Here is a 57,671-nt window from a genome sequence, read left to right as displayed (position 1 = left end):
ACGGTGCGGTCGGTGACGCGGTGGACGCCATCGGCGACGGCCTCACGGACGCTTGGGAAGGTCTCTTCGGATGAGCGCGCAAAGACCGCGGCACGACCCCGAAGAAGCCGGCCCGCCGGCGCACACCTCGCTAGAGATCGCCGAGCTACGCCGACGTCTGGAGGCTCAGGAGAGGTCAACACGCCGCCTCGAGGTCCCGGTGGTCGCCGGCATTGGAGTCGTCGGCCTTGTCGTCGCAGCCGGCGGCACAACGCACCCGGCCCTGCTGGCGGTGGGGGCATGGATTCTGACTCTCGCGGTGCTCATCCTCTGGGGCCGCTCCGTACGGAACGGCAGGGAGCGCGGCACCGGTCCGCGCGGACCCGCACCGCGCCTGACCACCCTGGACGGCGAGCCCGCCACCGCGATCACCGCACCCGCCAGCCATCTCGCCCTCACCGTGGGGATGTGGCTGCTCATCGCGGTTCCTCTCGTCGGCAGCGGGCTTGCACTCACCGCCAGAGACGCCCCCGGCGCTGGCACGCTCTTGTTCGCGGCGGGCGCCTTCTGGCTGGTCCCGGTGGCACTTGCCGCAACGGGGCGCATGTCGTCAGGCGGTCTGTGGCTGACGCCCTCGGCGCTCGTGATCCGCGACCACGGTCTCGAGTCCCGCATCCCCTGGGGGTCACTCGTAGTCGCCGACGGCGCCGGCACGGACGCGGCGAATGGGACGGTCGTGTTCCGGGCCAGTGCGACGGGAGGGACGATTCATCGGAGCCGCTCCCGACCCTGGCCGATCTCAGCCCGTACAGCCGGACCGTCGATCGCCGTCCTCGACGCCCGCTCTCTGGCTCACGACGCCTCCGCAATCGGCGCAGTCGTGCGCCACTACCAGCGTGCGGGGACGACCGCCGAGCTCGGTACGCCCACAAGTCTGCGAACCGTAGAAGCCCTCACGGGTTCCCGCTCCTGAAGACGAAAGCGGCTTCGAGGGCGGGAACTACCTCGTATTGCGCTTCGCACCCAGAAGCGCAGGAGGCCTCCGCAACCTGGAGCCCCACTGAACCCGTGCGTTGCTCCAGGTCATCAGCTTGTCAGGGCGGCTGACGTCCGTCCTTCACCGACGGCTGCGCACACACGACGCGTCGTCCTGTCGCGCGACAGGCGCCGGTCGAGGTCAGGGGCAACCGAGTGGCTCGCACGCGGCGCGCGACTCCGGACCCGGACCAGCCCGCCCTCTTTGCGGACGGGCCGTCCCAGCTCGGCCTGCGCTTCAGGCTCGCTCGAAAGGACTGGCCGGCGTCCGATCACCTGCCCGAGAACCACGCCCGCTCCAGCGTCCATTCGATAAGGAGACGGCTGCCCCGAGAATCCTGCTGGGCAGCGAACCGTTCGTCCGCGACCGTATCGTCACCCGCGATGGCAACAGCACGGTCTCACGGTGGATGAAGGAGGTGCCGATGCCTGACGACGTGCTGTACACGACCCGATGGAACGAGCTCACGCGTGAGCCGGTGGGAGGGCACCGCTGGCTGAGCGAGGAGGAGGCGCATCGAGCCTTCGAGTCCGGGAAGGGCATCATCGAGGTCGTCGACGCGGCAGCGCGCGACGCTGACGGTACACCGCGACCACGTTGGGTGATCGGGACGAGCGCTAACGGACGGGCACGCGTCCGGTTCTTCACCCCCGGTGGCTCGGTGTGGCGGAACATCGACTACGACGAGATCGACGGCCGGCTGTGGCGCTGGATCAGCGTCACCTACACGTATCCCGATCTCGACAACAGGTACATGCAGGGCCAGGCCCTCCAGATCGTGAAGGAGAAGTTCCAGCCGGACGGCACAGGCACCGTACGACACGACGTGAAAACGGAGCCAGAGGTCGACGTTTACACGATGAGCGACGTGCCGGTCGCGGGCTTCTGGCTGGATCGCCCCCGGTTCGGCGACTGGGCCGCGCTCACTGATCCCGAGTACGGACTTCCGGCGCGCGACGTCACCTAAGACCCCAGCAAGCTGCCCAGTCATGAGCGCGTGTTGGGCACCAGGTAGTGGGGACCAACGAAGCCCACGTGGACCTTACGAATGGCGCCGGCGGTGTCGTCGTAGAAGTAGACCCGCGGGGCGATGTCGCCACCACCCTCGCTGATCTTCAGATGCGACTCCATGTACTGAACGCCGTCGGAAGAGAGGCGGCGGGCAGCCGGGAACTTGCGGGCCTGGGTCTGCCGCTATACCCAGATCGGCAGCGACGGTGGTGGCGGGCTTGCGGGCCTGCGGGAGCGCGACCGCTCGGTGCGGAACTGGGCCGGATAGAGCTTCGGCATGGTTCAGTCCTGCGAGTGACCGACCGCCTCGCGCGTTGGCGCGTTCGAGAACGGGTGCACAGCGCTCATCGCATTGATCACGTCGGACTTGAGCGGGAACTCAGCTCGAAGAGTCACGCGGTGGCCGCCTACACGTCTACGACGACGCCCTCACGAGGGCCGGTCACACACCACTCCGCTGGACGCCACTCGCACCCACGTTACGGCTGTCCAGCCGACCAGTATTTTTCGCCGCCCGTCTCAAGGAAGCGACGCAGGACGTGGGCCAGGGAGCCCTCCAGGCGGTACCAGTCCTCGCGAGGGTCGAGCGGCAGTGCCACGAGCCACTGCACACGACCGTTCTCCTCAGGACTCGCTGCGAGCAGGTCGGAGTCGCCCAGGAACTCGGCCACCACGATGTCGTGCTCCGTGAAGTCCTCGGGCGGCGCGCCCTCTCCTTCGCGGTTCGTCCGGCGGAGGCCGATGGTGACAGGATCACCAGGCCCCACTGCCCGTAGTCGACGTCTTCGAACAGGCGCGCGGTACGTGTCGCTCGCCATAGGTCACCGAGCTCTGACGGTGCGTTGGCTGGTGCGGTCGCTTGGACCTCTGCGTCGGTCGCTGGCGGGTCCATCGTGCTCGCGAGCCGGAATATGGACTCGTCGTACTCCTGCGGAGTGCTCAGAGCGGCGAATCGCGCGAGCACGTCAGCCACGGCGGTCATGGGTAGTTCCTCCACCACTCGCTGAACTGGTCCTGGTGTACTTGCCTGACGACCGCACGAGGTTCTCGAAGGCGTTATCGCCGCCGAACTCGCGGGGCGGATGTGGTGGATGTCGTACGACGACCACCCCATCCGGCCGACCGAAGCCACGATCGTGCCACTCGGTGATGAAGCGCCCGCGGTCCGCTCGACTGTCCCATGCCACCCGCTGGTCCCGTGGCACACGCTCGGGGCTGGGTCAGGGAAGTGGACCGGACCGCCGGTGCGGGGATCGGGCACGTCGGGGTAGACCTGTCCAAGGTGGTTCACAACTTGGACGCCCCGGCTACCGCCCGTTGCGCCGGCAGCAGCAGCCGCGTCAGCTGCAGTCTCCACACGTCGGCCAGCGCTCCCCTGCTCGGGAAAGGGCACCTGCAGCGATGCCAGCGCCACCCGTCGCGGCACCGATGGCGAGGTCGGGAGCTTGGCCTCCGAGCCATCTCGCCGGGTTGTCCCTGAGCGTCTGGGTGCCCAGCAGCGTGTGGGCTGCACCAACGGGGCGTGCAGCGCCTGGTCGAACAAGCCGACCATCGCGTCGCCGCTCGCGGCGACGTCGGCGCGGTACCCGGCGGGGTCCATCACGGCGCGAGCCGAGTTGAAGCGAGCTAGGGCGCGTCTCATAAGTGGCAGGTCTGAAACCGAGGGAGACGTAGAGCGCGTGCGCCTCAGTTGCCGAGTCGTCGACTCGTAGGCCGATGCCGGTTGGGAGCGCGGATTGGACCGCCTGCACAAGTGCTCGGCCGATGCCGCGACGTCGGATCTCAGGCAGGACGAAGAGGTCGGTGATGAAGGGGCCGGGCGGGACGTCCTGCCAGGGCGGGTCCTCGACGGTGATGTCGCGCCGCACAGGCCGTCGTTGACTCGTGCGAGGAGAGATCCCGCGGCCAGCCAGCGACCGTACTCGCCGTTCCAGGCGGCCCGGACGTCATCGCTTGCCTCCGTCAGGGACATCTCTTCGGGCGTGTCCAGGTAGGTGCGCCAGTAGGCGCGGCCCACATCCCCGAGGTCCTCTTCGCCGATGAGGTGAAGGGTCAATCCAGCGGGGACTGCTGATGGGTTGTGAGTGGGCGGGTCGGAGATCATCAACACGTTCGCGCGGCAGGGTGGTCGCGTGCTGATGAGCGCGATTGATCGTGGAGTCGATGCTCACCGCCCAGTCGATGTCACCAGCGGCATCCGCGTCGGCCAATACCGCCGTCAGGATCCTGTCCCAGGTGCCGTCCCGACTGAACCGGGCGTGCCTCTTCCACACCGTCTGCCATGGTCCGAAGCGCTCTGGCAGATCACGCCAGGCGACCCCGCATCGGTACCGGTGAACGATGCCCTCCACGACCTGCCGGTGGTTCCGAAACGGCCGCGACCGCCCGCGCACCTGCGGCACAAGCGCGCGACCCGCTCCCACTGGGCATCACTGAGCTCCTGCGCACGACTCATCCGAGCAGCATCGGCGACCGGACTCGCTCAACTTGGGAGACACGCCCTAGGTGGCGCCTGGCCCGCTCGCCTAAACGGATCAACGATCCCGACTGCCATGCCGATAGTTCTGTTGGGCCGGCCACGTGGACTGCCGCCAAGGTGCGTCATTCACATGCGAAGCGGTCCCACTCCGCGGGTCCATGGAACGACATCCAGCAGCCACGACGCGTTACCACCGGCGGCGCGGCATCTCCGGCTCTTCCGAGCAATTCCTTTGTCGGTGGTGCCGACTAGCGTGCCGGCATCGGACGACCCCGGGAGGAACGCATGGCTCGCCGCGGACGCACGCGCCCCGACCCCGCCATGCTCGACCTGTTCTCGTCGACACCGGAACCCCGTCTGAACTTGAGGCTTGGCCAGATGTCCTGGCCCGAGCCTGAGGGCTTCCCTGTCAACCACGCCGGTGCGCACGTACGGGACCACGTCTGGAGCGACCTCACCGACTCGCGCACCCCGCTCGTTCTCGCGGGTTTTGCGTCAATCGCACACATCGTTGAGCTGGTCGCCGCCACGGCGCACAAGCCCCAACCGGGACAGGTACGCGTCCTTCTGGGCACCGAGCCGTTCGCCACCGAACGCGTGGCGTTCGGGTCGGCTTCGGCAGCGTTCACCGACGAGGTGCGTGCCTACTGGATCGAGCAGCACGGCGTCTCGCTGCTGCTATCCGCCAAGATCGTGCAGACGATCGAGGCACTCGACGCAGGATGGTTCGAGGTGCGGTTCGTCCCCGGCCGCACCCGTCTGCACGCGAAAATCTACGTCGGTGACAAAGCTGCCACCCTCGGGTCGAGCAACTTCACCGACCCCGGGATGCGCTCTCAGTTTGAGGCCAACGTCCGTTTCCTCCGCACGGCCGATCGCGAGGGGTATGAGGGCGTCCGGCAAATGGCCGAGAACTACTGGTCCATCGGGGCGCCCTGGACGGACGAGATGCGCGCACTGCTGCACGACATGCTCCAGTTCGTCTCATGGCACGAGGCACTCGCGCGGGCGTGCGCCGACCTCCTGGAAGGCCAGTGGGCGGCCGGGTACCTTGGCTCGACCGCGGGCATCTCACGTCTCTGGCCGTCCCAGGTCGCGGGGATCGCCGAGGCGCTGTGGGTCGTCGAAGACGTCGGCAGCGTCCTCGTCGCCGACGCGACCGGTTCTGGCAAGACACGCATGGGCGCCCACCTCACGCGTGCCGTGCGCGATCGACTGTGGAGTACCGGTCGAGTCCGCGGCGACCTCACCGTGCTCGTTTGCCCGCCGCCCGTCGAGGATCAGTGGGCGCGGGAAGCGATCTCATGCGGGCTCACCCTCAACACCGTCTCGCACGGGCTCCTGAGCCGCGCCTCGTCGCAAGGGCCGCGTGTTGAGGAGGAAGCGGTCGCCGCCGCACAGATCCTCGCGATCGACGAGGCGCACAACTTCCTCGCGCACGATTCAAACCGCACGGCACACGTGCGCGGAACCGCGGCTGACCACGTCCTGATGTTCACGGCCACACCCATCAACCGCAGCGCCAAGGACCTGCTGTCGCTCGTCGACCAGCTCGGCGCCGACAACTTCGATGACGCGACTCTGGACGTCCTCGACCGACTCCACCGGCGCCAGGCGGACTGGCATCTCACCGACGACGACCGCACCTTGCTACGCGCGGAGATCCAGCGCTTTACCGTCCGCAGGACCAAGACGATGCTCAATGAGCTAGTCGATGCCGAACCTGATGCCTACCGCCACCCGATCACGGGGCGTGTGTGCCGTTACCCCAGGCACGTGCCCTCGACATACGAGACTGGCGAGACGCCACAGGACTGCCGGATCGCCGACCAGATCCGGGAGCTTGCCGATGGCCTCAGCGGGATCGCGCGGATCGGATCGAGCATCAGCCTGCCTGAGTGGCTGCGACGTGAGTACACCGACGAGCGCTGGCTGACGACCCGTCTGAGTGCGGTACGCGGGCTGGCAGCACACCAGGTGCGCGCGGCGATGCGGTCATCCCAGGCGGCCCTCCTGGAACACGTCGTCGGGACCGCCGAAGCGGTGAAGCGTCTCAGCATTCCCGAGCTCGCCAAGGCGCAGCCAACCGGCGACATGCTCGCCAAGGTGGCCGCCGCGCGAGTAGCGGGCCCCCCACGAGTGGACCTCTCGTGCGACGTCCCGGAGTGGCTCACCGACACATCGGCGTGGAAGAGCGCTTGCGACGAGGAGTCGGCCCGCTACGGGAAGATCGAATCACTTGTCGAGAAGTTGGGGAGTCGCCGCGAGCGCACCAAGGCGGAGTTCGTCGCGGAGCTCGCCGGCCGCCACGAGCGTGTGCTCGCGTTCGACCACCACCCGATCACGCTTGCGGTCATCAAGTCCCTGGTCCCCGACATCGGGGTCCCCGTGATCGTGGCGACCGGCGGAGCCCAGAAGGGTCGCGACCAGGTGCGTGAAGTTCTGGCCGCGGACTCGAAGACCCGCGGAATCGCCTTGTGCTCGGACGCGATGAACGAAGGAATCAACCTGCAGGGCGGCTCGGCTGTCGTGCAGTTCGACATGCCGACGACCCTGCGTGTCGCCGAGCAGCGCGTCGGACGGGTCGACCGCATGGACAGCCCTCACGACAGCATCGACGTGTTCTGGCCGGCGGACTCGCGCTCGTTCGCCACGCACGCCGACGAGCTCCTGCAAGCGCGCAACGAGGAGAGCGCCGCGCTGCTGGGCTCCAACCTGCCAATCCCCCTCGCCCCCGGCGCTGTCGTGACCGCGGAGACCTTTGCCACGCTCGCCGCGGCAGAGCGCGGCCAGTGGGACGGGCTCCAGGACGCGCTGGAACCGGTCCGCTCACTCGTCGCGGGGCCCGCCGCGCTGGTACCCGGGCCAACGTACGAAGCCCACCGGAGCGCAAAGCACCGCGTCCTCGCGCGCATCAGCCCGGTCCGAACGCGCACTGCTTGGGCGTTCTTCGCCGTCCGCGGTGCTGGGGTCGGTGCGCCGCGTTGGATCCTCCTCGAGGAGGATGAACCGGCCGCCGTCGTCGGCCTGAACCGCGTCTCAGCGCGGCTGCGCGAGCTTCTGGCGAGCGACCCGCCAAGCGCATCGTTCGACGACCACTGCGAGACCGTGCTCACAGGTTTCATCGATCGCGCGGAGCGGGCAGAGGTCGAGCTGCTCCCGCGACGGCACCAGCGCGCAGTCGAGCAGTTACAGCGCATGTGTCGCCGGTGGGCGGAGACCGCCAGACACACTGGCCTGCACGACGACGCCGACCGTTGGGACGCAATCGCGGGCGTTGCACGCGGTGAGTCGGAGGCGGGGATCGTCGACCTGCACCAAGCCGCGGACGCTTGGCTGGCTCTCGTGAAACCGGCTCGCCTGGAGGCGCGCGCCACACGCAAACGGCGCCGCAGCGCCTACAGCCGCCTCGCCGACATCGAACCGCTCCTGGATCGCAGCCCACTGGCTCTGGATCAGGTCGAACTCGCAATGAGCCGGCTGGAGATCGTCGAGCCCCTAGCCCAGCGGGTCGCTTCCTGCATCCTCGGTGTCCCCGAGGGCGATTGACGATGACCGCACCCGGCTAGTGATCGCGAGCCACTCCGGCATGCCCACCTTGCAGTCGGACGCTGGTTCTCCACTCCAGCGACTCGTAGCCGAAACCTACGCAACGAGCAGCCCTCTGCGCCCGACTCCACCCACGTTGCCAGGAAGTTGGAGGAGCCCGGCGGGACGAGAGCCGTCCGCCGGCCCTTGCACAGTGGACCGTGAAGACGACTCAGGACTTCGCCACGGCCTTCACGGGTACACGAGCGATGTGACGCAACGAATGGCCGCCCCGGTGCCGGCAGGATCACCCGGCCGTATCGGCCGGAGACTCCCACTCCAACGCATCCCCCAACCTCCTCCGCACCGCCTCCCCGCCGACGTCCTCCACGTACCCCCGCGGCCCCACGACCACGAGCAGCACCCGCGCCCGCGACAGCCCGGTGTAGAGCATCTTCCGCGCCCGCGCCGCGTCTCGGATCCCGTTGACGGCGAGCACGACGACAGTCCGCTCGAGTCCTTTGAACCCAAGCACGTGCCCGTAGAACGCGTCCTCGCCGGCGAAGAACCCGTCCCAGTACTCCTTGTGCCCGGCGACCTCGACCGCCTCCACCTGCAGCGGGTGCCGACGCCCGGTGGTGAGCAGGGCGATCTGTCCGGCCTCCCACCCTTCGTCCAGCAGGGCGTCGACGACGTCATCGGCGGCGCCGAGGGCCGCGTCCGCAGGAACGTCGACGACGCGCACCGGCGCCCCCGCCCATCCCCGCGGGCGGGTGATGCCCTCGTGCAGTGCGCCGCAGAGCTGGGCGATCTGCTTGGTGGAGCGCAGGTTCTCGTCGAGCTCGATGACGGTGAGCTCGACGGGCGCGGTGCCGGCGCGGGGGAACACCCGCTGACCGTCGTCGGAGAACACGGCGAGGCGGCCGCCGTCGGGGTCGCCCAGGCAGCGCAGCAGAGCCGCCCACCACTCGTCGCCGAAGTCCTGCGCCTCGTCGACCACGACGGCGTCGAACAGGTCTGCCTCGGCGCGCTGCGCGGCGAGGGCGCCGAGCTCGCGCGGCAGGCGCTCCTCCCAGTCGGTTGGGTCGGCGTCGTCGCCCGGAGCGGCACCCCAACGCACCGGCAGCTCGTGGAACAACCCGACGTACGCGGGGCGCTCACGCACCGGCCACGCCGCAGTGGTCCGCTCGAGATACCTGGCCAGGCCGCGGGAGTAGCACATGAGCGCGACCCGCTCCCCCGCTCGGGCACGACGGCGGGCGTGCTCAAGGGCGAGCCACGTCTTGCCCGTCCCCGCGCCACCGACGACATGGACCCGCCGGACCGCGTCGAGGAACCGCATCGCCTCCGCCTGCTCCCGCGTGAGCCGGTCGAGGTGGTCCTCGTACTGCGCAGCGACGGCGAGGGCCTCCGCCTGGGACGGGAACCCACCGGTCAGCCACTCGACCAGTGCCTCGGCCGCAGGTTCGTCCAGGGGCGCGCGACCGACCCCGTGCTCGTCGATCGCCCGACGCGCGAGGTGGGCCGCACGCCCGCCGTCGGCGACGTCCGCCCGGTCGAGCAGCATGGTCCTCGGCAGCTCTGGCGCGTCCCAGTCGGTCGGGACGAACGTGTGGGGCAGGGCGACGAGGTGCGCCGTCCGGGTCCGCGCCGCCGCGAGGCCCTGCCGGGCGAGCAACGCCAGCAGGGTGTGCTTGGCGTCCTGCACCTGCCTGACAGGGTCGATCGCGTGCCGCCCGGCACCCGATCCCTGCCACCACTGTCCGTCGGCCCGAGCGACGTGCCCGCCCTTCACCTCGATCGCCGCGACGCCCAGCCCCGGCCACACCACGAGCAGGTCGATCTCACGCTCCTTGGCGCCGTCCTGCAGCGCGGTGCCGGCGAGCACGACGACGTCGTCCGGCAGGTGGTCGCGCAGTGCCTCGAAGACGGTCTGCTCCGCTCCGCCGTCGTCCGGGAACAGCGGATGCTCGGGATAGGTGCGTGCCACGGTCATGGGCTCCTCGGAGGGACGTCACTTGCCCTATCGGCAAGCCGAGGCGACGCTCAAGCCTCCGTGCGTGAGCAGCAAGGACAAACGCGCGTGCTGCGGGGGCGATGGGGCCGACATGTGTGCACCTCTGTGTGCACCAAGCCCTCGACGGGACCAAGCGAAAGGGCCGCCGATCCGGGCGTCTGCCCAGTTCAGCGGCCCTCTGGCCTCTGTCGGGATGACAGGATTTGAACCTGCGACCCCTTGACCCCCAGGCTCCTGCTCGTCGCACGGCGCAGGCTTCAACGAGAGCGTTCTCGCAGGTCAGGGGCCACGGCAGTCCACCAAAGACCATCTTTGCCCGCTTGCATCTGGCCTACTTAGGCTAACGGTTAGGCAAACGCCTACCGGCCCGATCTGGGGTCAGCGGAGGAGGTGACGAGGGTGGCACGACAGCGCAGGGAGCGCGGGGACGGTGCTGTGTTCTACAACCGGCAGCGCAAGTGCTGGGTTGGCCAACTCGACCTCGGCACCGATTCCACCGGCAAGCGCGTCCGCCTCGCTGTCGTCGGGTCGACGCGCGAGGACGCCAAGTCGAACCTCATCGCTCTCAAGGACTCTCATCGCAAGGGCATCGACCTCACGTCCCGGCGCGTGACCTTCGACGAGGTCGCCGAGCTCTGGCTCGCGCGGGACGTCGAGGGTCACGTCTCCGACGACACCCTCTCGAACTACGCCTCGCTGCTTCGGGGGCGGATCTCCCGTGCCATCGGGACGACGCCGGTGACGCAGCTGCGCGCCGCGGACGTCGAGAAGATGCTGCTCGAACTACAAGAGCTCGGCCGTTCGGCGCGGTACATGCGTCTGGCACGCAACCTCACCGAGCGCGTCCTCGACTACGCCATGCGCCGGGACGTCGTCGACCGCAACGTCGCGACGAAGGTTCGTGCGCCGACAGGACCGACGGCGGAGCGCTACGGCCTGACCGTGAAGCAGGCCCGCCGACTCTTGAAGGTCGCGGCGAACGACCGCTTGGGCAACCTCGTCACCGTCTCCCTGCTGCTCGGCCTGCGGCCCGGAGAAGCGGCCGGGCTCACCTGGGAGCACGTCAAGCTCAAGGGCAAGCGCCCGACGCTCACGGTGGCCGCCAGCCTCCGCCGCACACCGATGGGCGCAATGGTGCTCGTCCCGCCGAAGACACGCACCAGCCACCGCACGCTGGAGATCCCTCCCCCGGTTGTCGAGGCGCTCAAGGCTCAGCACGCCCAGCAGAAGTCCGACCGTGAGACGGCGGGACGGGGATGGCAAAACTCCATAGGCCTGGTCTTCACCACGGACGTCGGCACGCCCTTGGATCCGTCGAACGTCCGAAGGACCTACTCCCGACTTGCCGAGCAGGCCGAGCTCGAGCACTTGCACCCGCACATGCTCCGGCATGCCGCCGCCAGCCTGCTCTCTGCTGCGGGCGTCCCCATCGAAGACATCTCCGACACGCTCGGGCACCGGTCGGTAGCTGTTACAGCCGAGGTCTACCGGCACCCCATCGCACCCGTCCGGTCCGGACACATGGCGGCGATGAACCAGTTCACCCCGGCGAAGCGGTCTCGTAGCGCACAGGCGTCGGCGCAATGAGGGGGTCCCGCCGCCGTCATCCGCACCACACCCTGTCGTCGAGGCGATACGGGTAGCCGTGGCGATGACGCCGTCACGCAGATGAAGAGCCGTCATCGGCTCGGCTATCAGTTCGAGCGACCCTGAGGCTCTTCGATAAGGAGGTGGTCCCATGGCCAGCACGAGTCCCCTTCGCCTCGTCTCGACCAGTACCGCACCGTCGCGCCGACGGATCCGCGAGGCGGAGCAGCCGATCATCAACATCACACTGCAATCTGACGAGCGGCGTGTGTTCAGCATCCCGGAGGCTGCTGCCGTTCTGGGTATCGGCCGAAGCAAGCTGTACGAGTTCGTCGCCGCAGGCGAGATCCGCACGATCCACATCGGCAGACTCTGCAAAGTACCCGTCGATGCTATCGACGAATTCTTGGCCTCACGGCCGTCGACGCCCTCAGCACCGTCGACCCCCTGATCGAGGATCGTGCGACGAGGAATGACCATGCTCATGGGGCGTGTCGGCCGCCGACGCACGACTGTGGCGTGGCGCCAGCTGCTCATCTCGAGCGAGTCGACGCAGGGTCCTGGAATGCGCAGGGCGGCGTGACCGGACGCCGCGCTGCTGACCGACCATTGCCAACACCCGGCGTTGCCGCTAGGACTGAGGCGTGTTCCCCTACGAAGTCCTCGAGGCTTGGTTCGGCACCGACTTCGGCCCCGCCACGCCCGAGGACATCAGCCGCCTCAGCGGCCCCCAATGCGTCGACCTCGCTGAGCACCTCCGGGGCGCAGCACGGACGCCTACGGCTCTCCCCAGGGCGACCCGTCCCGGTGAACTCCGACCCAACGTCACGACAATGCGTGCCCTGGACCTCGCGTGGGGTCCCAACAACCTCATGGATCGCGTGTGCACGCTCCTGACGTACGCCCGAGCCGCGACGGCGTTCGATCCGCTGACCTTCACGGTCGAGGAGTGGGCGACGGCACCAGGCTCAGGCTGGGACCCAGCGGAGCTGCGTGAGGTGCTCGCGGGTGCGGCGGGCGCCCTCGTCGAACTATATCCGCTGGTCGCATCAGGAGCCCTTGACCTGCTGCCTCCGGCAACCTGCCGCGACTTCGCTGACGGGTTGCCCGCGTTCGAGGTCGACTCGGAGTTGCTACGTCGCTACTCCGAGAGCGGCCTGAGCGACGCGATCGGCGACTTCAACCGGGACCTTGGGGGACGGCACCCCACGGGCCGCTTCCGCGGCTACCAGCACCTGTGGGAGATCCGCCAGGATCTCGCACTCGTGGAGCGCTACCCGCAAATCTTGCAGCCGTTGTTCGTCGCGGGGTTCGACGCGGACTTGGCTGGCCTGCTGCTCGAGCGACCCACTTCGCCCTCGGAAGATCACGTCGCGGCACTGGCAGGCTTCCGTTTCCCGACCTACCAGGTCACGGCTCGAAAAGTCGCCGAGCTCCGCGGCCTGGACGAGTTCCAGTCATGGTTCCAGGCCCTGTCCGTGGCACTCTTGAACGTGGATCTCAGCGCCCAAACGGTGCGTGACGCCCAGGCTTTCGTACACGACACCCTGACCGGGCCGGCGCAGGTACTGATGAAGTCGTTCGAGTCGCACGCGTGGCGCGAGGTTCGCCGGACTGGAGTGGAACGGCTGGTTGTAGGCGCCTTGACCGGCCTCGCCTCGGTGTCGGTCGGCGCCACGCTGACTACGTCCGTCGCGACAGGAGCAGCCAGCGCAGCGGCGGGCACAGCCTGGAGCGGGTTTCGTGCCCGGGGGCGCAAGACAAGCCTGGACGTGCCATTCCTGAGCATGCGACCCGACCCGGACGGGTCCGCCAAGCCCGCCGTCATCTTGCCGACCGGACCGCTCTTCTGACGCGCTGACGTCGCCGTGATCGCCCCGCGAAGCGGTGGTGCTGAGCCACCCTCCGGCCGGCGCGCGCAGCGGCTCCCAACCTGGCCACCGGCCTCGGCTGCGGACGGTGACCCGCTGAGTCGGCGGGGCGGCGTGGCACGATGAGTTGACACTTGGGCCCAGCGCGAACCAACAAAGGGTCTGCTGCACGGATAGGTGACACCTGACCTGTGGTGCCGGAGGGCGCCACTGGAAGGATGAGCACCGTGCCCAGGCCCTATCCGATGGAGTTCCGGCGGGACGTCGTGGCGGTCGCGCGCCGCGGTGACGCGCCGATCAAGCAGGTCACGGCTGACTTCGGGATCGCCGAGTCGTGCCTGCGCAATTGGCTGCGCGATGCCGACGTGGAGGACGGCAACCGCCCCGGCTCGAGCGCGAGCGAGCCCGCGGAACTGCGTGAGCTGCGCCGGCGCAAGCGGCTGCTCGAGCAGGAGGTCGAGGTCCTGCGCCGGGCTGCGGCTTACCTGTCCCAGGCGCATCTGCCGGGAAAATGATCTACCCGCTCGTGACTGAGCTCGCCGGCGACGGGATCCCCGTCGCGGTGACGTGCCGGGTCCTCAAGCTCGCCCGCCAGCCCTACTACCGCTGGCTCGCCGCCCCGATGAGCGCCCGCGACCTGGCGGAGGCGTACCTCGCGAACGCGCTGTTCGACGCCCACCGCGACGACCCCGAGTTCGGCTACCGGCTCTTGCGACGAGGCCGCCCGTGCCGGTCTGGTCGCCTGCGACCGGCGGGTGTGGCGGATCTGTTCGGGCAACCGGTGGTGGTCGGTGTTCGGCAAGAAGCGCTCAAGGAACGCCAAGAAGGCCGGCCCGCCGGCCCACGAGGACCTGGTGCTGCGCCGGTTCACCGCCGCCGCGCCGAACCGGTTATGGCTCTGGGACATCACCGAGCACCCCACGAGCGAGGGCAAGATCTACCTTTGCGCGATCAAGGACGTGTTCTCCAACCGGATCGTCGGCTACTCGATCAGCGACCGCATGACCTCCCAGATCGCAGTGAACCCCCTGGTCAGCGCGGTGCAGCGACGCCGAGACGTGGCCGGATGCGTGGTGCACTCGGACCGAGGCAGCCAGTTTCGAAGCCGCAAGGTGGCCCGCGTCCTGGCTCACCACGATCTGGTTGGCTCGATGGGTCAGGTCGCCTCCGCGGGCGACAACGCCGCCATGGAGTCCTTCTTCTCGCTGTTGCAGAAGAACGTCCTTAACCGGCGCCGCTGGACCACCCGCGAGGAGCTGCGACTGGCCATCATCACCTGGATCGAGCGGACCTATCACCGTCGCCGACGCCAAGCCCGGCTCGGTCGCCTGACACCGATCGAATACGAGACCATCATGACCCCTCAGGTCGCACTCGCCGCCTGAGACCGACTGTCACCTATCCGTGCAGCAGACCCAGCGGCAACATCGAGAACTGGGATGACCTCTTGAGGAGGCGCCGCGACACGCAGCGGTCCGATGAGAGCTTCAAGGACTGGGCTAGTCGGTTGATCGGCGTCGCCCTCAAGGAGGACTACCCCGACGTCGTACAGCGCATGGCTGAGGCGCAGATCGCACCGGCAGGCGACCTGCCGACCGTGGTCAATGAGATCCTTCGTCGGGCTGCACGGACCCGATGGCCGGATCCGGGAGTCCCCGGGGCCCTCCGGCCCGAACCTTCCTAGAGAGCCCCTGTGCATTCGGTCCCAGAACGCTATCGGCCGGAACGATCCACCAGCCTCGCCACCCGGAGACCGCAAGCCGCGTGAGCGCCAGTTCCTAGGCTCAGAAGCCCACGGACAGCAGGCGTCCTTCAGCTCGGCGTACTCGCTGGCCGTGACCGAGTCGGCGAACGTTGCTCGAGGAGAAGAACTACTGACCCGATCCGCCCCGTCGTCGATGCGGTTCCAACCTCACTCGACAGGGTTCTTCGGCTTCCGCGATGCGATAGCGATTCCTGCCGCATCAGGTGCCGCCGGTGGACCCAGCCGCCGTTGCCGTGGTCCTCCGCTGCCCGGGTCGTCAGACGACTCCGACCTCGCGCTGAAGACTCTCATCAACTTGGCCGAAGTCTCCTCGTTGAGCAGAAACGGATTGGCTTCAAGCATTAGCTTGATGCGTTCAGCAAACTGCTGAGCCGTCAACTGCTCCATCGCGCTCGACGCTTCAAGCGATCGGTCACCATCCTCGACTTGAGCATTGCGGAGGATTCGTTGCTGCTCCTCTTGAAAGGCCCCAGCCGCGAGCATCGCTAAGAATCGCCGCTCCCACTCGGCGCGGCTCATGGTAATCCTGGTATTCGCGTGTGCGACCTCTGCTTCCGCTGCGGAGGCGACGAATGTGGCCTGGTCCAGCGCGGAAGACTCGGCAACCGCAACCTGGCTGCTCGCCTTGCGCGGCGCGGGAACACGTTTCCACGCAGATTTCACGCTTGGGACAGCCTTCTCGCTCCACCATCGCTTGACGTGCGGCGTCGCCTTGACGACGCCCCGAACGATGCCAGCCAGGATCAGGCCAGCGATCTTCTCGGCGAGCTCTCGCTCCTCTGGTGTCAGCTCACGCGGCGCCTCGTACACGTAGCTCGACGAGTAGTTCTCTTCGGGCTCGTCCACCCAGCGCCACGCGGCATGCCCTTTGAGCTCGTTTGTGCCGTCTTCGAAGAGGTGCCCAACGACAGCGCCATCAACGTTGCGCGATGTCCCGAGGTGCTGCCCCTCGGGGACAATTGGCTCATAGGGCATGCTCCGAGGGTACTGGCGGCCACTGACAAGCCGGAAGCCTCATCCAGGACGTATCCCTCGGTCCCCATCAAGGTCCGCATTTGCCGTCATCGTGAGCTTCGAGCGCAGTGATGAACTCGAACTTCCGGGACGCGGCGCCCGAAGACGGGCGTGGTCGCCCGCCATCAGGTGCCTGGACAACATCAGACGCGCGATCCATCTGTCCCCGCCGAGAGCGCCGCCGGATGCCGCCAGGCAGGGCTCGCACAGCCAATAGGCACTAGACCGGCACGAAGCGGCACCAAGGCGTGCAACGATCACCCGCATGGCCGACGCCGACGTGTGGAAGCAGGTTCCCGAGGGCTGGCCGGAGGTCGACCCGACCCTGATCGCGGCGGCGGCGACGAAGTCGATGGAGGCTCTGACCAGCGTCACGACAAGACGCCCGATCGACCGGGTTGCCAGCTACTACGACCGGACCGGGGACTACGTCGGGGGCCAGTTTCGTCGAACTACACCCGAACGACCCGAGCGACATCACCGCCGTCGATCTACACGCCGTGACGCTCATGAAGGTGGAAGTCGGGTCGGGTGCGACGCGCCGGATCCTCGAGGGCAACACGCACCGGCCCGCGATCCTTGAGGCACTCGCGGACGTAGACCACAAAGACCTTCTGGTCGCTGGACCTCTCGACTTCCTCGCGATGGAGCGGCTGTACCTCGCGGTCAAGGCCGCGTTGTCGGACCCGGCCACGAGGAACCCGAATGCATGGGTGACACCCTCGAAACTGTGCGCTCGGAAGCGATACGAGCTGTTCCCAGTCCGCGACGAGGTCGGCTGCGAGTACCTGGGCCTTATCCCGTCCGCGAGGGGCGAGAAGGACAGGGGCGATTACCGGATCGACTCGCAGGTCTATCGGGCCCTCATCGGCACCCCGCAGATCATCGAGGCGATCGACGAACTCGCCGACGCCCTGAAGGCGGGGCTGCCGGACCGGGATGTGCGTGGGGACACGAGTCGGCTACGGCTCCTGGACGCGGCCCTGTGGATGTGGGCGCCGAAGAAGAAGCGGCGGTGACCGTCGCCACGACGGCTAGCGCGCCCTGGCCACCCGGTCGACCGCCGTCGTTGACGCTCCTACAATTCGCGGGCCCTAGCCCGGCGTCGCCGGGCGCCGCGGCCCTATCTTCCACAACCGCGCAGTTTGGAGAGCTGGTGGCCGGGGGTGGGTGCGTGGATCCACCCTTCCTCCTCCGCTGATTGGACCTGGTCCTGCTCCGGCAGAACCGTCTGACCCATGGCGACAGCCCGCGCGGTCAGCGCTGCGACGAGGGCGTCGAAGACGTGCTCGTTTAGGAGCGCGCCGGCCAGCGCAGGCATGACCTGGGCGTCCAGCGGCTCGATGAGTGGCGCGAGGTCCCGCTGGGTTGGCGACAGGCGCCAGGCGTGACGGCTGGCTGCGGGGTACACCTCGGCCACTAGTGCTCTTCCTGCGCGCTCAGCAGCCGAGGGCCCGTGGGCCGCTGCTACGGCGGCGAGGATCCGCGCGGCCCGCAGGGGGGTGCTGCCGAGCTTGTCGGTACTGACGGACAGCGGCCGCCGGCCAGCGGCCACCTGCACGTGGCCTGTGACTCTCAGGCGCAGCTCCGCCGACGACGGCAGCGGGTCAGGGAGGAGACGGTGTGCGGCGTGGGCGCTGACGTAGTCCACGAAGGCGCGCGGCCAGCCGAGGGGGCAGTCGATGCCGACCTTGCCGCCGGCTTCGGCGACCACCGCGCACACCGCCAGCACGTCGGCGTCATCGGCCCCGCGCACGGCCTGCACCACCACCGGGGCCCGCCCTGACCAGTCGACAACGACCGCACCGGTCTTGGCAGGCTGCGCCGCCAGGTCGATTCCTGCTGTGAGCATGCGACCTATAATCGCGCACCTCCTGCGCGTCAGTAGAGCGCCATGCACTGCGACGCGCACGACCGGAGAGCGGACGGCTTCAGGCGCTCGCGGACCTGACCGTCGGACCCCGCTGCCGCGGCGCGTTTGTGGAGCCACTTGTCGGTCGGACGATGTCCCGAGCGAGACGGCCCATATTCGCGGGTTGGCGGCTGAGGTTGCGCTTGTCCCCGGCCGCCCTCGCCATCTCACGTAGTGGGGCTCCGGCCCCGGCGACTGAACATGGATGCCTCGCCGGCCTCAGTGTCCACCGACTCGAAGCGCCACCTGCGAACGACCCATCGTCAACGCTATGGGGGCCTACGCGACCTTCACCGTCGGCGGGAAGAGGTCAGCCAGAACCCGCTGCGCGGCTACCAACTGGTCGAGGTCCTCGACCGAGAGCGCGGCCGACTCGAATGGATCGGCGCCCAGCTGCGGGAGGAAGTAGGCCCTCTGCCCGGGTTCGATGACGATGCGCCAGTCGAGGTCGGCGGCATAAACGGCGACGGCGTCGACTCTGCGGTAGGCCCTGACGGCAGCGACCAAACGCGCCAAGCGAGGATCGTGGAGTGGGTCGGCGACGCCTCGGACGACCACCTTCGCGAAGTTGTCGCTGGCCGCGGTCTCTAGGTCGAGGGTGTCCAGCGCCAGCTCGTGGGCCGTCTTTTCGCACCACAAGCGGTCGTCGACGAACTCGATCGCTTCGAGAAAGTCCGTAGTGAGCTGGTCGCGCGATACCTCGTGACCGACGATTAGCGAGACGTACGCCGCGCTGTCGTCGGTGTCAACGAGGAGGCCCCGATCGAGCGCGGCCGCCAGCGGGGACTGCCAACGGATGATGCGCTCTCGTCGAGACGAGCCTGGGCGGAGGGCCAACCAGCAGAGGGCACTGCAGATCTCGGCGAAGCCGTCGGTGATGTACTCGGCGAGCTCGGCGGTGCTGAGTCCCGCGCGGTCGAGCCAGCCGTCCCGCTGGCCGGTCCCGACGATTGGCGCGAACCACCGGACCCACAGGTCGTCGAGGTCGGCGGAGTCAAGTTCGCTCTGCTGGTCGTCGTCGATGGCCCGCAGGTACAGGTCGGCGAAGACCGTGGCCACCGCCTGCAGGTTGAGTAGGGGGGCCAGCGGGTTGACCCAGGCGAGGCGTGGGTCCGTCTGGGCCGAGGCCCAGCGTCGAAGCACGTTGCGGGTGCGCACTCGGATGCGGGCGCTTGTGCTCCACCTCACGTGGGCTCGCTCACCGCGCTCGGTGTGCTCGCGCACCAGTCTGGCGAGTACCGATCCGCCAGCACGGCTCTGCAGGCGCTCCCCCGCCGGGGTCCGCTCCCGCATCGCATCGAGCAACTCGACGAGGGGGTCGGTGAGCGTGTCCGTTCGGGCCCGTGCGGCCACGAGCCTGCCGTAGGTGCCGGCGCGCGGGTCGCGGCCGAGCGTCTCGCGCTCGAGGCGATCCCAGAGGTTGTCGGTGTCGCTGGAGGCGACCTCGTCGCCGACCACGCTGCTGCCTCCGGCCGTGGCCGTCGGGATCTCGGCCGCGTCCATGACGAGATTGCGATGCAGGTATAGCAGGGCCCGGCCGAGAGGAGTGTCGAGCTCGGCACCGGTGAGCTCGACCGGTCGGGACGATCCGCCGGCCTGCGTGGCGGCGAGCGTGCGAGCAAGTGCGTCGGGGTCCTCCAGCACCACCCAGTTCGAGAGCGTCTCCCCCGCCTGGTCTTCGATACGCACGAGGGGTCCGACGAGTGCTTCGGCGGTCGTCGCGGCGCCCATCCCAAGGACGAGTGCGCTGCGGTTCTGGTGGTCGGCGAGTTGCCAGCCCTCTTCTGCTGCCGGCTCGGTCTGAGCCCGGATCCTGCCCTCACCAACCAGCGTCGCCCGCTGTAGACGAACCTTATTGGTGTGGGCGGGGGTGTCGTCGGCGTCGTAGGTAATCTTCTCGAGCTCGTCGAGGTTGAGCGGTATCGCGTGGACGCCGGGAGGAAGGAAGACGCCTCGCAGGTGCTCGGCACCCAACTCCGCGAAGACGGCTAGCTCGACGTTGGCCACGCCCGGCGGAAGCGTCAGCGCAGCACGCGAGAGGTTCGCCGAGCCCGAGAGCATCCAGCCCCGGTCCGCGGCCACGGCACCGATGAGCTTGGCGTGGGTGAAGCGGTCAGGCTCGTACGCGTACAGCTCGACCGCGCAGCCGGCCTCGCGAAGCCGCTGGCGGAGGGCGGCGCCGGCCACCGAGGTGGTCGAGGTCATGTAGAGCCGGAGCAGTCTCGGTTGGAGCCGCTGTACGAGGGATCCAAGTGCCACGGCTTCCTCGTCGAAGAAGGGCGCAGTCGCGATCAGTTCGTCGATGGGCCCGTCCGCCGCTGCCGCCACCTTGTCGCAGAAGCGGGGTCCGAGCGGCGCGTCGAGGTTGTGCCACACCGGGCTGTCTGCGACGGCGGTCAGCCCTTCGGGCTTCGGGAGGCGCTGCTCGAGATCGGCGAAGCGCTCGGCCAGCAGGGTGTCGCCGGACTCGCCGACGAGCCGGCGCATCCAGGACCTCCAGGTCGCCAGCGCGGTGTCACCGACCGGGGTCCCGCTGGTGAAAGAGCTGAAGACCTCGCGGCCGGCGTCGATACCATCGGTGGAGAGATTGCCGGAGCCGACCATCAGCGTGGCAGTGCGCGCTCGAACCGCCAGATAGGACTTCGGGTGGAAGCGGCCGCTGCCCACCTGGACTCCGCGCAGCAGCCAGCGGCGGTTGACGGCTCCGAGAGTGTCGAGTCGCTCAGCAGGGATGGCTTCCAGCGACTCGTCCAAGCGACGCTGGTCGGCGAGCACGACGGCGTTTAGCGGACTGTCGCCGAGGCGTCGCAGCAGGTATTCGTTGAACAGGCTCAGCTCGATGTTGAATGTGGTGGCCCAAAGGGCGACGCAGTCGCCTCGAAACAGTTCGGCGATGGGGCGGATGCCCTCGACGCCTGTCCCACTCACCCGAAGACCTCGGCTATGAAGGCGGTTCCGCGAGCGGTCAGTTGCGCCTCGTCTGAGTCGCTGCGAGTGCACAACCCTAGGTCGAGGGAGATGAGCGCCAACGGATCTTTGCGGATCGCGGCGAGCGGGAACCGGCCGATGCCGTTGTCGTAGAAGCGCATCCGGCCGTCCTCCCACCGGAAGCGGAAAGTGTCCTCGGGCAGCTTGGAGTAGGCAATGCGCTCATGCACGCGGATGACGTAGCGCTGCACGAGATACCACAAGGTGTCGGCGACGGTCGGCCCTTCGGCGAGATGGGTATGGAGAGCGGCGAGGACGTCGACGACAGAGGGCTGCCAAGCGGAGCGGACCGTGGCGGTCTGGGTCCAGCCGGGGTCGGCCCGGCCGTAGGCGCGGCGATGGAGCTCCAGCAGCACGATCAGGCCGCTGCTGGCTGTGTTGAGCTCAACCGTGGCAGCCCGCAGGCTCTCGAGAGAGGTCGCAGCGAGGGTCCCGTCGACGCCGGGGAGGGTTACCTGTCCGCCCTCAACGGCAGCGGCGATCTCGACTGTAGGAGCCGCAGCGTCGAGGGGCGGCGGTCCGGCGACCAGCGATCGGGTGAGGTCCCCCGTCTCGGTCCAGGTCAGGCCCTCACCAGTAGCCCGCGCCCGGTCCAAGCCGGCCCGGCCGAACTCGGCCCAGATGCTGCACAGTGCGTCCTGCCAGACATCCTTGGCGACGAGCCCCGCCCACTGGCCAGCCACGACCCGGTGGGCGTCAGACCGCGCCGCCGACGACGACCACAAGGACTCGCGGAACGCGGACTCGTCCCCGACGATGGTCGGAGCCGCCTCGATGAGGCTCAGGTAGTGAGCGAAGCTGGCCCGGCGTTGGGCGACCGCTGCCTCGGCGTCGAGAACAAGCGGCGGTACCTCCTCGCCTTCCGGTGCTGCGCCGGCATCGCCGGGCGCAATTGCGGCGCCGGCGTACTCGTCGATGGTGAACAGCGCAGCGTGAACGGCGTTGCGCTCCTCGGGCCGGGCCCGCAGCTGGCATAGGCAGGCGGTTTCGGCCAGCTCGTCAAGCACGTCAGCCGGCAGCGGGTCGCTGGTGAACATCCAGTGCTTGACGTAGCTGGTGTCGGTCACGGCGGCGCTGAAGGTCTCAACAAGACCTCGGGCGCGGTCGGTGTCGTGCAGGACGTCGATCGGGATTGGGCCCTCTCCAAGCGGGGTGCCCGCACGGGCGACGAGTCTGAGCTCGGCCATCGGTGAGCGGTAGTAGAGCCCGTAGCCGCCCAACGCGCTCTTCACCGACTCCCCGCGCGGGTACGGGCCAGCCTGGGCCACAACGCCTCGCAGGCTGAGGGCACCCACCGGGCTCGAGCCACAGTCGTGCGGGCAGCGGAGCACTGCAAGGCCGTAGTCCCACTCCCGGGCCTTGATGAAGCTCGAGAGGGCACTGCTCTCGGCCTTGAACTTCCGCTCCCGGTACGTGTGCAACAGCCAGGCATGGAACGAGAAGTACCGGGCCCGCCGGGACAGCTCAAGGATGCCCGGGAGCAGGATCGGCGTCAGTCGGTCCTGTGTGGTGGTCTGCAGGCCGAGCGGGTCGCGCCCCTCGCGGACATCGAGTGAGCGCTGCAGCCATAGGGGCGTGCCCGGACCGGAGCCGGCGGGGGCAGGCTCAGTCGTCGTCACGATTCGTCCCGCGCAGGCAGCTGCTCGACGTAACGGCGCCGGAGCTCCGCCAAGGTGGCCCACTCGCCAGCGGAGTCCTGCGCACTCCAGAAGATCCACCCGTCGGTGGCGAGGACGCCCTTGCTGGCGTCGGCGCCCGCGACGGAGGTCTTCGCAGCCCTTCCGGCACCCGAGGGCGTGTAGGAACGGCCGCCGAGGACAACGGCACCCTGGGGGTCGACGACGGCCTCGAACGACACGCCGCGGAATGTCGCCCGTACCGGCGCCGGGGGGCTCAAGAACCCGTCAGCCACCATGTCAGCCAGCGAGGTGGTCGTCTCCCCGGACGACCGCTGCCGCCTCGCTGCGGCCTTCTTGGCGCGCTTCTCCGTGCCGACGGTTGTTCTCTCGAGCGACGGCAGCTTCTGTGCTGCCGGTGCCGATGCCGGCGCGGTGGAGGTCGACTTCGCGTTGTCCTGAAGGCGGTTCCGCAGCGAAGCTAGCGACACGAGCGATCCAGACCCTGAAGGAACCCCCCAGAAGTCCCAACCATTGCGATTGGACCCTGCGACGACGGTGGCAGCCTCCGACACCGCCTTGTAGTTGGCGTTGCCGATCTCGAGCGAGCCGTCGCCGAGCACCGTCGCCACCGTCGTGAACTTCGTCTCCATCGGATGCAGGCCACCTCCAATCGACAGGAGCTTGGCGTCGATGAGGTCGGAGACGGTCTCGTCGTAGCGGCGGCGCTTCCTGGTGGGCTTCGCTGATAGCTGGTCGAGTGTGTCCGGGGACGCGCCGAGCACCCGTAGCAGGCCGGCGACCGGACCGACGCATGCCTCGAGGAAGGCGCGCTCTGACGGGTGGAGCGTTTCGTCCTTGGGCTGGGGCTTGTTGATGAGGGTCGCGGCGGGGGCGTTCTTCAGCAGGTCCCAGAGCCGGCCCTCGAGCCATCCGACCTCGGCGGAGTGGAAGGCTTCGCTTGCGTCGCGCGCCACCAGGAGCGCCCGGGTCCAGTGGACCTTGTTCCTGTGGTCCGGGCCCTTCAGCCGGCTCCGTAGGCCCTGCAGCGCAGCCTTGCCCACGTAGGCCTCGTATGTCCCGTCCGCGGCGACGGGGCCGAGAAGGAGGTAGACGCCGGCGACGTCCCACTCGTCGCTCAGGTGTCCGACCGAGTCACGCTCGACGACGGCGAGGCGCAGCGCGGGGTGCTTGCAGACCACCGTCGCCGGTGCACCGGGAGCGACCGGAAGGCTCAGCCGTCCCAGGAGTGCGTCGTCCGTTGTCACGCGGCTCCGTCCCCTTCTTGCAGGCTCGCCGCGGCGGCGAGTTCCGCTGCGGCAGCGGTCTGCTGGCATGTGTAAAAGGGACTCTCCTGTGCGGAAAAGGTGCGGCTGCTGTCCGCACAGTCGACACTATGCGTACTCAACTGCCAAGAGAAGTGACGTTCGTGGTTTCAGACCTTCTAGGTGGGGTGTTGCCCCCATCATCGCGTCCTCGAGCGGGAGTTCAGCTGACTTCCACTCGGACGTGGGTCTCCCAGCGGCTGGGTACGTAGGAACGCCGCCAGGTCTTCCACCCGAACAACTGTATGACCCCGGCCAAGGCGCCGTCGCCTTGTCATCTCACCCTGTCCGTCCTAGACGTCACCAGCACTCATGACGACTCGGATCGGACTCCTCAGCGTTGCTGAGTGTCAACCCGCACGCGCTGCACACCGCCCGTTGTGCCTCGCAGGCACAGGCACCGCACTCCGGGCAGAGCGGCGCGTGGCAGCGGCGACACCAGCTGGTCTGGTCGTCGGTCTCGAACACGTGCTCGCATGCAGGACTCGAGCACTCGCGCTGCTCCTTGGACCAGCGCGGTGCAACGTACCGATGCAGTGGCCTGACTACGGCGAACGCGTACTCGCCATTGGCATCGAGTGCCAGCGACGCGGCCAAGCCGTCCTGGATATACCCGGACCCTGCCTCAAGGCCAGGGAGCAGCGTCCCGGACACCTGCCCGGACCCCTCGGTGGCTCGGGTTACCAGCGCTGCGAGGGCTTCCTGCACGGCCCCACGACGCGGCGCCATGACGGTTCCCACGGACCTGGCGAATACCACGCACCCATCCAGATCGAGGACCGCAACGGCGAGGTTGTCCGCAGGCTGTGCGTCGCTCAGCGCCCGATAGCCGACAGCCGAACGCGACACGGACGGGTGCGCCAGATGTGCCTGCGCGAGATCCGCGGCGGTGACATCCGAAGCCGAGAAAGCTGCCTGGTCGCCAGGGATGAGGATTTCGGCGGCAACGGCATCGGCGGTGCCCTCGTTGAGCAGTCGGGCCTCGCGTTCCCCCATCGTGACCCACACGTCCGCCCAGGCAAGGTGGGTGCGCTGCAAGTGGTGGGCGAACTCGTGCAGGATCGTGAAGTTGTCACGGGTTGACACGCCCGACGGGTGCACGACAATCTGCGGGCCGCGCGGCCCGTCGTGCCGGTAGTAGCCGGAGACGCCACAGTCTCCGGGCGTCACGGTGTCGAAGTGGACTTCAACCTCACCGACGATGCCTAGCTCTTCTGCAGGGTCGTCCGCCAGCCGAGCGAAGTCATAAACGCGCCGGCCAGCCTCGAGGTCGAGCAGCGCGTCGGCGATCTCCCGATGTGCGTGGCGAGCCGCCATATCTCGGAGGTCGCGGGCCATCGCAGCCTCACTCGCACAGAAGGCGAGCGAACGCCGCGCGGACCAAGTCGGCCGGAGAGTTCGACGACCGCGCGGCGAGCGCGAACTCCGTGGCAACGAGGTCACGGGCCGATGCCTCGCCGATGGCACGAGAAGCCGCTACCCGTAGAACGTCGCTCTTCCACACCGGGTCCAGGAGGGCGGTCGTGGCCGTTACGCGCGTCGGCGAAACGAGCTCGGTGACTGCCACTTCGAGGTCGGCTGCGATGGCCTCCGCCTGCTCCGGTGCAAGGGGGACCTCGCCCAATTGGAGCGCGACCGCTTCGCCAGCGTCTACCTCGAGCACTGGCTCAGGCGGGTTGGCGTCAGGCCGTGGCGGCCGGCAGCCTCACGATCAAGCCTGAGGTCCGTCGCCGTCGGCGCTGGCCACTGCATCAGGCAGATCGCCTCCCAACGGTCGATCATCTCCTCGTCCTGGGCGCGCTGCTGGGCCGGGTCCGACGGAGGAGCCGCGATCGGTAGTGGAGGGCTCTCGTCCTCGTCGAGCGCGTCCTCGATCGCGACCATGAGGCGGGGTGTGAGCAGCCGGCCCAGGCGGCGGTGCAGCAACGCGTCACCGACGCCCGTCTCGCGGGTGGGCCAGATGCTCACGGGCACGCCGAGCGGGCTGTCCTCGGTCAACAGAGCTGGAGAGTGGCTCGGCTCGGACGGAAGCGTCACTGGCCACATCAGGACGTAGTCACGCATGTGTGCGGAGATCACGCCAAGGCCCAAGCCGATTCCGTCCCACGACAGCAACCACAAGTCCCCCGCAGCGACCCTGTCGGGCACGCCGTTTGGTCCAGACCTCCGGGTTCACGACGCCGGCAGGTGCTTCGGTCAGGGAGTATCCGGCCATCCGGTTCAGTGTGAACCCATCTTCCTAGTGGTGCCGTCCGCGCGAGGCCGGTTCTTGTAGTGGTCGAGAACTTCCGTCCTCAAAGGCTCGGGCAGGGTGACCTGGAACGGGCAGAGTCCAGGGTCCCCAGTTAGCGACTTCTTCACCGCGCGGAGGTAACGGTACGTCCAGTGCCCATCCTTCGTGAATGGCAGGTCGGCGCGCTGAGGGCTCTCCAGGTCCTCTGGCTGGGCTCCCGTCGAAACCCGCGCCATACCCTTCCAGGCTGCAGGGTCCCTCGGCTGCTCAGCCACGCACACCATCGGATGCGCAGCACGGAGGTCGTCCTGTTCGACGGTCGCCGACCGGTGGACCCGGTAGACGTCCCCGCGCTTGGCTTCCTGATTCGGCATAGAGCCGAAGGCACGGCAGGGCGGCTGCCCAGCGGGTGCGGTTCGACACGGACGCCCCTCTACGGAGTGATCCCTTGAAGGAGTAGGGCGCCGCCGGAGGTGCGTCTCTCCGCGAATCGGGGCGCGGCGACCGAAGTGGGCGGGATGATCCACATGTGACCATCGCGGCGCTCGTGATCTCGCTTCTCGCCCTAGCTGTGGCCGTGGCTGCGGCCTGGTACACCCGCCGACAGGCGAAAGCCGCGTCAGGAACGCTCGCGCTGGAGGAAGCCCGCCGTCACGACGAGGTGGTGCCACGCATCAGCGGGGAGGTGGAGCGGCTGAAGCACGCGGCCCCCTACGCCCGATTGTGTCTGCGACTGGAGACCTCGCCGGCGCTGACGGAGTTGCGGGTGCGCTTGCTGGACGCGCCGGTGGACGTGCAGTTCTCGTCGGGCCAGTTGGGCATAGACACGTCGAGTCGATCGCCGCACCACGAGGCCTTCGCACCGGTGCACAACGGTGTTGCCCTTAAGCCATTCGATCGCGCGACCTGGCAACTTGAGCTGAACGATGTCTCGCAACAGCGTCTGCAGATCCAGGCCGATGCGGCGGTCGGCGACGAGTGGTGGAGCGTCCTGGTGACGGTTGATGTGCCACCACCCACACCGAACTGAGCGCCCCCGGCGCCTCGGAGGGCGCCGAGCTGCGCGTTGTCGCGCACGCGACGCCTCCCCGTCAGTGCACCGGACCATCGCCGGTACGAGCTCGCGCTGATCTTCCGCGCACATGACCGCCGGGCAGCCAGCACATCTGTGCCTGGTGGCGTTACTCGCCGCCGGAGTGGCGCACCCAGGCGGTTCTCATTCATGCATCCACCGGACATCCAACTGCCTACGTCGCCGTCCCTGTTCGTCCAGGGCGTACTTAGGCCTACCGATAGGCCTACCGGACGCACAGAGGCCCGCCCCGCCGAAGCGGTGCGGGCCTCTGACCAGCATTAACACTGTCGGGATGACAGGATTTGAACCTGCGACCCCTTGACCCCCAGTCAAGTGCGCTACCAAGCTGCGCCACATCCCGATGGCCGACCGGCTACGCCGGAGGGCCTGGAGAACTCTATCGCAGCCTCGGCCCCACCGGGGACCACTCCACGCACCCAGACGTCAGCCGACCGCCCGCGGCGTCCCGTAGAGCACCTGCGCCCAGCCCTGCCAGCCGCGCTCCCACGGCCACCGGCCGGCGTCGTCGGAGACCACGAGCTGGAGCGCCGGCACCACGCTCGTCTCCGGGTGGCCGTAGACCGCCTGGGCGATGTCCAGGCGCTCGGGCTGGTCGACCGCGAGGAACACGCCCCGCTCCGCGCCGAGCTCCACCTCGTCGCCGAAGCCGAACCGCTCCCCCGCGCGCACCCGCGCCCCGACACGGTCGAGGTACTCCATGGCCCCGCACGAGTCGACCCCGCTGACCATCACCTCCGGGTGCCCGTGGTAGCGGGTCAGCCCCACCGTGTAGCCGTACGGCAGCTCGAGGCCGTCGCCCGGGACCGTGCACACCGCCCAGCCCGTCTCGGCGATCTCCTCCAGGTACCGGGCGCCGCGCGGCCGCCGCGCCTCCTCGTCGAACCAGGACCACTCGTCGCCCCACCGCGGTCCCTCGCCCCACGCCGCCTCGTCACACTCCACGCACATCGCGCCACCCCTCTCGTCGTGTCCTGGCCGCGACGCTACGACCGGGCGCCGACACGACCGGAGCGCTACGGTCGGACCCGCCCCTCTCCCCGAGCCGCGGAGGCCACGTGCGACGCACCGCCGGAGCCCTCGCCGTGGTCCTCCTGTGCGCGGGGTGCGCAGCCCCCGGCCCCGGACTCGACGACCGGCGCGAGATCGGCGACCTCGTCGTGGGGTGGTCCGAGGCCGACGACGACGCCGTGGTCGACATCGACGCACGCAAGCCGCGGCTGCTCACCTCGGACGCCGACCGCGACGCCTTCCTCGACGCGCTCCCCGAAGCCTTCACGCTCGACACCGCGCCCGTCGAGGAGGCGGACCTGGACGAGGTCGCCCTCCTCATCGCGTCCTACGGGCAGTGCACCGAGGTCAGCCAGCTCGTGGTGGACGAGAACGACCGGACCGTGCGCCTGCGCATCGCCGTCGAGCCCGACACGGTGTGCGGCTGGATGCCGCAGCAGGTGGAGGTCTGGTCCGTGGACCGTGACGACCTCGACGGCGAGCCGGCCGCCGGCCGCAGCTACGTGGTCGATGTGCTCGACGACGGGCGCTACCGCTGCTCGAACCCCGCGCCCTGCTGATCCGCCGCCCGCGCGCCGCTCGTGGCACTGCGGGCCGGCTGGCCGTCAGCCGCCCGACCGCTCCCCAGCGCGCTCGCTCCGGTGGCGCCGCGCCTCGCTGATCTGATTGAGCTCCGCGGCGACCAGGCCCAGCACCACGAGGTCCACGAGCACGCCAGCGGTCGCGGTCCACTCCTGGATCCGGAAGAGGAACACCTGCGTGAACAGCAGGCTCACCAGGACGGCGCGGCGGAAGAGCAGGTAGCCGGCCAGGCGGTCGCGGCGCACCACGACGAGCCCCGCGACGGCCAACGCCGTCGAGGCCGCCGCGCTGAGGAGCAGCCCTGCGAGCACCCACCAGAGCACGTCCGCGCCACCCCACCAGGCCGCCAGCCCACGGCCGACCGTGACCAGGGACGTGAGCACCAGCACCCCGACGGTCACCCACGGCACCCAGCGCGCGGTGACGAGCCGGCGCATGGTGCGCACGACGGCACGGCTCGCCGCGCCCACGGGGTTGGGCAGCTCGTGCTCGTCGTCGTCCACCACGTCGAGCACGGCAGCGACCTCGGCGGCGCCCCGCACCGGCCCGGCGCGCTCCAGCAGGTCCTTGGCCTCCGCCCGGGCGCTCGGCGTGAAGCCGCCCGCGAGCCCGGCGACCGCCTGGTCCGCGGCCGCCGCGAGGTACTCCGCGGGGTGGTGCTCGCGCCGGCCGTGCAGCATCTCGCCCAGCAGCACGAGCACCACGACCGTGCCGTAGATCAGCGCCGCCGTCGGTTCGTAGAAGTAGTCGTTGTCGGACGTGACGAACTTGCCGATCTCGTCGACGAACAGGCCGAAGCCGACGCCGCCGACGAGCGCACCCACGGGGCGCACGACCGGGCCGGCGAACGACAGCAGCAGCACGAAGGCGAGCGCCATCAGCAGGCCGCCCCACAGCACGTGCGCCACGTGCAGGCCGCCCCCGCCGATCTGCGGGTAGCCCGTGGCGGCCAGGAACCCGCGCGTGAGCAGCACCGCCGCGACGGTCGCGACGACGAACGTCGTCAGGTGCGACGTCGCCGCGGGGTCGCGGGGCAGGCCGAGGCGCAGCACCGGGCCGCGCGCGGCGGTCGTCTCCCGGCCCGCGCGCGCGGCTGGCGCCCGCGTCCCGGTCACCGCTTGCGCTTCTCCCGCACCCGCACCGAGATGGAGATCGGCGAGCCCTCGAAGCCGAACGTCTCGCGCAGGCGCCGCTCGATGAACCGGCGGTAGCCCGCCTCGAGGAAGCCCGTGGCGAAGATGACGAAGCGCGGCGGGCGCGTGTCCGCCTGCGTGGCGAACAGGATGCGCGGCTGCTTGCCGCCACGCAGCGGGTGCGGGTGCGCGGCGACGAGCTCGCCGAGGAAGGCGTTGAGCCGCCCCGTGGGGATGCGCATGTCCCACGACGCCAGGGACTTCTCGATCGCCGGCACGAGCCGGTCGCGGTGCCACCCGGTCCGGGCGGACAGGTTCACGCGCGGGGCCCACTGCACCTGCACGAGGTCCTGCTCGATCTCGCGCTCCAGGTACGGACGGCGGTCCTCGTCCATGAGGTCCCACTTGTTGTACGCGATGACCAGCGCGCGGCCCGCGTCGACGACCTGCGAGATGACGCGCGTGTCCTGCTCGGTCATCTTGGTGCTCGCGTCGACCAGGACGACGGCGACCTCGGCCTTCTCGATCGCGGCCTGCGTGCGCAGCGAGGCGTAGAAGTCGGCGCCGGTGGTCTGGTGCACGCGACGACGGATGCCCGCGGTGTCGACGAACCACCAGGTCTTGCCGCCGAGCTCGACGAGCTCGTCCACCGGGTCGCGCGTCGTGCCCGCCTCGGCGTCGACGACGACGCGGTCCTCGCCGAGCAGCTTGTTCAGCAGGCTCGACTTGCCGACGTTGGGGCGCCCGACGAGCGCGACGCGGCGCGGCCCGCCCGGTCGCGCCGAGCCCTTGGCGGAGACCTCGGGCAGCAGGTCGACGGCGGCGTCGAGCAGGTCGCCCATCCCCCGCCCGTGCAGCGCGGAGATCGGGTGCGGCTCGCCCAGGCCGAGGCTCCACAGCTCGGCCGCGTCGGACTCGCCGCGCGGGCCGTCGACCTTGTTCGCGGCCAGGACCACGGGCTTGCCGGCCTTGCGCAGCAGCCGCACGACCTGCTCGTCCGTCGACGTCGCACCCACGGTCGCGTCGACGACGAAGATGACGACGTCGGCCAGGTCGATCGCGATCTCGGCCTGCTCGGCGACGCGCGCGTGGATCCCCGCGACGTCGACCTCCCAGCCGCCGGTGTCGACGAGCGTGAAGTCCGTGCCGGCCCACTCCGCCGGGTAGCTCACCCGGTCGCGCGTGACGCCGGGCTTGTCCTCCACGACCGCCTCGCGGCGGCCCAGGATGCGGTTGACCAGGGTCGACTTGCCGACGTTGGGCCGGCCGACGACGGCGAGCACGGGCAGCGGGCCCGCCGGCGTCGCGGTGCCGTCGCCCTCGCCCTGGCCGTCGAGCAGGGCGAGGTCCTCCTCGGCCAGCTCGAAGTCGTCGAGGCCGGCGCGCAGCGCCTGCTCGCGCGCGAGCTCCTCGGGCGTCTGCGGCACCGAGGCGTCGGGCGCGACGAGCGCGGGGGCGTCGAGGTCGCCGTCGTACTCGCCGTACTCGTCGGCGCCCTCGGGAAGGGCTGCGGGCTCGGCGGGGGGTGCGGCGTCGGGCACGACGTCGTCGCGGTGCTGGTCGGTCATGGGCCCATCCTCCCCTGCCGGAGGCCCCGCCGACGAACCGGCGTCAGGCGTCGTCGGGCAGCGGGAGCCCCGCGCGCCCCACGACGGCGACGACGTGGGCGCCGAGCGCCTCGCGCAGGGCCGCGTTCGCCTGCTCGACGGCCGCCCGGCCGCTGACGCCCGGCGCGCGCTCCAGCACGAGCGGCGGGCCGAACTCGACGTGGAGCCGCCGCCGCGGCCCGGGCAGACGCCCCGTGGACTCCCCCGTGCGTCGAGTCCCCAGCACGGCGACCGGCACGACCGGCGCGCCGGACGTCACCGCGAGCCAGGCGACGCCCGCGCGACCCGTGGACCCGTCGCCCCGGCCGCGGTTGCCCTCGGGGAAGATCCCGACGACGTCGCCGCGCCGCAGCACGGCCAGGGCCGTCACCAGGGCGGCGCGCCCCCCGCTGCGGTCGACCGGGATCTGCCCCGCGGCGCGCAGGATCGACCCGACCGGGCCGCGGAAGGCCTCCTCCTTGACCAGGATGTGCGTGCCGCGCGGGGCCGCGCCGTGCAGCACGGGGCCGTCGGCCACGCCGAGGTGGTTGGCGGCGAGGATCACGGGCCCGCTGGCGGGCACGTGGTGCGCGCCCACGACGCGCGTGCGCCACACGACGTGGGCGAGGAACCGGCCCACCGCGCGTGACCACCGCGGCACGGGCCTGCCCCCGGGCGGGCTCGACGCGGGGTCGCCCGCCGCCGGCTTCAGGCTCACGGCGTCGGCGTGTGGGCGGACCGGCCGGTCGACCGCTCGACGACGGCCAGGACCGCCTCCACCGTCTGCTCGAGGTCGAGCTCGGACGAGTCGACGGTCACGACCCCGTCGGCGGCGGTGCGGAACTCGACCACCGTGGAGTCCTGCTCGTCGCGCCGCACGACCTGGTCCCGCGTCGCGGCGAGGCTCGTCGCGTCGGCGGACCCGTGCAGCTCGCGCGCGCGGCGCGCCAGGCGCGCCTCCTCGCTCGCCGTGAGCAGGATGCGGACGTCGGCGTCGGGCGCGATGACGGTGGTGATGTCGCGGCCCTCCACGACGACGCCCCTGCCCTCGGCGAACCCCTGCGTCCCGCGCTCGACCTCGATGACGCGCCGCTGGCGGGCGCCGAGGTCGGCGCGCACGTCGAGGTTCGTCGCCACGGCGCTGACGGCCGCCGAGATCTCCCCGGTGCGGATCGCGGTGCCGACGTCGGTCCCACCGACCCGGAACACCGGGAACCGCGGGTTGAGGTCCAGCTCGAGGACCATGGCGTGCACGGCGGCGCTGACCGCCGGCCCGTCGGCGAGGTCGATGCCTTGCTCCAGGCACCACCACGTCGCCGCGCGGTACATCGCGCCCGTGTCCAGGTACGCCAGGCCGAGGCGCGCCGCGACCTGGCGGCACACGCTCGACTTCCCCGAGCCCGAGGGCCCGTCGACGGCGATGACGAGCGCACTCATCCGGCCAGCCTCCATCCACGTCCGCGCAGCTCGGCCTCGAGCCGGCCGCCCAGCCCGCGCAGCACCGAGACCGACGCCAGGCCGACGGCCTGCCGCGGGGCGTGCTCGAGCTGGAGCTCCTCCAGGTTGATCCCCGCCGCGCCGATCTCCGCCAGCAGCCGGGCGAGCTCGCCCGGCCGGTCCGGCACGAGGACCGTCACGACGTCGTAGGCGGTGCGGGCACCGCCGTGCTTGCCCGGGATCCGGGCCACGCCCGCGTTCCCGGCGGCGATCGCGCCCGCGACGGTCCCGAGCGCGCCGGACGGCGGCGCCTGCCCGGACGGGACCGCGGCGCTCTCGAGCGCCGTCACGACGCCGTCGAGGTCGTCGCGCAGCGCACGCAGGACGGGCGCGACGGCGGCGGCGTTCGCGGCGAGGATCGAGGTCCACAGCGCCGGGTCGCTGCCGGCCACGCGCGTGACGTCGCGCAGCCCCTGGCCCGCGAGGTCGAGCGCGGACGGGTCGGCCTCGCGCAGCCGCGCCGCGACGAGCGACGCCGCGATCTGCGGCACGTGCGAGACGAGGGCGACGGCGTCGTCGTGGGCGTCGGCCTCGAGCAGGATCGGCGTCGCGCCGAGGTCCGTGACCAGGCCGCGCACCGCGAGGAGCGCCTCGCCGGTGGAGGCGCCGGAGCCGACGACGACCCAGGGCCGGCCGAGGAACAGGTCCGGCCTGGCCGCGGTGGGCCCGGTGCGCTCCGAGCCCGCCATCGGGTGGGAGCCGACGTAGCGCGTCAGGTCGGCCCCACGCTCGCGCAGCGCGGCCAGGACGGCGCCCTTGACGCTCGCGACGTCGGTCACCACGGCGTCGGGGAACGCCTCGAGCTCGGCGGCGACGACGTCGGCGGTCACGTCGGGCGGGGCGGCCACGACCACGAGGCGCACGTCGCGCTCGTCCGGCGCCGCGACCCGTCCGGCGCCGACGTCCTGCGCGAGCAGGAGGGTGGTGCGCGACGGGTCGTGCAGCACCACGTCGACGCCGAGCGCGCGCAGGCCCATGCCGATGCTCGCGCCGAGCAGACCCGTGCCGACGACGCGCACGGGGCCGCGCGTGGCGGCCGGGGTCACTGGGCCAGGTCGCGACGCAGCACCGTCGCGCCGTGGAGGTACACGTGACGGACGTCCTCGCGGGGCCGGTCGAGCTCGGCGTGCGCCATGAGCCGCACGACGCGCGGCAGCGCACCGGGGACGTCGATCTCGACCGAGCACATGAGCGGCACGGATCCCATGCCCATCTCGCGCGCGGCCGTGGCGGGGAAGTCGCTGCGCAGGTCGGGCGTGCACGTGAAGAGGATCGAGATGAGCGCGTCGGTGTCGAGCTCGTTCGCCTCGAGCACCGCCCGGACCAGCTCCGCGGTCCGCTCGAACAGGTGCTCGCGGTCGTCGCGCTCGAGCTGGGTCGCCCCGCGGATCGCGCGGACGGTCATCGGGCACCTCCCTGGTCGGCGCGCCGACCGGCGCGACCGGCGGGCAGCGTACCCGCCCGCGCCCGGGTCACAGCCCCACCGCCGTCATGAGCGCCCCGAGCTCCTCGCGGCCCAGGACGCGCGTGCGCCCCGGGCGCAGGGAGCCGAGCCGGATCGGACCGACCTGGGTGCGCACGAGCCGGGTCACGGGATGGCCGACCTCCTCCAGGAGGCGGCGCACGATGTGGTTGCGGCCCTCGTGCAGCACGACCTCGACGAGGGTGCGGTCCGGGGCCGTGTCGACCACCCGGAACTCGTCGACCTTCGCCAGCCCGTCCTCGAGCACGACGCCCGAGCGCAGGCGCTGGCCCACGATGCCCTTGAGGCGGCCCTCGACCGTCGCCAGGTAGGTCTTCTGCACGCCGTGCGAGGGGTGGGCGAGGCGGTTGGCCAGCTCGCCGTCGTTCGTCATCAGCAGCAGGCCCTCCGTCTCCGCGTCGAGCCGGCCGACGTGGAACAGGCGCTCCTCGCGGTCCGCCACCAGGTCCGCGAGCGACGGGCGGCCCTGCGGGTCGTGCATCGTCGAGACGACGCCGAGCGGCTTGTTGAGCGCGAGCGTCACGAGCGAGGTGTCGAGCTGCAGCCGCATCCCGTCGACGTGCACGACCGCGCGCCGCGGATCCACCCGCACGCCGAGCTCGCGCACGTTCACGCCGTCGACCTCGACCCGGCCGGCCTCGATGAGCCGCTCGCACGCGCGGCGCGAGCCGAGGCCCGCCGTCGCGAGCACCTTCTGCAGCCGCACCCCGTCCGGGTCGTGCACGTCTCGCTGCTTCTGGGGACTCATGCGTCTGCTCCTCGGGTGCTACGGGTGTCGTCGTCCAGCTGGATCGACTCGATGTCAGGCAGGTAGGGCGCCAGCGGCGGGAGCTCGTCGAGGCTCCTCATGCCCAGGCGCTCCAGGAAGTACGACGTCGTGCCGTACAGGACCGCGCCGCTCGGCTCGGTGCCGAGCTCGGCCACGAGCCCGCGCGCGGTCAGCGTCCGGACGACGGAGTCGACGTTCACGCCGCGGACCGCCGAGACCTGGCCGCGCGTGACGGGCTGGCGGTAGGCGATCACGGCGAGCGTCTCGAGCGCCGCCTGCGTCAGGCGGGCGGTCTGCCCGTCGAGCACGAAGCGTCCGACGACGTCGGCGTGCGCGGGGGCCGAATAGATGCGCCACCCGCCCGCGACGTGGCGCAGCTCGAAGCCGCGCGGGCGGTGGCCCGGTCCCCCGCGGTACTCGGCGGCGAGCGCGAGCAGCAGGCCCTCGACCTCCTCGGTCGGCAGGCCGAGCACCGTCGCGAGCTGCACGGCGCTCACCGGCTCGTCCGCGACCATGAGGACGGCCTCGACCGCCGCCGCGGCGCCCCCGGGCAGGTCCGCGACCTCGAAGGCCAGCTCGTCCACCGCGGGCGACGCCTCCGGCTCCGCCGGGGGTGTCGCCGGGGTCGTCTCGTCGCTCATGCCGGTGCGTCCTGTCCGTCGTAGTCGTCGACGACGTCGACGTCGCCCTCCTCGCCGCCCGTCCACCGCACGGTGAGCTCGCCGAGCGGGTCGATCTGGTCGAACGCGACGACGCCCTCCCGGAACAGCTCGAGCAGCGCCAGGAAGCGCACGACGACGACGAGCGTCGAGTCGGCGTCCTGCACGAGCGCCCGGAACGAGCCGGCACCGTGGCGCCGCAGGCGCTCGACCAGCACCGCCGCCTGCTCGCGCACGGACACCGCCGGCGCGTGCAGGTGGGACAGGTCCACGCCCGGGGGCGCCTCGCGGGGCCGCAGCGCGTGCGCCGCGAGGATCGCGAGCTCGGAGGCCCCGATCCCGAGCACCAGCTCCGGCAGGAGGGCGGCGAGCTGCGGCTCCATGGCCACGGCGCGCGGCAGGCTGCGCGCCTGCGCCGCGAGCCGCTCCGCCATGGCGGCGGCCGCCTCCTTGTAGGCGCGGTACTGCAGCAGCCGCGCGAACAGCAGGTCCCGGGCCTCGAGCATCTCGAGGTCCTCGGCGTCCTCGACCACCCCCGTGGGCAGCAGGCGCGCGGCCTTGAGGTCGAGCAGCGTGGCCGCCACGACGAGGAACTCGCTGATGCGCCCCAGCTCCCACGGCGCGTCACCCTGCTCGGCGGCGCGGACCGCGGCGATGAACTCGTCGGTCACCTGGGCCAGGGCCACCTCGGTGATGTCGAGCTTGTGCTTCGCGATCAGGCCGAGCAGCAGGTCGAACGGCCCCGTGAAGTTCTCGAGGTGGACCTCGAAGGGCTCCCCGCGCGAGGTCTCGCCGCGGGCCGGCGTCGTGGGTGCTGCGGTCGCGACCGCGACGTCAGGCGGCATCGCCGCGCGCCACGAGCTCGCGCGCGAGCTGGCGGTAGGCCGCCGCTCCGGCGTGCGACGGGGCGTAGCTGGTGATGGGCTCGGCCGCGACCGACGAGTCCGGGAACTTCACCGTGCGGCCGATGACCGTGTGGAGCAGCTGGTCCCCGAAGGCCTCGTGCACGCGCGCGAGCACCTCCTTGGAGTGCAGCGTGCGCGGGTCGTGCATCGTGGCCAGGATGCCGTCGACCTCGAGGCGCGGGTTGAGCCGGTCCCGGACCTTCTCGACGGTCTCGACCAGGAGCGCGACGCCGCGCAGCGCGAAGAACTCGCACTCGAGCGGGATGAGCACGCCGTGGGCGGCCGTGAGCGCGTTGACCGTCAGCAGGCCGAGCGACGGCTGGCAGTCGACGAGGATGACGTCGTACTCCTCCTCGGCCGGCCGCAGGACGCGCGAGAGGATCGACTCGCGCGCGACCTCGCCGACCAGCTGCACCTCGGCGGCCGACAGGTCGATGTTCGCCGGCAGCAGGTCGAGGCCCTCGACCGCCGTCGGGCGGATGACGTCGGCGAGCGACGCGCTGCGCTCCATGAGCAGGTTGTAGACGGTCTTGTCGAGCTCGTGCGGCGAGGTGCCGAGGCCGACGGACGCGGCGCCCTGCGGGTCGAAGTCGACGATGAGCACGCGGCGGCCGTAGTCGGCCAGGGCGGCGCCCAGGTTGATGGTGGTCGTCGTCTTGCCGACGCCGCCCTTCTGGTTGCACAGCGCGATGATGCGCGCCGGCCCGTGGGAGGCGAGCGGCGCGGGGTCGGCGAACACCGGCAACGGGCGGCCGACCGGGTCGGTCGCCATCGTCTCGGGGGCGTCCGGATCCAGGCTGGTCACGGCCCCGAGATTACCCCAGGCACCGCCCGGCGCCCCGCCGCAAACGCCGTCGCCGCCGGCTCAGCCCAGGGCGCGGGGGTGCGCCGCGGCGTAGACCTCGCGCAGCGTGTCCGGCGTCACCATCGTGTAGATCTGCGTCGTGGTCACCGAGGCGTGGCCCAGCAGCTCCTGGACGACGCGCACGTCGGCGCCGCCCGCGAGCAGGTGGGTCGCGAACGAGTGCCGCAGCGTGTGCGGCGACACGTCGCCGGCCCGCTCCAGCCCCGCGCGCTCCGCCGCCAGCCGCAGGACGGCCCAGGCGCTCTGCCGGCTCAGCCGGGCGCCGCGCGTGTTGAGGAAGACGGCCGGCGTGCCGCGCCCGGCCGCGGCGAGCACGGGACGCGCCCGGACGAGGTAGGACTCCGTCGCCTCCCGGGCGAAGGACCCGACGGGCACGACGCGCTCCTTGCGCCCCTTGCCGAGCAGGCGCGCCGCGGCCGCGGCGGGGTCGAGCTCCAGGTCGTCGACGTCGAGCCCGACGACCTCGCTGATGCGCGCGCCCGTGGAGTAGAGGAGCTCGAGCAGCGCGCGGTCGCGCAGCGGCACGGGGCCGTCTCCGAGGCCGGCGGCCTCGAGCAGCCGCTCGACGTCGTCGGTGGACAGCGCCTTGGGCAGGCGCCGGGCCTGCGCCGGCGGACGCACCGCGCGCGAGGGGTCCTGCTCCGTCAGGCCCTCCAGGGTGCAGAACCGGTGCCAGCCGTGGACCGCCGCGATGGTGCGCGCGGTCGACGCCGCCGACAGCGCGCTGGAACCGTCGGACCCGGTCCGCACCGAGGTGACGAAGTCCTGCACGTCGGCCTCGGTCACCTGAGCCACCGACGTCCTGCCGCGGGCCGCGAGGTGGGCCGTGTAGCGCCGCAGGTCGCGGCGGTACGCGGCCAGCGTGTTGGCGGCGAGGCCGCGCTCCACCGCGAGGTGGTCCAAGTAGGTGCCGACCTCGCGCTCGAGGGCGTCACCGGCCGCACGGTCCGCCTCGGTCCGCGCGTCCCGCGCCGGTGCGGCCACGGCGGCTCAGACCGGCAGGAAGGGGTCGACCGCGATGGCGACGAAGAGCAGGGTCAGGTACGTGATCGAGCCGTGGAAGACCCGCATCTCCCCCAGCTTGACGCCGGGGCGCGGGGCGCGTGCCCGGCGGAGCAGCCCGATGGTCGAGCCCAGGAACCACAGGCCCAGCCCGCCCGCCGCGACGGCGTAGACCCACGTCATGTCGGCGAGGGGCACCAGCGCCAGCGAGCAGCCGATCATGCCCAGCGTGTAGGCGACCATCTCCCAGGAGACCTTCACGTCGTCCGCGACGACGGGCAGCATCGGGACGCCGGCCGCGGCGTAGTCCTTGCGGAACTTCATCGACAGCGGCCAGTAGTGCGGCGGCGTCCAGAAGAAGATCACGCCGAAGAGCGCGACGGGCGCCCAGGCGATCGAGTCGGTCACGGCGGACCACCCGATCAGCACCGGCATGCAGCCGGCCGCGCCGCCCCACACGATGTTCTGCGGCGTGCGCCGCTTGAGGATCATCGTGTAGCCGACGACGTAGAGCAGGATCGCGCCGAGCGCCAGGGCCGCCGACAGGACGTTGACGAGGACCGCGAACCAGGCGATCGCGAAGAGGCCGAGCAGCCACCCGAACACCAGCGCCGCGCGGGGCGTGACCTCGCCCGTGACCAGGGGGCGCCGCTTCGTGCGGTTCATCACCTCGTCGATGTCGCGATCGAGGTAGCAGTTGAAGACGTTGGCCGAGCCCGCGGCCGCGGTGCCGCCCACGAGGGTCGCCAGGACGAGCCCGACGGCCGGGAAGCCCCGCTCGGCGAGGATCATGGTGGGCACCGTCGTGATGAGCAGCAGCTCGATGATGCGGGGCTTGGTCAGGGCGACGTACGCCCCGACCCGGGCGCGGACGGCCGCGGCCCGCGAGCGCGTCCCGACGGGGGCCGCGGTCACCGCGGCGCCCGCCCCGTGGACCGGACGGACGGCGGCGCCGGGCTCGGCGTCGAGTCGTCCACTGGCAGTGCGCACGTCGGCAAGGCTCCGTTCCGCGGGGATGTCGCGACCATGGTAGGCCGACGTCGCCCCGGGGTGCGTCCGGCGCGTCCACCAGGCGGCGCGGCGCCCAGGCGCACGTGCTCACCGGTAGGCTCGAACCGTGACCCGACGCACACCGTCGGGCACCCCGGCGCACGCCACCGGCCCCTTCGGGTCCCTGGACGCGTGCGCACGCACCAGGCGACGACCCGGGCGACCGCTCGGGCAGGAATGAGGCTCCGTGAACGCGTCCCCCACCCCGACCGCAGAGGTCACGCTCGAGTGGTCGGACCTCGACCGCCGCGCCGTCGACACCGTCCGTGTGCTGGCGGCGGACGCCGTGGAGAAGGTCGGCAACGGTCATCCCGGGACGGCGATCAGCCTCGCGCCCGCGGCCTACCTGCTCTACCAGCGCGTCATGCGCCACGACCCGGCCGACCAGCACTGGCTGGGCCGCGACCGCTTCATCCTCTCCGCCGGGCACTCGAGCCTGACGCAGTACATCCAGCTCTACCTGGCCGGCTACGGCCTCGAGGTCGAGGACATCGCGGCGCTGCGCACCTGGGGCTCCAAGACGCCCGGCCACCCCGAGTACCGCCACACCGACGGCGTCGAGATCACGACCGGCCCGCTGGGCCAGGGCCTGGCGAGCGCGGTCGGGGTCGCGATGGCGGCGCGCCGCGAGCGCGGCCTGCTCGACCCCGACGCCGCACCGGGCACGAGCCCGTTCGACCACCACGTCTACGTCATCGCCTCCGACGGCGACCTGCAGGAGGGCGTCACGAGCGAGGCGTCCTCGCTCGCCGGCACGCAGAAGCTCGGCAACCTCATCGTGCTGTGGGACGACAACCACATCTCCATCGAGGGCGACACGGAGATCGCCTTCACGGAGGACGTCCTGGGCCGGTACGAGGCCTACGGCTGGCACGTCCAGTCCGTCGACTGGACGCAGACCGCCGACGGCAGCCCCTACGCCGAGGACGTCGAGGCCCTCGCCGCCGCGCTCGAGGCCGCCAAGCAGGTCACGGACCGCCCGTCGTTCATCCGGCTGCGCACGATCATCGCCTGGCCCTCGCCGACCAAGCAGAACACGCACGGGTCGCACGGCTCGAAGCTCGGTGGCGACGAGGTGCGCGGCCTCAAGGAGCTCCTGGGCTTCGACCCGGAGAAGTCGTTCGACGTCGAGCCCGAGGTGATCGCGCACACCCGCAAGGCGCTCGAGCGCGGGGCGGCCGCCAAGGCGCAGTGGCAGGAGGGCTACGAGGCGTGGCGTGCCGCCAACCCGGACCGCGCGGCGCTGCTCGACCGGCTCGTGGCCAGGGAGCTGCCGGAGGGCTGGACCGACGCGCTGCCGACGTTCCCGGCGGGCAAGTCCGTGGCGACCCGCGCGGCGTCCGGCGAGGTCCTCTCGGCGCTCGCGCCCGTGCTCCCGGAGCTGTGGGGGGGCTCGGCCGACCTCGCGGGCTCCAACAACACGACGATGAAGGGCGAGCCGTCCTTCATCCCGGCCGAGCGCTCGACCCACGAGTTCGCGGGCCACGAGTACGGCCGCACGCTGCACTTCGGCATCCGCGAGCACGCCATGGGCGCGATCCTCTCGGGCATCGTGCTGCACGGCCTGACGCGCGCCTACGGCGGCACGTTCTTCACGTTCAGCGACTACATGCGCGGCGCCGTGCGCCTCGCCGCACTCATGGGCGTGCCGAGCATCTACGTCTGGACGCACGACTCCATCGGCCTCGGCGAGGACGGCCCGACGCACCAGCCGGTCGAGCACCTCACGGCCGTGCGGGCCATTCCCGGCCTGGCCGTGGTCCGGCCCGCCGACGCCAACGAGACGGCGCAGGCGTGGAAGGCGATCCTCGAGCGCACGGACCACCCGGTCGGCCTCGTCCTGACCCGGCAGAACGTGCCCACGTTCCCCCGCGGTGAGGACGGGTTCGCGTCCGCCGAGGGCGTCGCCCGCGGCGCCTACGTGCTGCTCGAGGCCAGCACGGGCACGCCCGACGTGATCCTCATCGGCACGGGCTCCGAGGTGCAGCTGGCCGTGGCGGCGCGCGAGCAGCTCGAGGCGGACGGCATCGCGACGCGCGTCGTCTCCGCACCGAGCCTGGAGTGGTTCGCCGAGCAGGACGAGGCGTACCGCGAGCAGGTGCTCCCGGTGGCCGTCCGCGCCCGGGTGTCCGTCGAGGCCGGCATCGCCCTCTCGTGGCACAAGATCGTCGGCGACGCCGGCCGGACCGTCTCGCTCGAGCACTACGGGGCCTCGGCCGACTACGAGACCCTCTACCGCGAGTTCGGCCTCACGCCCGAGGCGGTCGTCGCGGCGGCCCGCGAGTCCCTCGCCGCCGCGTCGCGCGACGGCGGCCCGGGCACCGCGTCCGTGCCCACCGAGAGCGGCACCGGCGACCTCTGACCGACGTCCCGCACGTTGGGCCCCGGCCGCGAGGCGGCCGGGGCCCGGAGCACCGAAGGAGCACGCCATGACCGAATCCGGCACCGCCCTGCCCGCACCCGTCGCCGCCCTGCGCGACGCCGGGGTGGCGATCTGGCTGGACGACCTCTCGCGCGAGCTCCTGCGCGGTGGCGGCCTCGAGCGGCTCGTGCGCGAACGCGGCGTCGTCGGGGTCACCACCAACCCGACCATCTTCGCGTCGGCTCTGAGCAAGGGCAGCGCCTACGACGCCCAGCTCGCCGAGCTCGCCGCCGCCGGCGCCGACGTCGACGACGCGGTGTTCGCGATCACCACGGACGACGTCCGCGACGCGTGCGACGCCCTCGCCGACGTGTACGCGGCGACGGGCGGGCTCGACGGGCGCGTGTCCATCGAGGTCGACCCGCGGCTCGCGCGGGACACCGACGGCACCGTCGCGACGGCCGAGCGCCTGTGGCGCACGGTCGACCGCCCGAACCTCTACATCAAGATCCCGGCGACCGTGGAGGGCCTGCCCGCGATCACCGCGGTGATCGCGCAGGGCATGAGCGTCAACGTCACGCTGATCTTCTCCCTCGAGCGCTACCAGGCCGTCCTGGACGCCTACCAGGCAGGGCTCGAGCAGGCGCGCGAGGCCGGCATCGACCTGGCCGGCATCCACTCGGTCGCGTCGTTCTTCGTCTCGCGCGTCGACGCCGCGATCGACGCACGGCTGGACGACCTCGGCTCGGCGGAGGCTGCCGCGCTGCGCGGCTCGATCGCCATCGCCAACGCGCGCCTGGCGTACCGGCGCTACGAGGAGGTCCTCGCGGGCGAGCGCTGGCGGGCGCTGGCCGCGGCCGGCGCCAACGCGCAGCGGCCCCTGTGGGCCTCGACGGGCGTCAAGGACAAGGCCTACCCCGACACGCGCTACGTGGACGAGCTCGTGGCCCCCGGCGTGGTGAACACCATGCCCGGTGCCACCCTGGAGGCCGTGGCCGACCACGGCCGGATCACGGGCGACACCGTGACGGGCGGGTACGCGGCGGCGGACCAGGCGCTCGAGCGCCTCGCCGCGCTCGGCATCGACCTGGGCGACGTCACGGAGGGGCTCGAGGCCGAGGGCGTCGAGAAGTTCGAGAAGAGCTGGGACGAGCTCCTCGCGACCGTGCAGGCCGGCCTGGCCCGCAGCACCGCGGTGACCGGCGACGCGCAGGGCGCCCGGTGAGCCCCACGCGCGTCACGCCCGCGGCGAACCCGCTCCGGGACCCCCGCGACCGCCGCCTGCCCCGGATCGCGGGTCCGTGCGGCCTGGTCATCTTCGGGGTGACGGGCGACCTCGCCCGCCGCAAGCTCATGCCCGCCGTCTACGACCTCGCGAACCGAGGGCTGCTCCCCCCGGGCTTCGCGCTCACCGGGTTCGCGCGCCGCGACTGGGCGACGCAGGACTTCGCCGAGGTGGTGCACGACGCCGTCAAGAAGAACGCGCGCACGCCCTTCCGCGAGAGCACGTGGGAGCAGCTCGCCAAGGGCATCCGCTTCGTCCAGGGCGAGTTCGACGACGACGCCGCGTTCGACCGGCTGAGCCAGACCGTCAAGGAGCTCGACGCGGAGCAGGGCACGGGCGGCAACCACGCCTTCTACCTCTCCGTGCCGCCGGGGGCCTTCCCGCTGGTGTGCCGCCAGCTCGCGCGCTCCGGCCTGTCCAAGCAGGAGGAGACCGCCTGGCGGCGGGTCGTCATCGAGAAGCCGTTCGGCCACGACCTGGCCAGCGCGCGCGAGCTGAACGACGTCGTCTCGGAGGTCTTCGAGCCCGAGTCGGTCTTCCGGATCGACCACTACCTGGGCAAGGAGACCGTCCAGAACATGCTGGCGCTGCGGTTCGCCAACCAGCTGTTCGAGCCGATCTGGAACGCCAACAACGTCGACCACGTGCAGATCACGATGGCCGAGGACATCGGGATCGGCGGGCGGGCCGGGTACTACGACGGCATCGGCGCCGCGCGCGACGTCATCCAGAACCACCTGCTCCAGCTCCTGGCCCTGACGGCCATGGAGGAGCCCGTCTCCTTCGACCCGCAGGACCTGCGGGCCGAGAAGGAGAAGGTCCTCTCCGCCGTGCGGGTGCCCAAGGACCTGGGACGGCACACGGCCCGCGGGCAGTACGCGGCGGGCTGGCAGGGCGGCGAGGAGGTCGTCGGGTACCTCGACGAGGACGGCATCGCGCCCGACTCGATCACCGAGACCTACGCCGCGATCCGCGTCGACATCGACACCCGGCGCTGGGCGGGGGTCCCGTTCTACCTGCGCGCGGGCAAGCGCCTGGGCCGTCGGGTCACCGAGATCGCCGTCGTCTTCAAGAAGGCGCCCCACCTGCCCTTCGAGTCCACGGCGACGGAGGAGCTCGGCAAGAACGCGCTCGTCATCCGGGTCCAGCCCGACGAGGGCGTGACGATCCGCTTCGGCTCCAAGGTGCCCGGCACCGCGATGGAGGTGCGCGACGTCACGATGGACTTCGGGTATGGGCACGCCTTCACCGAGTCCTCCCCCGAGGCCTACGAGCGGCTCATCCTCGACGTCCTGCTGGGCGACCCGCCGCTGTTCCCGCGGCACGAGGAGGTCGAGCTCTCCTGGAAGATCCTCGACCCGATCACGGCGTACTGGGCGCGGCACGGCAAGCCGGAGGCGTACCGCTCCGGCACGTGGGGCCCGGACTCCGCGGACGAGATGATGGCGCGCGACGGCCGCGCCTGGCGCCGGCCGTGACCGGCCGGACCGGAAGGGCGGCACGATGATCATCGATCTTCCCGACACCACGACCACCGCGGTCACCAAGGCGCTCGTGCGGCTGCGCGACGAGGGTGGCGCGGTCGCGCTCGGCCGGGTCCTCACGCTGGTCATCGACGCGACCCCGGACACCGTCGAGGAGGCCGTCGAGGCCGCCAACGACGCGAGCCGCGAGCACCCGTGCCGCGTGATCGTGCTGGTGCACGACGCCGACCGCACCACCCCGCGGCTCGACGCCGAGATCCGCGTCGGCGGGGACGCGGGCGCCAGCGAGGTCGTCCTGCTGCGCGCCTCGGGCGAGATGATCGCCCACGCGGACACGCTCGTCATGCCGCTGCTGCTGCCCGACGCGCCGATCGTGGCCTGGTGGCCCGCGGAGCTGCCGGAGCACCCCGCCGCGCACCCGATCGGCACGATGGCCCAGCGGCGCATCACCGACTCCCTCGCGTGCTCCGACCCGCTCGCGACCCTGGTCCGGCTGCGCGACGGCCACCGCGCCGGCGACACGGACCTCGCCTGGACCCGCATCACCGTCTGGCGGGGGATCCTCGCCGCGGCGCTGGACCAGCCGCCGTTCGAGCCGGTGACCCGCGCCGAGGTCCACGGGCACGAGTCGCACCCCTCGGTCGTGCTGCTGGCCGCCTGGCTCGCCCACGCGCTGCGCTGCGAGGTCGAGATCGTCCGCGAGAAGGACGTCCCGGCCATCACCAAGGTCGTCCTCGAGCGGGCGTCCGGCCCCGTGATCGTGTCCCGGCCCGACGGCCGCATCGCCACCGTCGAGCAGCCGGGGCAGCCCGTGCGCACCACGGCGATGCCGCTGCGGTCGCTGCGCGAGTGCCTCTCGGAGGAGCTGCGGCGCCTGGACCCGGACGAGGTCTACGGCGAGGTCCTCCTCGACGGGCTCGAGCGCGTGGGAGCCGCGTGAGCGCGCGGGTCGCCGTCGTGCACCCCGACGCCGCGACGCTCGCGCGGGCCACGGCCGCCCGCCTGCTCCTGCGGCTCATCGACGGGCAGAGCACCCGGCGGCCGCTGCACGTCGCGCTCACGGGCGGCACGGTCGGCATCCGCACGCTCGCCGAAGTCGCGGCCTCGCCCCTGCGCGACGCCGTCGACTGGACCGGCGTCCACCTGTGGTGGGGCGACGAGCGCTTCCTGCCCACCGGCGACGCCGACCGGAACGAGACCCAGGCCCGCGAGGCGCTCCTGGACGCGCTGCCCGTGCCCGCGCAGAACGTGCACCCCGTGCCGGGACCCGACCGCGCCGACTCGCCGGAGGCGGCCGCCGAGGCCTACGCCGCGGACCTGGCGCGCTACGCCGCCCCCGCGGGCGCCGCGCAGGACGACGCCGGCCCGGCCGTGCCGGCGTTCGACGTGGTGCTGCTCGGGATGGGCCCGGACGGCCACGTCGCGTCGCTCTTCCCGGGGCACGACGCCCTCGCGGTCCTCGACCGGACGGTCGTCGGCGTCCACGGCTCCCCGAAGCCACCCCCGGAGCGCGTCAGCCTGACGTTCCCGGCCCTCGAGGCGGCGTCGGAGATCTGGGTCGTCGCGGCCGGCGCGGAGAAGGCCGAGGCGGTCGCGCGCGCCCTCGCGGGCGACGACGTCCGCTCCACGCCCGCGGCCGGCGCCCTGGGCCGCGAGCGCACGCTCTGGCTCCTCGACGTCGCCGCAGCCGGCTGAGCACGACCGGCGGCGCGAGGTCAGGACAGGGTCAGCGGCCGCGGCGCGCGCGCAGCGCGCTGAGGGCCTCGTCGAGGATGGCGGCGCCGTCCTCGTCGCTGCGCCGCTCCTTCACGTACGCCAGGTGCGTCTTGTACGGCTCGTTGCGCGACGGCGACGGCGGGTTGTCCTTGTCCTGACCCGCCGGGAAGCCGCACCGCGGGCAGTCCCAGGTCTCGGGCGCCTCGGCGTTGCCCTCCTGGGAGAAGCTCGGCTTGGTCTCGTGGCCGTTGGCGCACCAGTAGGAGACCCAGAACCGGGGGGCCTGGTCGCCACGCTCGGCCTCGCCCATGGGGCCGGCTCCGACGCGGGACCCTCGGATCGCGCTTCCGCTTGCCATCTGTTGCTCCTTAGGCGCTGACGCGCTGGATCAGGCCCAGCAGCACGACGACGAGCGTCCACAGGAGCGCCAGGCCGATCGTGAGCCGGTTGAGGTTCCGCTCGGCGACGCCGGAGCTGCCGGCGTTGCTGGAGATGCCGCCGCCGAACATGTCGGAGACCCCCCCGCCCTTGCCCTTGTGCAGCAGCACCAGGAGCACGACGAGGAAGCTGGTCAGGACCAGCAGGACCTGCAGGATGATGCGCAGTGCGTCCACGTGCTCGTACGTCCCTCGCAGTCGGATGATCGGCGCCGGCGGCGCCCGGTCAAGGATAGGCGACCCGGGCCCCTGCCCACGACAGGCGCCACGGGTGAACGGTCCCGGCGGAGCGGGGACCGGCGCCCTCCCGCGGGAGGGCGCCGGTCCGGCGGCTCAGCGAGCCGTCTGGTGCTCGCGGAAGCGGGCGATCTTGGCGAACTCCTCGGGGTCGAGGCTCGCTCCGCCGACGAGCGCGCCGTCGACGTCGGGCTTGTCCATGATCGCCGCGATGTTGCCGGACTTCACGGACCCGCCGTAGAGCACGCGCACACCGGCGGCGAGCTCGGGCGAGTACAGCTCGGCCAGCTTCTCGCGGATCGCGCCGCAGACCTCCTGCGCGTCCTCGGGCGTCGCGACCTCGCCGGTGCCGATGGCCCAGACGGGCTCGTAGGCGATGACGACGTCCTTGGCCTTGTCGGCCGGGAGGCCGGCCAGGCCGCCCTCGACCTGCGCGAGGGTGTACGCGACCTGCTCGCCGGCCTTGCGGACGTCGAGGCCCTCGCCGACGCACAGGATCGGGACGATCCCCTGCCCGAACGCGGACGCCACCTTGGCGGCGCACAGCGCGTCGTCCTCACCGTGGTACTGCCGGCGCTCGGAGTGGCCGACGGCCACGTAGGAGACGCCGAGCTTGGCGAGCATGACCGGCGAGATCTCGCCGGTGTACGCGCCCTCGGTGTGCGCCGAGACGTCCTGCGCGCCGTACTTGAGCTCGTACTTGTCCGCGTCGACGAGGGTCTGCACCGAGCGCAGGTCCGTGAACGGCACGAGCACCGCGACCTCGACGGCCGAGTAGTCGTGCTTGGCGTCCTTGAGCGACCACGCGAGCTTCTGGACGACCTGGATCGCCTGGTGGTGGTCGAGGTTCATCTTCCAGTTGCCCGCCATGAGCGGCGTGCGGGTCTGCGTGGCCATCAGGCCTCCTCCTCCAGGACGGCGATGCCGGGGAGCGACTTGCCCTCGAGGAACTCGAGGCTCGCCCCGCCACCGGTCGAGATGTGACCGAACCCGGCCTCGTCGAAGCCGAGCAGGCGCACGGCCGCCGCGGAGTCGCCGCCGCCGACGATCGTGAACGCACCGTTCGCGCCCGCGTCGACGAGCGCCTGCGCGACGGCGCGCGTGCCGTTCGAGAACGCCTCGAACTCGAAGACGCCGGCCGGGCCGTTCCAGACCACGGTCTTCGCGTCGAGGATCTTGCTGCGGAACAGCTCGCAGGAGTCCGGACCGATGTCCAGGCCGATGCGGCCGTCCGGGATGGCGTCCGCCGGGACGACGTCGTGCGGCGAGTCGGCCGCGAAGGCGTCGGCGACCACGATGTCCGTGGGCAGCACGATCTCCACCCCGCGCTGCTCGGCCTCGGCGAGGTAGCCCTTGACCGTCTCGATCTGGTCCTCCTCGAGCAGCGAGCTGCCCACGGAGTAGCCCTTGGCCGCGAGGAACGTGAAGACCATGCCGCCGCCGATCAGCAGCCGGTCGGCCTTGGTCAGCAGGTTCGCGATGACGCCGAGCTTGTCCGAGACCTTCGAGCCGCCGAGGACGACCACGTAGGGCCGCTCCGGGTCGTCGGTCGCCTTGCGCAGCGAGGCGACCTCCTTGAGCACGAGCGCGCCCACGGCCGAGGGGAGCTTGCGGGCGACGTCGTAGACGGACGCCTGCTTGCGGTGCACGACGCCGAAGCCGTCCGAGACGTACACGTCGGCGAGGGCGGCGAGCTCGCTCGCGAGCTCCTCGCGCTCGGCGTCGACCTTCGAGGTCTCGCGCGGGTCGAAGCGGATGTTCTCGAGCAGCGCGATCTCGCCGTCGCCGAGGGCGGCGACCGTCGCCTTCGCGGACTCCCCCACCGTGTCCTGCGCGAGGGCGACGGGCTGGCCGAGCAGCTCGCCCAGCCGGGCCGCGACGGGCGCGAGCGAGTACTTGGCCTCCGGCGCGCCCTTCGGGCGGCCGAGGTGGGCGGTCACGACCACGCGGGCGCCCGCGTCGAGCAGCGCCTTCAGGGTCGGCAGGGCCGCGCGCACGCGGCCGTCGTCGGTGATCGTCGTGCCGTCGAGCGGCACGTTGAAGTCCGAGCGGACGAGGACGCGCTTGCCGCGCAGGTCCCCGAGGTCCTCGATGGTCTTCATGGTCCTCATTCCTGGTTGAAGAACGGTGGGGTCCCGCGGTGGCACGACCCCGGACATGACGGCGTCCGCGTACGCACCGCGACCCGGAGGCCGCGGTGCGCACGCGGACGCATGGTCGTGCTGTCGCTCAGCGCGTGCGGACCGAGGTCAGAGACGCTCGCCGACGTACGTCGTCAGCTTGACGAGCGAGTTGGAGTAGCCCCACTCGTTGTCGTACCAGGCGACGACCTTGACCAGGTCGCCCGAGACCTTCGTGAGGCCGGCGTCGAAGATGCTCGAGGCCGGGTCCGTCTCGATGTCCTTGGAGACGATCGGGTCCTCGGTGTAGGTGAGGATGCCCTTGAGCTCCGGCGTCTCGGACGCGGCCTTGATCGCGGCGTTGACCTCCTCGACCGTGACCTCGCGGCCGGCCGTGAACGTCAGGTCCGTCGCGGAGCCCGTCGGCGTGGGCACGCGCATCGCGTAGCCGTCGAGCTTGCCCTTGAGCTGCGGGAGCACGAGCGAGACCGCCTTGGCGGCACCGGTGGACGTCGGCACCATGTTCAGGGCCGCGGCGCGGGCGCGACGCAGGTCCTTGTGCGGGCCGTCCTGGAGGTTCTGGTCCTGCGTGTACGCGTGGATCGTCGTCATGAGGCCGCGGACGATGCCGAAGCTCTCGTCGAGGACCTTGGCGAGCGGCGCGAGGCAGTTCGTCGTGCAGGACGCGTTCGAGATGATGTTGTGCTTGGCCGGGTCGTACTCGGTGTGGTTCACACCGACGACGAACGTGGCGTCCTCGTTCTTCGCGGGCGCCGAGATGATGACCTTCTTGGCGCCGGCGTCGAGGTGCGCCTTCGCCTTGGTCGCGTCGGTGAAGATGCCGGTCGACTCGATGACGATGTCGGCGCCCAGCTCGCCCCACGGGAGGGCGGACGGGTCGCGCTCGGCGAGGGCCTTGAACGACTTGCCGCCGACCGTGATCGACGTCTCGTCGTAGGTCACCTCCTGCGGCAGACGGCCGAGGATCGAGTCGTACTTCAGCAGGTGCGCGAGCGACTTGTTGTCGGTCAGGTCGTTGACGCCGACGATCTCGATGTCGGCGCCCGACTCGAGCACGGCGCGGAAGAAGTTACGTCCGATGCGGCCGAAGCCGTTGATTCCGACGCGGATAGTCACAATGCCTCCTCGGGGCGCGCCGGTTCCGCCGACACGCGATGGGTCACCTTTCGGATGCGTACGGCGCTGTACGCGCCTGGCCGGACCGTGACTGAACCTCGATCCCCAGATGGGACCCAGGTTACACGCAGGACACATCACGCGTCGGGGACATGGGTCCCCCGACCGGCCGCCGGGCTCACGGTAGAGGTCCCGGCGTGCGCGTCAGACGTCGAGCATGTCGGGCGTGAGCCCGGCCTCGGTGTCCGGGATGCCCAGGTCCGCGGCCTTCTTGTCCGCCGTCGCGAGCAGGCGCCGGATGCGGCCGGCGACCGCGTCCTTCGTCAAGGGCGGGTCAGCGAGCTGCCCGAGCTCCTCCAGGGACGCCTGCTTGTGGGCCAGGCGCAGCTCGCCCGCCTCGCGCAGGTGCTCCGGGAGGTCCTCCCCGAGGATCTCGAACGCGCGCTCCACGCGGGCGCCCGCGGCGACCGCCGCGCGCGCCGAGCGCCGCAGGTTCGCGTCGTCGAAGTTGGCGAGGCGGTTCGCCGTGCCGCGCACCTCGCGCCGCATGCGGCGCTCCTCCCAGACCATCACGGCGTCGTGGGCGCCCAGACGCGTCAGCATCGCGCCGATCGCGTCCCCGTCGCGGATCACGACGCGGTCCACGCCCCGCACCTCGCGGGCCTTGGCCGCGATGCCGAGCCGGCGCGCCGCCCCCACGAGGGCCAGCGCGGCCTCCGGGCCGGGGCACGTCACCTCGAGCGCGGCCGAGCGGCCGGGCTCCGTCAGCGACCCGTGCGCGAGGAACGCCCCGCGCCACGCGGCCTCGGCCTCACCGATGCCCGCCGAGACGACCTGCGGGGGCAGGCCCCGCACGGGCCGGCCACGAGCGTCCAGCAGACCCGTCTGGCGGGCCAGGGACTCGCCGTCCTTGACGACGCGCACGACGTAGCGCGTGCCGCGCCGCAGCCCGCCACCGCTCACGACGACGACGTCGCTCGTGTGCCCGTAGACCTCGGCGATGAACTGCCGCAGGCGCCGGGCCGCGATCCCCGTGTCCAGCTCCGCCTCGATGACGATGCGGCCCGAGATGATGTGCAGCCCGCCCGCGAACCGCAGGGTCGCCGAGACCTCCGCCTTGCGGCACGACGTCTTGTCGACGGTCAACCGGGCGAGCTCGTCCTTCACCTGTGCCGTCAGCGCCATGGGCGTCATCCTGCCATTCACCGGGCGGTGCTCCCCACGTCACCCAGCACGCCCTCGAAGGCGTCGCGGTACGCGGCGGCCAGCCGCAGCGCGTCGTGACGGGCGCTCCCGTCACCCACGTGCACCTGCCGGAGCAGCACCGACGCCCCCATCTCGCGGGCCTTGGCCTCGAGCGCGTCGAGGTCGTCGACGGCCGTCGGATCGGCCACCACGACGTCGACCCGCAGCTCGGGGGCGTGCTGCTGGAGCGCGGCGAGGTGCTCGAAGCACGTCATGCCGCCCTCGTCGGCCGCCGGCCGCAGGTTGAGGGTGACGCACCGCCGCGCCGGGGTGCGGTGCAGCGCGTGGGAGAGCTCGGGCACCAGCAGGTGGGGCATCACGGAGGTGAACCACGATCCCGGCCCGAGCACCACCCAGTCGGCGGCGTCGACCGCGGCCACGGCCTCCTGGGACGCCGGCGGGGCCTCCGGGAGCAGCCGCACCCGGCGGATGCGCCCCTCGGCCACCGCGACCTGGCTCTGGCCCCGCACGAGGCGGCTGACCCCGTCGGGCCCCTCCACGTCGGCCTCGATCGCCAGCGGGACCGAGGCCATCGGCAGCACGCGGCCGCGCGCGCCGAGCAGCCGTGCCACCCAGTCGAGTCCGCCGACGGTGTCCCCGAGCAGCTCCCACAGGGCGACGATGAGCAGGTTGCCGACGGCGTGCTGGTCCAGCGACCCCTGCGAGCTGAACCGGTGCTGCAGGACGTCGCGCCACGTCCGTCCCCAGTCGGAGTCGTCGCACAGGGCGGACAGGGCCATCCGCAGGTCCCCCGGCGGCAGCACGTCCATCTCCTGGCGCAGACGGCCGGACGAGCCGCCGTCGTCCGCGACCGTGACGACCGCGGTCAGCCGGTCCGACATGAGCCGCAGGGCCGACAGGCTCGCGTACAGGCCGTGCCCGCCGCCGAGGGCGACCACCGCCGGCCCCACGCCGCCGCTGTGCAGCGGCGTGGTCAGGAGCCGCGTCGCGGCATCGTCGGAGCGGTGCGGGCGCCGGTCCCCGTCGTCCGGGGTGGTCACTCGCGCCCCAGGTCGCGGTGGCTGACGACGACGCGGTGCCCGCGCTCGCGGAGCACAGCGGCGAGGGCCTCGGAGAGCGCGACCGAGCGGTGCTTGCCGCCCGTGCAGCCGACCGCGATGGTCGCGTACCGCTTGTCCTCCTCGACGTAGCCGCTCAGCACCGGCTCGAGCGCGAAGGCGTACCGGTCGACGAAGACGCGGGCGCCGTCCAGGCCGAGCACGTAGTCACGCACGGGTTCGTCCTTGCCGGTGAGGTGCCGCAGCTCGGTGACCCAGTACGGGTTGGCGAGGAACCGCACGTCGGCGACGTGGTCCGCGTCCAGGGGGATCCCGTACTTGAACCCGAAGGACAGCACGTTGATCCGCAGCGCGTCCTCGTCGCCGCCCACCACGGCGAGCCGCACGGCACGGGCCAGGTCGTGGACGTTGAGGTCGCTGGTGTCGATGACCACGTCGGCGCGCTCGCGGACGGAGTGCATGATCTCGCGCTCGGCGGCGATCCCGTCCAGGATGCGCCCCTCGCCCTGGAGCGGGTGCGGGCGACGCACGGCCTCGAACCGCTGCACGAGCACCTGGTCGGACGCGTCGAGGAAGAGGATCCGGTAGGCGATGCCCGCCGTCCGCAGGGTGTCGACCACCTCGGCGAGGTCGCCGAAGAGCTCGCGCCCGCGCACGTCGACGACGGCGGCGAGGCGCTGCACCCCGCCGGCGCTGCGCGTCATCATCCCCACCACCTCCGGCAGCAGCCGCGCCGGGAGGTTGTCGACGACGTACCAGTCGAGGTCCTCGAGCACGGCGGCCGCGCGCGTGCGGCCGGCGCCCGACATCCCGGTGATGATGAGGAGCTCGGGGAGCTCCGCGCGGGGGGTCGGGGTGGTGGCCTCGAGCGCGGGGATGCCTGACGGCACGGTCGTGGGGGGCGGCTCTGCGGTCATGGTTCCAGCATGCCAGCCCGCTGCGTCACCGCCTCGTCGGTCGCCGGTGCCTCGTCCGTCGCGGGCGCCCGGTCGGTCGCGGGCGCCTGGTCCGTCGCAGGGGCCTCGTCGGGCGTGGCGGGCGCCGCGGGCCCGGCGGCACCCACCCCGAGCGCCGTGAGCACGGCGGCCGCGGTGCGCGGGCCCATGCCCTTGACCTGCGCGATCTCCTCCACCGTCGCCGCCTTGAGGCGCGTGACGCTGCCGAAGTGCTTGAGCAGCGCCGCGGTGCGGGTCGGGCCGAGGCCCGGTACGGCGTCGAGCGCCGAGACGGTCATGCCCTTGCTGCGGCGCGCGCGGTGGTGCCGGATCGCGAACCGGTGGGCCTCGTCGCGCACGCGCTGCAGCAGGTACAGCCCTTCGGACGAGCGCTGGAGGATCACCGGGTACTCCTCCCCCGGCAGCCACACCTCCTCGAGCCGCTTGGCCAGCCCGCAGAGCGCGACGTCCTCGATCCCCAGGTCGGCGAGCGCGCGCGCGGCGGCCGCGACCTGCGGCGGCCCGCCGTCGACCACCACGAGGTTCGGCGGGTACGCGAAGCGCCCGCGCTGGCCCTCCACCTCGCCGGAGACCTCCCCCGAGCGGGCGGGCCCCGACGGGAACGGGTGCCCGTCGGCGACCGCGTCCTCGCCGTCCCCCAGGTCGGGCGCGCCACCGGACCGCGCCTGGTCCTCCAGGTAGCGCCGGAAGCGGCGCGTGATGACCTCGTACATCGCCGCCGTGTCGTCGCGCGCGCCCTGACCGTCGGGCCCGCGCACGGCGAACTGCCGGTACTCGGACTTGCGGGCGAGCCCGTCCTCGAAGACCACCATCGACCCCACCTGGTGGGTGCCCTGGGTGGTCGAGATGTCGTAGCACTCGATGCGCAGCGGGGCGCTGTCGAGCCCGAGGGCCTCCTGGATCTCGCGCAGCGCCTGGCTCCGCGTGGTGAGGTCGGAGGCGCGCTTGGTCCGGTGCAGGACCAGGGACTGCTCCGCGTTGCGGCGCACCGTGTCGGCGAGCGCCCGCTTGTCCCCCCGCTGCGGGACCCGCACCTCGACGCGCGAGCCGCGCAGCCCCGCGAGCCACGCGCTGACCTGGTCGACGTCGGGCGGCAGCACCGGCACGAGCACCTCGCGCGGCACGGCGCTCGCCGTCTCGACGGTGCGCTCGGGACGTGCCTTGCTCGCGCTCGCGCTGGGCGGCGTCGCGGGCACCTCCCCCTCGCCGTAGACCTGCTGCAGGAGGTGCTCGACCAGCTCGGCGTCCGTGACGTCCTCGACCTTCTCCACGACCCAGCCGCGCTGTCCGCGGATCCGCCCGCCCCGCACGTGGAACACCTGCACGGCCGCCTCGAGCTCGTCCCCGACCAGGGCGAAGACGTCCGCGTCGGTGCCGTCGGGCAGCACGACGGCGTTCTTCTCGGTCGCGCGCTGGAGCGCGCCGATGTCGTCCCGGAGCCGGGCGGCGGTCTCGAAGTCCAGCTCCGCCGACGCCTCGCGCATGCGCTTGTCGAGGCGGCGCACGAAGCGCGCCGTGTCGCCCGCCATGAAGTCGCAGAAGTCCTCGGCGAGCGTGCGGTGGTCCGCCGCGGAGATGCGTCCCACGCAGGGCGCCGAGCACTTGTCGATGTACCCGAGCAGGCACGGCCGCCCGGCCTGCGCGGCGCGTTTGAAGACGCCGGCCGAGCACGTGCGCACGGGGAAGACGCGCAGCAGCAGGTCGACGGTCTCGCGGATCGCCCAGGCGTGGCCGTAGGGGCCGAAGTAGCGCGTGCCCGGCCGCTTGGCGCCCCGCATCACCTGCACGCGCGGGTACTCCTCGCCGAGCGTCACCGCGAGGTACGGGTACGACTTGTCGTCCCGGTACTTGACGTTGAAGCGCGGGTCGAACTCCTTGATCCAGGAGTACTCGAGGGCGAGCGCCTCGACCTCGGTGCCCACCACCGTCCACTCCACCGACGCGGCGGTGGTGACCATCTGCTGCGTGCGCGGGTGCAGCGCGGACAGGTCCTGGAAGTAGCTGTTGAGCCGCGAGCGGAGGCTCTTCGCCTTGCCGACGTAGACGACGCGGCCGTGGTTGTCGCGGAACCGGTAGACGCCCGGGGAGTCGGGGATCTCGCCCGGCCGCGGACGATACGTCGCCGGGTCTGCCATGACCACGAGCCTAAGCCAGCCCTCCGACAGACCCCGACGTCGGCGGGCGCCGCGCTAGGTTGAGGCATGGGGATCCTGCACACGTACGGGGCGACGGTGCGCTGGACCGGCGCGGGCGAGGCGGGGACGTCGAGCTACACCGCCTACAGCCGGGACCACGAGATCCACGCCGAGGGCAGGCCGCCGCTGCTGGGCTCCTCCGACCCGGCCTTCCGGGGGGACCCGGAGCGGTGGAACCCCGAGCAGCTGCTCGTCGCCGCGCTCGCGCAGTGCCACATGCTGTGGTTCCTGCACCTCGCGGCGCGCGCGGGCGTCGTCGTGGTCGGCTACGTCGACGAGCCCGTGGGCACGATGCGCGTCGAGGCGGCCGGCGCGGGGCAGTTCACGACGGTCGTCCTGCGCCCGCGCGTCACGGTGCGTGCCACGCGCCCGGTCGACGACGCCGAGCTCGCGGCACTGCACCGCGGCGCCGGTGAGCACTGCTTCATCAGCCGCTCGGTGAACTTCCCCGTCCGCACCGAGCCGGTACCCCTGGCGGTCGAGCCGAGCGTGCTGCGCTGACCCCGGGTCAGGCGCTGGCCAGCGCGACCTCCGGCTCGAGCGCCTCCGCCAGGAACCGGCCCGTGTGGCTCTCCGGGACCCGTGCGACCTGCTCGGGCGTGCCCTCGGCGACCACGCGGCCGCCGCCGGACCCGCCCTCGGGCCCCATGTCGATGACCCAGTCGGCGTTCTTGATGACGTCGAGGTTGTGCTCGATGACGATGACGCTGTTGCCCTTGTCGGCCAGCGACTGCAGCACCCCGAGCAGCTTGCGAATGTCCTCGAAGTGCAGGCCGGTGGTGGGCTCGTCGAGCACGTACGCCGTGCGCCCCGAGGAGCGCTTCTGCAGCTCGCTCGCCAGCTTCACGCGCTGCGCCTCGCCGCCCGACAGGGTCGGTGCCGGCTGGCCCAGCCGCACGTACCCCAGGCCGACGTCGACGAGCGTGCGCAGGTGGCGCGAGATCGCGGGCACCGCGGCGAAGAACTCGGCGGCCTCCTCGATCGGCATGTCCAGCACCTCGGCGACCGTCTTGCCCTTGAAGTGCACCTCGAGCGTCTCGCGGTTGTACCGGGCGCCGTGGCACACCTCGCACGGCACGTACACGTCGGGGAGGAAGTTCATCTCGATCTTGAGCGTGCCGTCGCCGGAGCACGCCTCGCAGCGCCCGCCCTTGACGTTGAAGGAGAACCGACCCGGCGTGTAGCCGCGGACCTTGGCCTCCGTCGTCTCCGCGAACAGCTTGCGGACGTGGTCCCACACGCCCGTGTAGGTCGCGGGGTTGGACCGTGGCGTGCGGCCGATGGGCCCCTGGTCCACGTGCACGACCTTGTCGAGGTGCTCGAGCCCCGTCACGCGCGTGTGCCGCCCCGGCACCTGACGCGCGTGGTTGAGCTCGTTCGCCATGACGGTGTAGAGGATCGAGTTCACGAGGGTCGACTTGCCCGAGCCCGACACGCCGGTGACGGCCACGAGGCAGCCCAGCGGGAACGAGACGTCGATGC

General features: G+C 71.4%; 52 protein-coding genes, 1 tRNA gene and 1 pseudogene (2 of these 54 running past the window's edge). 17 read left to right on the top strand and 37 right to left on the bottom strand.

Annotated features, from left to right (window positions below):
- The 3 genes from H2O74_RS07805 to H2O74_RS07795 all read left to right on the top strand — a co-directional run.
- Positions 1-16, top strand: the 3' portion of a protein-coding gene (locus tag H2O74_RS07805; RefSeq protein WP_182113858.1) for a hypothetical protein. The gene continues 524 nt to the left of window position 1, outside the view; only the last 16 of its 540 coding nucleotides appear in the window; its start codon lies beyond the left edge, outside the window; it ends in the stop codon at positions 14-16.
- A 54-nt stretch (positions 17-70) separates the two neighbouring features.
- Positions 71-952 (top strand): hypothetical protein, encoded by an 882-nt coding sequence (locus H2O74_RS07800; protein WP_182113857.1) that lies wholly within the window; start codon positions 71-73, stop codon positions 950-952.
- A gap of 487 nt (positions 953-1,439) precedes the next feature.
- Positions 1,440-1,982 (top strand): hypothetical protein, encoded by a 543-nt coding sequence (locus H2O74_RS07795; protein ID WP_182113856.1) that lies wholly within the window; start codon positions 1,440-1,442, stop codon positions 1,980-1,982.
- A gap of 20 nt (positions 1,983-2,002) precedes the next feature.
- Here the strand turns inward: H2O74_RS07795 and H2O74_RS07790 are convergent, their stop codons facing one another.
- The 4 genes from H2O74_RS07790 to H2O74_RS16895 all read right to left on the bottom strand — a co-directional run bounded on the left by H2O74_RS07790 (position 2,003) and on the right by H2O74_RS16895 (position 4,419).
- Positions 2,003-2,146: a hypothetical protein gene (locus H2O74_RS07790; RefSeq protein WP_255491855.1), complete on the bottom strand. Its 144-nt coding sequence runs from the start codon at positions 2,144-2,146 to the stop codon at positions 2,003-2,005.
- Between the two features lie 359 nt (positions 2,147-2,505).
- Positions 2,506-2,793, bottom strand: coding sequence for a hypothetical protein (locus H2O74_RS07785; protein ID WP_182113855.1), 288 nt, complete (start codon positions 2,791-2,793; stop codon positions 2,506-2,508).
- Between the two features lie 573 nt (positions 2,794-3,366).
- Positions 3,367-3,894, bottom strand: a complete 528-nt coding sequence (locus H2O74_RS16900) for a GNAT family N-acetyltransferase (RefSeq protein WP_182113854.1) — start codon at positions 3,892-3,894, stop codon at positions 3,367-3,369.
- A 78-nt stretch (positions 3,895-3,972) separates the two neighbouring features.
- The gene (locus tag H2O74_RS16895) at positions 3,973-4,419 is read right to left on the bottom strand and encodes a transposase (protein WP_370525899.1); all 447 of its coding nucleotides are present in this window, start codon (positions 4,417-4,419) and stop codon (positions 3,973-3,975) included.
- Between the two features lie 407 nt (positions 4,420-4,826).
- Here H2O74_RS16895 and H2O74_RS07770 point away from each other — a divergent pair, with 407 nt between their 5' ends.
- Complete coding sequence (locus tag H2O74_RS07770; protein WP_182113852.1) at positions 4,827-8,054, top strand: SNF2-related protein; 3,228 nt, start codon at positions 4,827-4,829, stop codon at positions 8,052-8,054.
- 286 nt (positions 8,055-8,340) lie between these two features.
- Here the strand turns inward: H2O74_RS07770 and H2O74_RS07765 are convergent, their stop codons facing one another.
- The gene (locus H2O74_RS07765) at positions 8,341-10,029 is read right to left on the bottom strand and encodes a nuclease-related domain-containing DEAD/DEAH box helicase (RefSeq protein WP_223147790.1); all 1,689 of its coding nucleotides are present in this window, start codon (positions 10,027-10,029) and stop codon (positions 8,341-8,343) included.
- 456 nt (positions 10,030-10,485) lie between these two features.
- Here H2O74_RS07765 and xerC point away from each other — a divergent pair, with 456 nt between their 5' ends.
- From xerC to H2O74_RS07745, 4 genes and pseudogenes are all read left to right on the top strand, one after another.
- Complete coding sequence (gene xerC / locus H2O74_RS07760) at positions 10,486-11,637, top strand: tyrosine recombinase XerC (RefSeq protein WP_182113851.1); 1,152 nt, start codon at positions 10,486-10,488, stop codon at positions 11,635-11,637.
- A gap of 151 nt (positions 11,638-11,788) precedes the next feature.
- A complete protein-coding gene (locus H2O74_RS07755; protein ID WP_182113850.1) occupies positions 11,789-12,088 on the top strand; it encodes a helix-turn-helix domain-containing protein in 300 nt (99 codons plus the stop codon).
- Between the two features lie 193 nt (positions 12,089-12,281).
- Positions 12,282-13,490 carry a hypothetical protein gene (locus H2O74_RS07750; RefSeq protein ID WP_182113849.1) on the top strand — a complete coding sequence of 403 codons (1,209 nt, stop codon included), beginning with the start codon at positions 12,282-12,284 and terminating at the stop codon, positions 13,488-13,490.
- A 245-nt stretch (positions 13,491-13,735) separates the two neighbouring features.
- Positions 13,736-14,893: pseudogene (locus H2O74_RS07745) on the top strand (IS3 family transposase).
- Positions 14,894-15,420: 527 nt separating this feature from the next.
- Here the strand turns inward: H2O74_RS07745 and H2O74_RS07740 are convergent.
- On the bottom strand, positions 15,421-16,248 hold the full coding sequence (locus H2O74_RS07740) for a hypothetical protein (protein ID WP_182113848.1): 828 nt from the start codon (positions 16,246-16,248) through the stop codon (positions 15,421-15,423).
- Positions 16,249-16,685: 437 nt separating this feature from the next.
- On the opposite strand from H2O74_RS07740, the gene H2O74_RS07735 reads away from it, so the two are divergent.
- A complete protein-coding gene (locus H2O74_RS07735; protein ID WP_220458034.1) occupies positions 16,686-17,306 on the top strand; it encodes a DUF6308 family protein in 621 nt (206 codons plus the stop codon).
- 104 nt (positions 17,307-17,410) lie between these two features.
- Here H2O74_RS07735 and H2O74_RS07730 read toward each other — a convergent pair whose 3' ends face one another.
- The 7 genes from H2O74_RS07730 to H2O74_RS07700 form a co-directional block, all read right to left on the bottom strand.
- Entirely contained in the window at positions 17,411-18,139 is a 729-nt protein-coding gene (locus H2O74_RS07730) for a DUF429 domain-containing protein (protein ID WP_182113846.1), read from the bottom strand.
- 339 nt (positions 18,140-18,478) lie between these two features.
- Complete coding sequence (locus H2O74_RS07725) at positions 18,479-21,127, bottom strand: hypothetical protein (protein ID WP_182113845.1); 2,649 nt, start codon at positions 21,125-21,127, stop codon at positions 18,479-18,481.
- Complete coding sequence (locus tag H2O74_RS07720; RefSeq protein ID WP_182113844.1) at positions 21,124-22,806, bottom strand: hypothetical protein; 1,683 nt, start codon at positions 22,804-22,806, stop codon at positions 21,124-21,126. The genes H2O74_RS07725 and H2O74_RS07720 overlap by 4 nt, the downstream gene beginning before the upstream one ends.
- Positions 22,803-24,071: a hypothetical protein gene (locus tag H2O74_RS07715; RefSeq protein ID WP_182113843.1), complete on the bottom strand. Its 1,269-nt coding sequence runs from the start codon at positions 24,069-24,071 to the stop codon at positions 22,803-22,805. The genes H2O74_RS07720 and H2O74_RS07715 overlap by 4 nt, the downstream gene beginning before the upstream one ends.
- Positions 24,072-24,428: 357 nt before the next feature.
- A complete protein-coding gene (locus H2O74_RS07710; protein WP_182113842.1) occupies positions 24,429-25,466 on the bottom strand; it encodes an ImmA/IrrE family metallo-endopeptidase in 1,038 nt (345 codons plus the stop codon).
- A 7-nt stretch (positions 25,467-25,473) separates the two neighbouring features.
- Positions 25,474-25,791 (bottom strand): hypothetical protein, encoded by a 318-nt coding sequence (locus H2O74_RS07705; RefSeq protein ID WP_182113841.1) that lies wholly within the window; start codon positions 25,789-25,791, stop codon positions 25,474-25,476.
- Positions 25,779-26,126, bottom strand: coding sequence for a hypothetical protein (locus H2O74_RS07700; RefSeq protein WP_182113840.1), 348 nt, complete (start codon positions 26,124-26,126; stop codon positions 25,779-25,781). The genes H2O74_RS07705 and H2O74_RS07700 overlap by 13 nt, the downstream gene beginning before the upstream one ends.
- A 764-nt stretch (positions 26,127-26,890) precedes the next feature.
- Here H2O74_RS07700 and H2O74_RS07695 point away from each other — a divergent pair.
- Positions 26,891-27,391, top strand: a complete 501-nt coding sequence (locus H2O74_RS07695) for a hypothetical protein (RefSeq protein WP_182113839.1) — start codon at positions 26,891-26,893, stop codon at positions 27,389-27,391.
- A gap of 332 nt (positions 27,392-27,723) precedes the next feature.
- Here H2O74_RS07695 and H2O74_RS07690 read toward each other — a convergent pair.
- Both H2O74_RS07690 and H2O74_RS07685 read right to left on the bottom strand, forming a co-directional pair.
- Positions 27,724-27,797, bottom strand: a tRNA-Pro gene (locus H2O74_RS07690).
- An 83-nt stretch (positions 27,798-27,880) separates the two neighbouring features.
- Positions 27,881-28,405, bottom strand: a complete 525-nt coding sequence (locus H2O74_RS07685; RefSeq protein ID WP_182113838.1) for a DUF4262 domain-containing protein — start codon at positions 28,403-28,405, stop codon at positions 27,881-27,883.
- Between the two features lie 107 nt (positions 28,406-28,512).
- Between H2O74_RS07685 and H2O74_RS07680 the strand changes: the two genes are divergently transcribed.
- Positions 28,513-29,025 (top strand): hypothetical protein, encoded by a 513-nt coding sequence (locus H2O74_RS07680; RefSeq protein WP_182113837.1) that lies wholly within the window; start codon positions 28,513-28,515, stop codon positions 29,023-29,025.
- Positions 29,026-29,070: 45 nt separating this feature from the next.
- Here H2O74_RS07680 and H2O74_RS07675 read toward each other — a convergent pair whose 3' ends face one another.
- The 12 genes from H2O74_RS07675 to H2O74_RS07620 form a co-directional block, all read right to left on the bottom strand.
- On the bottom strand, positions 29,071-30,162 hold the full coding sequence (locus tag H2O74_RS07675) for a hypothetical protein (protein ID WP_182113836.1): 1,092 nt from the start codon (positions 30,160-30,162) through the stop codon (positions 29,071-29,073).
- The gene (gene der / locus H2O74_RS07670) at positions 30,159-31,748 is read right to left on the bottom strand and encodes a ribosome biogenesis GTPase Der (RefSeq protein ID WP_182113835.1); all 1,590 of its coding nucleotides are present in this window, start codon (positions 31,746-31,748) and stop codon (positions 30,159-30,161) included. Before der ends, H2O74_RS07675 begins: the two co-directional genes overlap by 4 nt.
- A gap of 43 nt (positions 31,749-31,791) precedes the next feature.
- Positions 31,792-32,484 (bottom strand): 1-acyl-sn-glycerol-3-phosphate acyltransferase, encoded by a 693-nt coding sequence (locus H2O74_RS07665; protein ID WP_182113834.1) that lies wholly within the window; start codon positions 32,482-32,484, stop codon positions 31,792-31,794.
- Entirely contained in the window at positions 32,481-33,203 is a 723-nt protein-coding gene (cmk, locus tag H2O74_RS07660) for a (d)CMP kinase (protein WP_182113833.1), read from the bottom strand. Before cmk ends, H2O74_RS07665 begins: the two co-directional genes overlap by 4 nt.
- The gene (locus H2O74_RS07655; protein ID WP_182113832.1) at positions 33,200-34,309 is read right to left on the bottom strand and encodes a prephenate dehydrogenase; all 1,110 of its coding nucleotides are present in this window, start codon (positions 34,307-34,309) and stop codon (positions 33,200-33,202) included. Before H2O74_RS07655 ends, cmk begins: the two co-directional genes overlap by 4 nt.
- A complete protein-coding gene (gene aroH, locus H2O74_RS07650) occupies positions 34,306-34,668 on the bottom strand; it encodes a chorismate mutase (RefSeq protein WP_182113831.1) in 363 nt (120 codons plus the stop codon). Before aroH ends, H2O74_RS07655 begins: the two co-directional genes overlap by 4 nt.
- Before the next feature lie 67 nt (positions 34,669-34,735).
- On the bottom strand, positions 34,736-35,494 hold the full coding sequence (locus tag H2O74_RS07645) for a pseudouridine synthase (protein WP_182113830.1): 759 nt from the start codon (positions 35,492-35,494) through the stop codon (positions 34,736-34,738).
- The gene (gene scpB, locus H2O74_RS07640) at positions 35,491-36,156 is read right to left on the bottom strand and encodes an SMC-Scp complex subunit ScpB (RefSeq protein ID WP_182113829.1); all 666 of its coding nucleotides are present in this window, start codon (positions 36,154-36,156) and stop codon (positions 35,491-35,493) included. The genes H2O74_RS07645 and scpB overlap by 4 nt, the downstream gene beginning before the upstream one ends.
- Entirely contained in the window at positions 36,153-37,019 is an 867-nt protein-coding gene (locus H2O74_RS07635) for a ScpA family protein (RefSeq protein WP_182113828.1), read from the bottom strand. Before H2O74_RS07635 ends, scpB begins: the two co-directional genes overlap by 4 nt.
- Positions 37,009-37,851 (bottom strand): ParA family protein, encoded by an 843-nt coding sequence (locus H2O74_RS07630; protein ID WP_182114147.1) that lies wholly within the window; start codon positions 37,849-37,851, stop codon positions 37,009-37,011. The genes H2O74_RS07635 and H2O74_RS07630 overlap by 11 nt, the downstream gene beginning before the upstream one ends.
- A 93-nt stretch (positions 37,852-37,944) precedes the next feature.
- Entirely contained in the window at positions 37,945-38,928 is a 984-nt protein-coding gene (xerD, locus tag H2O74_RS07625) for a site-specific tyrosine recombinase XerD (protein ID WP_182113827.1), read from the bottom strand.
- A gap of 6 nt (positions 38,929-38,934) precedes the next feature.
- Positions 38,935-39,861, bottom strand: a complete 927-nt coding sequence (locus tag H2O74_RS07620; protein WP_182114146.1) for a heme o synthase — start codon at positions 39,859-39,861, stop codon at positions 38,935-38,937.
- A 322-nt stretch (positions 39,862-40,183) separates the two neighbouring features.
- Between H2O74_RS07620 and tkt the strand changes: the two genes are divergently transcribed.
- From tkt to pgl, 5 genes are all read left to right on the top strand, one after another.
- On the top strand, positions 40,184-42,358 hold the full coding sequence (gene tkt / locus H2O74_RS07615) for a transketolase (RefSeq protein WP_182113826.1): 2,175 nt from the start codon (positions 40,184-40,186) through the stop codon (positions 42,356-42,358).
- 67 nt (positions 42,359-42,425) lie between these two features.
- Complete coding sequence (gene tal, locus H2O74_RS07610; RefSeq protein ID WP_182113825.1) at positions 42,426-43,583, top strand: transaldolase; 1,158 nt, start codon at positions 42,426-42,428, stop codon at positions 43,581-43,583.
- Entirely contained in the window at positions 43,580-45,121 is a 1,542-nt protein-coding gene (gene zwf, locus H2O74_RS07605; protein WP_182113824.1) for a glucose-6-phosphate dehydrogenase, read from the top strand. Before tal ends, zwf begins: the two co-directional genes overlap by 4 nt.
- Positions 45,122-45,146: 25 nt before the next feature.
- Positions 45,147-46,067 carry a glucose-6-phosphate dehydrogenase assembly protein OpcA gene (locus H2O74_RS07600; protein WP_182113823.1) on the top strand — a complete coding sequence of 307 codons (921 nt, stop codon included), beginning with the start codon at positions 45,147-45,149 and terminating at the stop codon, positions 46,065-46,067.
- Entirely contained in the window at positions 46,064-46,822 is a 759-nt protein-coding gene (gene pgl / locus H2O74_RS07595; RefSeq protein ID WP_182113822.1) for a 6-phosphogluconolactonase, read from the top strand. Before H2O74_RS07600 ends, pgl begins: the two co-directional genes overlap by 4 nt.
- A 31-nt stretch (positions 46,823-46,853) precedes the next feature.
- On the opposite strand, the gene H2O74_RS07590 is transcribed toward pgl, so the two are convergent.
- The 9 genes from H2O74_RS07590 to uvrC all read right to left on the bottom strand — a co-directional run bounded on the left by H2O74_RS07590 (position 46,854) and on the right by uvrC (position 56,129).
- Positions 46,854-47,201 carry an RNA polymerase-binding protein RbpA gene (locus H2O74_RS07590; protein ID WP_182113821.1) on the bottom strand — a complete coding sequence of 116 codons (348 nt, stop codon included), beginning with the start codon at positions 47,199-47,201 and terminating at the stop codon, positions 46,854-46,856.
- 10 nt (positions 47,202-47,211) lie between these two features.
- Positions 47,212-47,457, bottom strand: a complete 246-nt coding sequence (gene secG, locus H2O74_RS07585) for a preprotein translocase subunit SecG (protein WP_182113820.1) — start codon at positions 47,455-47,457, stop codon at positions 47,212-47,214.
- Between the two features lie 156 nt (positions 47,458-47,613).
- Positions 47,614-48,414 carry a triose-phosphate isomerase gene (gene tpiA / locus H2O74_RS07580; protein WP_182113819.1) on the bottom strand — a complete coding sequence of 267 codons (801 nt, stop codon included), beginning with the start codon at positions 48,412-48,414 and terminating at the stop codon, positions 47,614-47,616.
- Positions 48,414-49,619 (bottom strand): phosphoglycerate kinase, encoded by a 1,206-nt coding sequence (gene pgk / locus H2O74_RS07575; protein ID WP_182113818.1) that lies wholly within the window; start codon positions 49,617-49,619, stop codon positions 48,414-48,416. The genes tpiA and pgk overlap by 1 nt, the downstream gene beginning before the upstream one ends.
- Before the next feature lie 147 nt (positions 49,620-49,766).
- Entirely contained in the window at positions 49,767-50,774 is a 1,008-nt protein-coding gene (gene gap, locus H2O74_RS07570; RefSeq protein ID WP_182113817.1) for a type I glyceraldehyde-3-phosphate dehydrogenase, read from the bottom strand.
- A 204-nt stretch (positions 50,775-50,978) separates the two neighbouring features.
- Positions 50,979-51,959 (bottom strand): DNA-binding protein WhiA, encoded by a 981-nt coding sequence (gene whiA / locus H2O74_RS07565; protein WP_182113816.1) that lies wholly within the window; start codon positions 51,957-51,959, stop codon positions 50,979-50,981.
- A gap of 17 nt (positions 51,960-51,976) precedes the next feature.
- The gene (gene yvcK / locus H2O74_RS07560) at positions 51,977-52,957 is read right to left on the bottom strand and encodes a uridine diphosphate-N-acetylglucosamine-binding protein YvcK (RefSeq protein WP_304518628.1); all 981 of its coding nucleotides are present in this window, start codon (positions 52,955-52,957) and stop codon (positions 51,977-51,979) included.
- Between the two features lie 59 nt (positions 52,958-53,016).
- A complete protein-coding gene (gene rapZ / locus H2O74_RS07555; protein ID WP_182113815.1) occupies positions 53,017-53,955 on the bottom strand; it encodes an RNase adapter RapZ in 939 nt (312 codons plus the stop codon).
- Positions 53,952-56,129, bottom strand: coding sequence for an excinuclease ABC subunit UvrC (uvrC, locus tag H2O74_RS07550; protein ID WP_182113814.1), 2,178 nt, complete (start codon positions 56,127-56,129; stop codon positions 53,952-53,954). The genes rapZ and uvrC overlap by 4 nt, the downstream gene beginning before the upstream one ends.
- Before the next feature lie 66 nt (positions 56,130-56,195).
- On the opposite strand from uvrC, the gene H2O74_RS07545 reads away from it, so the two are divergent.
- Positions 56,196-56,690, top strand: coding sequence for an OsmC family protein (locus tag H2O74_RS07545; protein WP_182113813.1), 495 nt, complete (start codon positions 56,196-56,198; stop codon positions 56,688-56,690).
- 7 nt (positions 56,691-56,697) lie between these two features.
- Here the strand turns inward: H2O74_RS07545 and uvrA are convergent, their stop codons facing one another.
- Positions 56,698-57,671 carry the 3' portion of an excinuclease ABC subunit UvrA gene (gene uvrA / locus H2O74_RS07540; RefSeq protein ID WP_182113812.1) on the bottom strand. Its footprint extends 1,891 nt past the window's final position, so the window shows 974 of its 2,865 coding nt (coding positions 1,892-2,865); its start codon lies off the right edge, out of view — the gene reads right to left on this strand; its stop codon occupies positions 56,698-56,700.

It is taken from the genome of Actinotalea sp. JY-7876, from assembly GCF_014042015.1.
Classification (GTDB): Bacteria; Actinomycetota; Actinomycetes; order Actinomycetales; family Cellulomonadaceae; genus Actinotalea.
Note: the sequence above shows the minus strand (reverse complement) of the source record. Positions and strands in the feature narration are given on the sequence as shown.

Excerpts from the sequence above, each read along its gene's own strand:
- tal (WP_182113825.1), top strand. The coding sequence starts at position 42,426 with ATGACCGAATCCGGCACCGCCCTGCCCGCACCCGTCGCCGCCCTGCGC.
- H2O74_RS07730 (WP_182113846.1), bottom strand. The coding sequence starts at position 18,139 with ATGCTCACAGCAGGAATCGACCTGGCGGCGCAGCCTGCCAAGACCGGT.
- H2O74_RS07645 (WP_182113830.1), bottom strand. The coding sequence starts at position 35,494 with ATGAGTCCCCAGAAGCAGCGAGACGTGCACGACCCGGACGGGGTGCGG.
- H2O74_RS07755 (WP_182113850.1), top strand. The coding sequence starts at position 11,789 with ATGGCCAGCACGAGTCCCCTTCGCCTCGTCTCGACCAGTACCGCACCG.
- H2O74_RS07740 (WP_182113848.1), bottom strand. The coding sequence starts at position 16,248 with ATGCCCTATGAGCCAATTGTCCCCGAGGGGCAGCACCTCGGGACATCG.
- H2O74_RS07630 (WP_182114147.1), bottom strand. The coding sequence starts at position 37,851 with ATGGCGACCGACCCGGTCGGCCGCCCGTTGCCGGTGTTCGCCGACCCC.
- H2O74_RS07795 (WP_182113856.1), top strand. The coding sequence starts at position 1,440 with ATGCCTGACGACGTGCTGTACACGACCCGATGGAACGAGCTCACGCGT.
- H2O74_RS07545 (WP_182113813.1), top strand. The coding sequence starts at position 56,196 with ATGGGGATCCTGCACACGTACGGGGCGACGGTGCGCTGGACCGGCGCG.
- H2O74_RS07765 (WP_223147790.1), bottom strand. The coding sequence starts at position 10,029 with ATGACCGTGGCACGCACCTATCCCGAGCATCCGCTGTTCCCGGACGAC.
- H2O74_RS07635 (WP_182113828.1), bottom strand. The coding sequence starts at position 37,019 with ATGCCGCCTGACGTCGCGGTCGCGACCGCAGCACCCACGACGCCGGCC.
- pgk (WP_182113818.1), bottom strand. The coding sequence starts at position 49,619 with ATGAAGACCATCGAGGACCTCGGGGACCTGCGCGGCAAGCGCGTCCTC.
- rapZ (WP_182113815.1), bottom strand. The coding sequence starts at position 53,955 with ATGACCGCAGAGCCGCCCCCCACGACCGTGCCGTCAGGCATCCCCGCG.
- whiA (WP_182113816.1), bottom strand. The coding sequence starts at position 51,959 with ATGGCGCTGACGGCACAGGTGAAGGACGAGCTCGCCCGGTTGACCGTC.
- aroH (WP_182113831.1), bottom strand. The coding sequence starts at position 34,668 with ATGACCGTCCGCGCGATCCGCGGGGCGACCCAGCTCGAGCGCGACGAC.
- H2O74_RS07590 (WP_182113821.1), bottom strand. The coding sequence starts at position 47,201 with ATGGCAAGCGGAAGCGCGATCCGAGGGTCCCGCGTCGGAGCCGGCCCC.
- uvrC (WP_182113814.1), bottom strand. The coding sequence starts at position 56,129 with ATGGCAGACCCGGCGACGTATCGTCCGCGGCCGGGCGAGATCCCCGAC.
- tpiA (WP_182113819.1), bottom strand. The coding sequence starts at position 48,414 with ATGGCCACGCAGACCCGCACGCCGCTCATGGCGGGCAACTGGAAGATG.
- H2O74_RS07710 (WP_182113842.1), bottom strand. The coding sequence starts at position 25,466 with ATGGCCCGCGACCTCCGAGATATGGCGGCTCGCCACGCACATCGGGAG.
- H2O74_RS07770 (WP_182113852.1), top strand. The coding sequence starts at position 4,827 with ATGCTCGACCTGTTCTCGTCGACACCGGAACCCCGTCTGAACTTGAGG.
- H2O74_RS07685 (WP_182113838.1), bottom strand. The coding sequence starts at position 28,405 with ATGTGCGTGGAGTGTGACGAGGCGGCGTGGGGCGAGGGACCGCGGTGG.
- der (WP_182113835.1), bottom strand. The coding sequence starts at position 31,748 with ATGACCGACCAGCACCGCGACGACGTCGTGCCCGACGCCGCACCCCCC.
- H2O74_RS07600 (WP_182113823.1), top strand. The coding sequence starts at position 45,147 with ATGATCATCGATCTTCCCGACACCACGACCACCGCGGTCACCAAGGCG.
- scpB (WP_182113829.1), bottom strand. The coding sequence starts at position 36,156 with ATGAGCGACGAGACGACCCCGGCGACACCCCCGGCGGAGCCGGAGGCG.
- H2O74_RS07800 (WP_182113857.1), top strand. The coding sequence starts at position 71 with ATGAGCGCGCAAAGACCGCGGCACGACCCCGAAGAAGCCGGCCCGCCG.
- cmk (WP_182113833.1), bottom strand. The coding sequence starts at position 33,203 with ATGAGTGCGCTCGTCATCGCCGTCGACGGGCCCTCGGGCTCGGGGAAG.
- H2O74_RS07790 (WP_255491855.1), bottom strand. The coding sequence starts at position 2,146 with ATGGAGTCGCATCTGAAGATCAGCGAGGGTGGTGGCGACATCGCCCCG.